The organism is Tranquillimonas alkanivorans (assembly GCF_900115595.1).
Taxonomy (GTDB): domain Bacteria; phylum Pseudomonadota; class Alphaproteobacteria; order Rhodobacterales; family Rhodobacteraceae; genus Tranquillimonas; species Tranquillimonas alkanivorans.
In genome coordinates this window covers 1-56,012 of the sequence record NZ_FOXA01000011.1, presented here as the reverse complement: position 1 = coordinate 56,012, position 56,012 = coordinate 1, and the positions used below count along the sequence as shown (strand labels likewise).

The following is a 56,012-nucleotide window of genomic DNA, read 5'->3' as shown; positions in this document are numbered from 1 at the left end:
GTCCTCGTATTCGCGGCCCATCGTCGCCATGAGCTGCATGCCCACGCAGATGCCGAGGAACGGGCGGCCCTTGACCTCGACCGCCTCGAGCAGCGCCTCGTGCAGGGCGGCGCGGTCGTTCATCAGCGCGGCGCGGCAGGCTGGGAAGGCGCCGTCGCCGGGCAGCACCACGCGGTCGGCGCGCAGAACGTCCTCGGGCTTCGCCGAGACCAGCACCTCGCCGCCGCCGGTTTCGCGCGCCATGCGCTGGAACGCCTTATCGGCCGAGTGCAGGTTGCCGGATTCGTAGTCGATCAGAACCGTCAGCATCGGCTCACAGCGCTCCCTTGGTCGAGGGCAAAGCGCCTTCGGCGCGCGGGTCGGGCTCGACCGCCATGCGCAGGGCTCGGGCGACGGCCTTGAATGCCGCCTCGGCGATGTGGTGGGCGTTCACGCCGCGGATCAGGTCCACGTGCAGGGTGATCCCGCCGTGGGTGGACAGCGCCTGGAAGAACTCGCGCACGAGCTCGGTGTCGAAGGTGCCGATCTTCGGCGACGTCATCGCCACGTCCCAGCCCAGCCAGGGCCGCCCCGAAAGGTCGAGCGCGGCGCGCACGAGCGTGTCGTCCATGGGCAGGTGGCATTCGCCGTAGCGCCGGATGCCGCGCTTGTCGCCCACCGCGTCGCGCAGGGCCTGGCCGAGCGCGATGCCGGTATCCTCGACCGTGTGGTGGTCGTCGATTTGCAAATCGCCCTTCGCCCGGACGGTCATGTCGATCATCGCGTGGCGCGACAGCTGGTCGAGCATGTGGTCGAAGAAGCCCACGCCGGTCGCGTTGTCGTAGGCGCCGGTGCCGTCGAGATTGACCTCGACCGAGATGTCGGTCTCGGCGGTGGTGCGGGTGATGGAGGCGGTGCGCATGTCGGTCCCCGGATCGTTCGCCGCCCGTATAGGCGGGGGAATGGCGCAAGGGAAGGGCGCCGCCGCGCGGGCCTTGCGCCGCGTCGGGCAAACGTGCCCTACTTGACGCAGGGGTCTTGCGGAACACGTGACGGCGTGAGGGAGGCCGCAGCCCCGTGCAACGCCGCAGTTGCATGGCAGCGTTGCATAAAAAGCAGGCCGGCCGGGTTCACGCTTCCGTTAGGGAGCCGAGAGGATGGACCGGCCCGGCCGGGGCAAACAGTGGAGGAGACAGGACAATGGCACGTGTAGCATTGGTCACCGGCGGCACCCGCGGCATCGGCGCCGCGATCTCGGTGGCGCTTAAAGAGGCGGGATACTCGGTGGCGGCGAACTACGCCGGCAACGACGAGGCCGCCGCGGCGTTCACCGAAGAGACCGGGATCAAGGCGTACAAGTGGTCGGTGGCCGACTACGACGCCTGCAAGGAGGGCGCGGCGCAGGTCGAGGCCGACCTCGGCCCGGTCGAGGTTCTGGTGAACAACGCCGGGATCACGCGCGACGCCATGTTCCACCGCATGACGCCCGAGCAGTGGCGCGAAGTCATCGACACCAACCTCAACGGCGTCTTCAACATGACCCATCCGGTCTGGCCGGGGATGCGCGAGCGCAAGTTCGGGCGGGTCATCACCATCTCGTCGATCAACGGTCAGAAGGGCCAGGCGGGGCAGGCGAACTATTCCGCCGCCAAGTCCGGCGACCTGGGCTTCACCAAGGCGCTGGCGCAGGAAGGCGCGCGCGCCGGGATCACGGTCAACGCCATCTGCCCCGGCTACATCGCCACCGAGATGGTCAAGAAGATCGACGAGAAGGTCCTGAACGAGAAGATCATCCCGCAGATCCCGGTGGGCCGTCTGGGCGAGCCGGAAGAGATCGCGCGCTGCGTCGTCTTCCTTGCCTCGGACGACGCGGGCTTCATCTCGGGCAGCACGCTCAGCGCGAACGGCGCACAGTTCTTCGTCTGAAGGAGTCGACATGAAAGACGGCACCCCCGACATCGACCCGATCGAGTCGCAGGAATGGCAGGAGGCGGTCGAGGACGTGATCGCCCGCGACGGGCCGGACCGGGCGCATTACCTGCTGGACAAGGCCGTCCAGCAGGCGCGCGCGGCGGGCGCGACGCTGCCGTTCTCGGCCACCACGCCCTACCAGAACACGATCCCCTCGGACGACCTGCTGGAGATCCCGGGGGACGTGGAGATGGAAGGGCGGATCCGGGCGATCAACCGCTGGAACGCGATGGCCACCGTCGTGCGCCGCAACAAGGAAAGCAGCGAATACGGCGGGCACATCGCGTCGTTCGCGTCCTCGGCGGCGATGTACGACACCGGGCTCAACCACTTCTGGCGCGCGAAGTCCGCGATCCACGGGGGTGACCTCGTCTTCTTCCAGGGCCACGTGGTGCCCGGCATCTATGCCCGGTCCTTCATGGAGGGCCGGATCAGCGAAGAGCAGCTCGAGAACTTCCGCTCCGAGGTCGGGGGCGGCGGGTTGTCGTCCTATCCGCACCCGTGGCTGATGCCGGATTACTGGCAGTTCCCGACGGTCAGCATGGGGCTTGGCCCGATCATGGCCGTGTACCAGGCGCGATTCATGAAATACATGGAGAACCGCGGCCTGATCGAGAAGTCGGACCGCAAGGTCTGGTGCTTCCTCGGCGACGGCGAGATGGACGAGCCCGAGAGCCTGGGCGCCATCAGCCTCGCCGCGCGCGAGAAGCTCGACAACCTGATCTTCGTGATCAACTGCAACCTCCAGCGGCTCGACGGGCCGGTGCGCGGCAACGGCAAGATCGTGCAGGAGCTCGAAGGCGCGTTCCGCGGCTCGGGCTGGGAGGTGATCAAGCTGCTCTGGGGCCGCGGCTGGGACGAACTGCTCGAGAAAGACACCTCGGGCCGCCTGCGCCAGCTGATGGACGAGACGGTGGACGGCGACTACCAGACGTTCAAGTCCAAGGACGGCGCCTATATCCGCGAGCATTTCTTCGGCAAGTATCCCGAGACGGCCGCTCTGGTCGAAGACATGTCCGACGACGAGATCTGGAACCTGCGCCGCGGGGGCCACGACAGCCAGAAGGTCTATACCGCCTTCAAGCGCGCGACCGAAGTGACGGGCCAGCCGACCTGCCTGCTGGTCAAGACGGTCAAGGGCTATGGGATGGGCACGGCCGGCGAGGGCCAGAACACCACCCACCAGCAGAAGAAGATGGCCGAGGATCAGCTGCGCGCCATGCGCGACAGGTTCAAGATTCCGGTGTCGGACGAAGACCTGCCCAAGGCGCCCTTCGTGGCGCTGAACAACGCCCAGAAGGCCTATCTGGCCGACAAGCGCAAGGCTCTGGGCGGGCCGTTCCCCAAGCGCTTCACCGATGCGCCCTCGCTCGAGGTGCCGGAGCTCGACAAGTTCGACCAGCAGCTCAAGGGCACGGGCGAGCGCGAGATCTCGACCACGATGGCCTTCGTCCGCATCCTCACCGCGCTGTTGCGCGACAAGAAGATCGGCGACCGCGTCGTGCCCATCGTGCCCGACGAAAGCCGCACCTTCGGGATGGAGGGGCTGTTCCGTTCGGTCGGCATCTACAACCCGCTGGGCCAGACCTATACCCCCGCCGACGCCGACCAGATGCTGTTCTACAAGGAAAGCAAGGACGGCCAGGTGCTGCAGGAGGGCATCAACGAGGCCGGCGCGATGGCCGACTGGATTGCGGCGGCGACGTCGTATTCCAACCACGGCGTGCCGATGATCCCGTTCTACATCTACTACTCTATGTTCGGCTTCCAGCGGATCGGTGACTTGGCCTGGGCCGCGGGCGACAGCCGGGCGCGCGGCTTCCTGCTGGGTGGCACCGCCGGGCGCACCACGCTGAACGGCGAGGGGCTGCAGCACGAAGACGGGCACAGCCACATCCTGGCATCGACCGTGCCGAACTGCATCAGCTACGACCCGACCTTCCAGTACGAGGTCGCGGTGATCGTGCAGCACGGGCTCAAGCGGATGTTCCAGGATCAGGAGGACGTCTATTTCTATCTGACCCTGATGAACGAGAACTACGCCCACCCCGACATGCCGATGGGCGCGGAAGAGGGGATCATCCGGGGGCTGCACCGCTTCCAGAAGACCCAGAAGCCGGGCAAGAAGCACGTGAACCTGATGGGCTCGGGCACGATCCTGATGCAGGCGGTCAAGGCCGCCGACATGCTGAAGGAGGATTTCGGCGTCACCTCGGACCTTTGGTCGGCCACCAGCTTCAACGAACTGGCCCGCGACGGGCAGGACTGCGCCCGCTGGAACCGGCTGAACCCGCTCTCGGAGCCAAAGGTGCCGTATATCACCGAGGCGCTGAAGGGTGCGAAGGGGCCGATCGTCGTCGCGACCGACTACATGAAGAACTTCGCCGAACAGGTGCGCGGATTCGTCGAGCAGCCGATGACGGTGCTGGGCACCGACGGCTTCGGCCGCTCGGACAGCCGCGAAAACCTGCGCCGGTTCTTCGAGGTCGACGCCAACCACATCGCCGCCGCGGCAATGGTGGAGCTTTATCGCCAGGGCGCGGTGAGCAAGGGCGACGTCGAGAAGGCGCTGAAGAAGTACAACATAGACGGCGAAAAGCCGAACCCGCGGCTGGTGTGACGCGCGGAACGAGAGGGAAGAGAGTATGGCAACCGAAGTGAAAGTGCCGGACATCGGCGACTTCACCGATGTCCCGGTGATCAACATTCTCGTCGGCGTGGGCGACAGCGTTAAGGAAGAGGACCCGCTGATCGAGTTGGAGTCCGACAAGGCGACGATGGAGGTGCCGTCCTCCGCCTCGGGCACGGTCAAGGAGATCAAGGTTTCGGAGGGCGACAAGGTCTCGCAAGGGTCCCTGATCCTGATCATCGAGGAAGGCGACGTCGCGGGCAGCGACGCCGACGCGCCCGAGAAGAAGGACAAGGAGCACACCCGCTCCGAGCCCGCGAAGGAGGAACCGGCGAAGCAGGAGGCGCCAAAGCAGCCGACGCAGCCTGCGCCGAACGCGCCCGCGCCCACGGTGACCGACGCGGGCTTCGGCCGCGTGCATGCCTCGCCGTCCGTGCGCGCCTTCGCCCGGACCCTGGGCGTGGACCTGGCGCAGGTAAACGGCTCGGGCCGCAAGGGCCGCATCCTGCGCGAGGACGTGACCAAGTTCTACAAGTCGCAATCCGCGCCCGCCGCGGCCGGTGGCGGCGCGCAGGGCGGCATGGGCATCCCGCCCGTCCCGGCGGTCGACTTCTCGAAGTTCGGCCCCGTCGAGGACGTGGAGATGAGCCGGATCAAGAAGATCTCGGGCCCCGCTCTGCACCGTTCGTGGCTGAACGTGCCGCACGTCACCCACAACGAAGAGGCGGACATCACCGAGCTCGACAAGTACCGCAAGGAGCTCGACACCGCGGCGAAGGAGGAAGGCTACCGCGTCACGCTTCTGTCCTTCATCATCAAGGCGTCCGTCAGCGCCCTGAAGAAGCACTGGGAGGTCAACTCCTCGATCCACCCCGACGGCGACAAGCTGATCAGGAAAGGCTACTACCACATCGGCTTCGCCGCCGACACGCCCCAGGGCCTCGTGGTGCCGGTGATCAAGGATGCCGACCGCAAGGGGATCGTCGAGATCTCGAAAGAGCTGGGCGATCTGTCCTCGGCCGCGCGCGAGGGCAAGCTGAAAAGCCAGGACATGCAGGGCGCGTCCTTCACCATCTCGTCGCTCGGCGGGATCGGCGGGACCAGCTTCACGCCCATCGTCAACGCACCCGAGGTGGCGATCCTGGGCCTCACGCGGTCGAAGATGGCGCCGGTCTGGGATGGAGAGCAGTTCGTGCCGCGCAACATGCTGCCGATGTCGCTGTCCTATGACCACCGGGCCATCGACGGGGCGCTCGCCGCACGGTTCTGCGCGACCCTGAAACACCTGCTCGGCGACGTGCGCCGGCTGATGCTGTAAGGGGGGCGACATGGACGTAAAGGTTCCCGACATCGGTGACTTCACCGACGTGCCCGTGGTCAGCATCCTGGTCTCGCCGGGCGACACCATCGCCAAAGAAGACCCGCTGATCGAGCTGGAATCCGACAAGGCGACGATGGAGGTCCCGAGCCCCGCCGCCGGAACGGTGAAGGAGATCAAGGTTGCGGAGGGCGACAAGGTCTCCGAAGGATCGCTGATCCTGATCCTCGAAGAGGAAGGCGCGGGCGACGCGCCGAAGGAGGAGAAGCCGAAGCAGGCGGACAGCGCGCAGCCGGGCGGCGGCTCGCACGCTGCGGCGCAGGCGGGATACGGCGACCGCGACGGGCGGGCGCAAGACGCGCCGAAGGCGGTGCAGCCGACCGGCGGCGCCAGCGGCAAGGGTGACGTGCATGGCGAGGTCGTCGTGCTGGGCTCCGGCCCCGGCGGCTATTCCGCCGCGTTCCGGGCCGCCGACCTGGGCAAGAAGGTCGTGCTGATCGAGCGTTATTCCACCCTCGGCGGCGTCTGCCTGAACGTCGGCTGCATTCCGTCCAAGGCGCTGCTCCACGTGGCGAAGGTCATCACCGACGCCGACGAGATGGGCAGTCACGGCGTAAGCTTTGGCAAGCCCAAGATCGACATCGACGAGGTGCGCGCCTGGAAGGATTCGGTCGTCAAGCAGCTGACCGGCGGGCTGAACGGGCTGGCCAAGCAGCGCAAGGTCGAGGTGGTGAACGGCTACGGCAAGTTCACCGGCCCCAACATGATCGAGGTCGAGGCGGAGGAAGGCGCGAAAACCGTCAGTTTCGACCAGTGCATCATCGCCGCCGGGTCCGAGCCGGTCGAACTGCCCTTCATCCCGCATGACGACGAGCGGGTGATCGACTCCACCGGCGCGCTCGAACTCAAGGACATCCCCAAGAAGATGCTGATCCTCGGCGGCGGCATCATCGGACTCGAGATGGCCTGCGTCTATGATGCGCTCGGCTCGCAGATCACCGTGGTCGAGCTGATGGACCAGCTCATGCCCGGCGCGGACAAGGACGTGGTCAAGCCGCTCGCCGCCCGTGTGGGCAAGCGCTATGACAACATCCTGCTCAAGACCAAGGTCACGAATGTCGAGGCGCAGAAGAAGGGGCTGAAGGTCACCTTCGAGGACGAGAAGGGCGAGACTTCGACCGACACGTTCGACAAAGTGCTCGTCTCGGTCGGCCGCCGCCCGAACGGCAAGCTGATCGATGCCGAGAAGGCGGGCGTCGCGGTGGACGAACGCGGCTTCATCGCCGTGGACCACCAGCAGCGCACGGGGCTGAGCCACATCTTCGCCATCGGCGACGTGGTGGGCCAGCCGATGCTCGCCCACAAGGCCGTGCACGAGGGCAAGGTCGCGGCGGAAGTCGCCGCCGGCAACGCCCGCGCCTTCGACGCCCGCGTGATCCCCTCGGTCGCCTATACCGACCCCGAGGTCGCCTGGTGCGGCCTTACCGAGACCGAAGCGAAGGCGCAGGGCGTCAAGTACGCCAAGGGCGTGTTCCCCTGGGCGGCCTCGGGCCGGGCGCTGTCGAACGGGCGGTCGGAGGGGATGACCAAGCTTCTCTTCGATCCCGAGGACGACCGCGTGATCGGCGGCGCCATCGTCGGCACCAACGCCGGCGACCTGATCTCCGAGGTCGCGCTTGCGATCGAGATGGGATCGGACGCCGTCGACCTCGGTCACACCATCCACCCGCACCCGACGCTGTCCGAAACGGTTAATTTCGCGGCCGAGATGTTCGAGGGTACAATCACCGACCTGATGCCGCCGAAGAAACGCCACTGAAGGAGACCGGTCATGTCCACCAAGAATCCCTGGGACATCAACGAGATGATGAAGGCGTTCGACCCCGAGCAGATCGCCCGGATGTGGAACCCTCAGATGATGTTCAACATGTTCCAGCCGCCCAAGGGCGACATGTTCGACATGGAATCGATCATCAAGTCGAACCAGCGCAACTTCGACGCGATGGTCGAGGCCAACAAGGCCGCCGCCGAAGCCTACAAGGACCTGCTGGACAAGCAGATGGAGATCTTTGGGAAGCTCACCCTCGCCGCGCGCCAGCAATACGAATGGGCCGAGGATACCGCCGGCCCAGAGCAGATGACCGCCAAGACCAAGGCGATGAGCGAGGCAGTCGAGGAAGCGCTGCGCCTGATGCGCAAGCTCGCCGAGGCCACGCGCGAGGCGAACGAAGACGCCTTCAACACCGTGCGCGATCAGGTGAACGAGGCCGTCGACAAGATGCAGAAGCAGCAGCCGCCCAAGAAGGGCTGAGGCTGCGGGCCGGGGCGGCGCTATCCGCCCCGGTACACCGTGGTGTACCCGCAAGCTGCGGATTTCCCTGAACTTTCCTGTTCCCGCGACGGGCCTGTGCCGCTAGTCTGCGCTGCAACGCAGCAGCCCCGGACAGCCCTCTGATGAGCCCCGTCGCCGATCACCCCCTGCGCTACACGCTTGCCAACGAGCTGCATGCGCGGCCCTTCCCGTCGCTCGACGCGCCGTGTTTCGCCGCTTACCTCGCCATCAAGCAGCCGCACGATGCCGCCAACCGTGACCGCGAGGCCGACCGCGCGCACCTGATCGCTTTGCTCGACCGCTTCGGCGCGCAGCACCCGCAGCCCGGCGCGACGCACTATTTCGGGCGGCTGGGCAAGTACGAGCTCAAGTGGGAGCAGCACACCGAGTTCGTCACCTACACCATCTTCGGAAACGGCGTGGCCGACCGGCCCTTCGACCCCGCGATGTTCGAGGTCTTTCCCGACGGATGGCTGAGCGACGCGCCCGGCGCGCGCATCACCTCGGCCCTGATCCGGGTCGAGGTCGTGTCCGAGATCGAGGCGATGAAGCGCAAGATCGACGACTGGTTCGTGCCCGAAAGCCTGGCCGTCAGCCGCGTACTCGACGACAGCGCGATCATCGCGGGCGATTTCCGCATCGACGCGGCCGGGCACTTGCGCATGGCCGTCTTCGTCCAGCCCGACTGCGGATCGCGCCGGATCGGGCGGGTGGTGCAACGCCTGTGCGAGATCGAGACCTACAAGGCGATGTCGATGCTCGGCCTTTTCCGCGCGCGCGAACTGGGCCCGCGCATGGGCGACATCGACCGCGAATTGTCGTCGCTGATGTCCGAGATGACGGGCGACGTGCCGCGCCCGGACGCCACGCTCAAGGGTCTCCTGTCGGTCTCGGCGGAACTCGAGCGGCTGCTGGCCCGGACCTCGTTCCGCTTCGGCGCGACGGGCGCGTACGAGGCCATCGTAAACCAGCGCGTCGGCGTCCTGCGCGAGGAACGGTTCGAGGGCCGCCAGACCTTCGCCGAGTTCATGATGCGCCGCTTCGACCCGGCCATGCGCACCGTCAAGGCGACCGAGAAGCGTCTGCATGAGATGGACGAGAGGGCGATCCGCGCCGGAAACCTTCTGCGAACGCAGGTGGACGTCGAGCGGTCGGCGCAGAACCAGAAGCTGCTCGAAAGCATGGACAAGCGCGCCGACCTGCAGTTGCGCCTGCAACGAACGGTCGAGGGGCTGTCGGTCGTCGCAATCAGCTACTACGCCGTGAACCTCGCGGCCTATGCCGCGTACCCGGTGATGGCGCCGCTGGGGGTCCCGAAGCCGCTGGGCACCGCGATCCTGACGCCGGTGGTCGTGCTGGCGGTCTGGCTCATGCTGCGGCGTATCCGGCGGGCGGTAGAGTAGGGCACGTCAGTGGATGCGCATCGCCTCGGCCTGCTGGTGCAGGCGCGCGGCCTTGTCGCTCAGTTTGTCCGCCGGAGCGTCCACCACGCGCGTCTGCCCGTCCAGAAGCCCGACCGCCCGGCACGCCACCAGAGCGCCCCAGGCCGCCAGCACGTTCGCCAGCGCCGCCGCCGCCACGATCCCGGTGAAGCCCATGGTCCACACCCCGACCCAGGCGAGCGGGACATAGACCAGCAGGATGCGCGACAGGCTCAGCCCCATCGACCATACCGCCCGGCTGCGGGCGTTCATCGCGGCGTTGCCGGTCACCAGCACGCCGTAGCCGAACAGCGACCAGCCCACGACGCGCAGGTATTCGGCCGTGTAGGCCGCGTCGTCTTCGCCCGAGGCGATGAGCCCGCCGATCTGGTCGGCCAGCATGAACAGCAACGCCCCCACGCCCAGCCCGTAGCCCAGGCACAGGCGGAAGGTGAAGCGCACCGCCCGGTGCACGCGGTCGTGTGCCTCGGCGCCCCAGTTCTGACCGACGACAGGCCCGATCCCCGCCGAGAGCGCCAGCATCGGCACGATGGCCAGGCTCTGCACCCGCGTTGCCGCGCCAAAGCCCGCCACTGCGGTCGCGCCCAGCGTGGCGACGGCGGCGGTGACGAAGGCCATGCCGGCGGGGTTGATCGCGTTCGAGAAGGCAGCCGGCAGCCCGACTTGCATGATCTCGCGCAGCGAACCCCAGACGTCGCGCAGGGGCGCTCCGCACAGCCGCAGGTGCCCGCGCCGCCGCGCCCAGAGCACCGCGCCCACAAGCGTCGCGATCCGCGCTATGGCCGTGGCCAGCGCCGCGCCGCCGGTGCCCATCTGCGGCACGATCCACAGCCCGAAGATCAGCAGCGGGTCGAGCGCGATGTTCAGCACCGCCGTCGCCACCAGGAAAGCGGCCGAGGTCGTCCCGTCGCCGTGGGCCCGGAAGATCGCGTTCACGATCATCGTGGCGACGAGGAACGGGAAGGACAGGCACCACCAGTTCATGTAGGCGGCGACCTCCGTCATCGCGTCCTCGCCCGCGCCGATCGCGCGGAAGAGCGGGCCAATAGACAGCCACAGCAGGACCGCGACGGCGATCCCCAGAAGTGCGCCGAAGCCGAAGGCGTGCAGCGCCTTGCGGTCCGTCGTCTCGTCCCCGTCGCCGCGCCCGATGCTCTGGCTCAGCGCGGCGTTGGCGCCGGCGGACAGGCCGATGGACAGCGACGTGACGGCGGTGGTGACGGGATAGATGTAGCCGACGGCGGCGAGCTCGGTCTCGCCCACGCGGCCCAGGAAGTAGGCGTCGGCGATACCGACCGAGAGCACGCCGAAGATGCCCAGCGACATCGGCGCCGACACCGCCAGCACGCCCCTCCGGACCGAGCCCGTGGTCAGATCGCGCGTGCCGTCGGCCATGTGCCTCCCTCTCTTCGCTGATCGTCGGGCAGATAGCGCAGGCGGCGCGATGTCAACGCGGGGCCCGGGCGGCCTTGACCTTGCCTCGGCCCCGGCACACCCTCGCGCCCATGCACCACGAGATCACCTTGACGAACCGCCCGAGCCCCCCACTCGCCCCCTGGTGCGGGAGCTGCGCATGAACGCGCCGTTCACCTCGCCCGCCGGTCCCGTCACGCTGGCCACGCCCGCCGAACACACGGCCGCGCCTCCCGCGCAGGCCGACCTGGTGGTCATCGGCGGCGGCGTCGCGGGCGTGATGACCGCCTGGTTCGCCGCCAAGGCGGGGCAAAGCGTCGCGCTGGTCGAGAAGGGGCGCATCGCGGGCGAGCAGTCGTCGCGCAACTGGGGCTGGATCCGGCAGCAGGGCCGCGACCCGGACGAGCTGCCGATGGTGATGGAGGCCAACCGCATCTGGCGCGCGCTCCAGTCCGAGACGAACGAGCCGCTGGGCCTGCAGGAGACGGGCACCGTCTATCTCATCAACAACGAGTCCGACTTCGCCCGCTACGAGGCGTGGATGGAGCATGCCCGCGCCCACGGGCTGCGCACCAGGATGCTGAGCCGCGCCGAGATGCGCGACATGCTGCCGGACGCGGCCGAGGACTGGAAGGGCGCGATGTGGACGCCCACCGACATGCGCGCCGAGGCGTGGCAGGCGGTTCCCGCGCTCGCCCGCGCCGCCGCCCGGCGGGACGTGGCTGTGTGCGAAGACTGCGCGGTGCGCCGGCTCGACATCGAGGCGGGGCAGGTGGCGGGCGTGGTGACCGAGAAGGGGCGCATCCGCGCGCCGCGCGTGGTGCTCGCCGGCGGGGCGTGGTCGTCGCTGTTCCTGCGCGCCCACGGCGTTCACATTCCGCAGCTCTCGGTCCGCTCGACGGTGGCCGCGACCGAGGCGCTGCCGCAGGTCTTCGCGGGCTGCGCCGCCGACGACAGTCTCGCCTTCCGCCGCAGGATGGACGGGGGCTACAACCTCGCGCCGTCGTCTTATCACGAGCTCTGGATCGGCCCCGACGCCTTCCGCGCGCTGCGCGCCTTCGTCCCGCAGCTCAAGGCCGAGCCCTTCGGCACCTCCTATCGCCTCTCCGCCCCGCGCGGCTGGCCCGATGCCTGGACCACCCCGCGCAAGTGGGAGGCCGACGAGGAAAGCCCGTTCGAGAGGATGCGCGTCCTCGACCCCACCCCCAACGCGAAGAAGGCGCGCGAGGTGGCCGACCGCTTCGCCCGGATCTTCCCGAAGTTGGGCGAGGTAAAGGTGAAGAAGGCCTGGGCCGGGATGATCGACACCATGCCCGACCTCGTGCCCGTCATCGACCGCGTCGAAAGCCTGCCGGGGCTCGTCGTCCTCACCGGCCTGTCCGGCCACGGCTTTGGCATCGGCCCCGGCGTCGGCCGGGTGGCCGCCGACCTTGCCATGGATCGCGACCCGGGGCACGACCTGAGCCGTTTCCGCCTGTCCCGCTTCTCCGATGGCTCCAAGCTCGAGCCCGGCCCGCATCTCTAGGAGACCCCGATGCCCGTGAAGAACCGCTTCGCCGACCTGCACGCCGAGATCACCGCCTGGCGGCGCGACCTGCACCAGCACCCCGAGATCCTGTTCGACACCCACCGCACCGCCGGCATCGTCGCCGAGAAGCTGCGCGACTTCGGCTGCGACGAGGTCGTGACGGGGCTGGGCCGCACCGGCGTCGTTGGTGTGATCCGGGGGCGGTCGGACAGCTCGGGCAAGGTCATCGGCCTGCGCGCGGATATGGACGCGCTTCCCATCGAAGAGGCGACGGGGCTGGACTATGCGTCGAAGACGCAGGGCGCGATGCACGCCTGCGGACATGACGGGCACACCGCGATGCTTCTGGGTGCGGCGAAGTACCTGGCCGAGACGCGCAACTTCGACGGCACGGCCGTGGTCATCTTCCAGCCCGCCGAGGAAGGCGGCGGCGGCGGGCGCGAGATGTGCGACGACGGGTTGATGGAGCGCTTCGGCATCCAGGAGGTCTATGGCATGCACAACTGGCCCGGTGTGCCTTTGGGCACCTTCGCCATCCGGCCGGGGCCGTTCTTCGCCGCCACCGACCTGTTCGAGATCGAGATCGAGGGCCGGGGCGGGCACGCCGCCAAGCCGCACGAGACGGTGGACCCTGTGGTGACGAGCGCGCACGTGATCACGGCGCTTCAGTCCATCGCCAGCCGCAACGCCGATCCGACCGAGCAGGTCGTGGTGTCGGTCACTGCGGTCGAGACGTCGAGCAAGGCGTTCAACGTGATCCCGCAGAAGGTCCGGCTGAAGGGCACCGTGCGGACGCTCGACGTGAAGGTGCAGGACATGGCCGAGAGCCGCCTGACCGCCATCGCCGAGGGCACGGCGGCGGCGATGGGAGCAGTTGCGCGAGTTCGTTACGAACGCAACTATCCGGTGATGAGCAACAGCGCGGCCGAAACCGACTTCGCCGCCGAGGTCGCGCGCGCCGTGGCAGGCGACTGCGCCGAGGCGCCGCTGGTGATGGGCGGCGAGGACTTCGCCTTCATGCTGAACGAACGGCCCGGGGCCTACATCTTGGTGGGCAACGGCGACACCGCATCGGTCCACCACCCGGAATACGACTTCAACGACGACGCCATCCCGGCAGGATGCTCGTGGTGGGCCGAAATCGTTGAGAGGCGGATGCCGGCGGCCTGAGTTTGCAAGTCTTCGCGGAAGATTTGCAAAGTCAAACTTTCGTCGAAAATTCGGTGGGTCAGCCGCCGGTGTGGCTCATGTGGCGCGACACCTGTCCGTCGAGGCGCTGGCGCGAATAGTCGAAGTCGTGGCCCTTGGGCTTGAGCGCGATGGCCGCGCGGATCGCGTTCTCGAGCGCGCGGTCGTCGCCGGGGAACTCGCGCAGCGGCTTGCGCAGGTCGGCCTTGTCTTCTTGCCCCAGGCACATGAACAGCTCGCCGGTGCAGGTCAGGCGCACGCGGTTGCAGCTTTCGCAGAAATTGTGGCTGAGCGGCGTGATGAAGCCGATCTTCTGGCCCGTCTCCTCGAGCCGGACATAGCGGGCCGGTCCGCCCGAGCGTTCGGGCGTGTCGGTGACGGTGTAACGCTCGGCGAGCGCGGCGCGCACGTCCTTCAGCGACCAGTACTGGCCCAAGCGGTCCTCGTTGCCGATGTCGCCCATCGGCATGACCTCGATCCAGGTGAGGTCGATGTCGCGCGCGGCGCACCATTCGGTCATCGAGAACAGCTCGTCCTCGTTGAAGCCCTTCAGCGCCACCGCGTTGATCTTCACCCTCAGCCCTGCGTTTTGCGCCGCATCGATGCCCTTGAGCACCTGCGGCAGGCGGCCCCAGCGGGTGATGTCCGCGAACTTCTGCTCGTCCAGCGTGTCGAGCGACACGTTCACCCGGCGCACGCCGGCGGCATACAGATCGTCGGCGAAGCGGGCGAGCTGCGAGCCGTTGGTCGTCAGCGTCAGTTCTTTCAGGTCGCCGGAGTCGAGGTGCCGGCTCATCGAGCGGAAGAACGTCATGATGTCCCGCCGCACCAGCGGCTCGCCGCCGGTGATGCGCAGCTTCTTCACGCCGAGCTTCACGAAGGCCGAGCACATGCGGTCAAGCTCTTCCAGCGTCAGAAGCTCTTTCTTCGGCAGGAAGGTCATGTTCTCGGACATGCAGTACACGCAGCGAAAGTCGCAGCGATCGGTGACCGAGACTCGCAGGTACGAGATCGGGCGCAGGTACGGGTCGATGAGCGGTTTCGTCATGTATACAGACCTAGTTGCAGCAGAGCCTTGCCGCAAGCGCCGCGTCGCGTTGCCGGACACGAGGCCGCGAGCTAGGCTTTCGCGTATGAGCATCATTCTGCGCGCCGCCGCCCCGTTCGTCATCCTTTTCGCGCTGTCCGCCTGTGCCAGCGGGCCGAACGGGCAGGGCGGGGAGCCGAACGCCATGGCCGCCCCACCGCCGCAGCAGACGGCTGCCGTCGCGCCGCCGCCTCCGCCCGCGGCGCGGACGGCCGAGGAGTTCGACACGACCACACCCGAACAGCGCGCCGCCGCCGCCGCGCCTGCACAAGGGGGAGAAACCCGGTTGGGCGAGACCGTCGCCTCGCTGGGCGATCCGGGCGAGCCGGGGCTGTGGATCCGGACGCCGCTGGTGGAGGCGCGCCAGCCCGGCCGGATCGAGTATCCGGCCACGGGCAAGAGCGCGCAGGTCGATCTGATTCCGCGTGACGGCCCCGCGACCGCGGGCAGTCAGGTGTCGCTTGCGGCGCTTCGCCTGCTCGAGGCGCCGCTGACCGACCTCCCCACGCTCGTGGTCTACGCGCAGTAGGCGCCTACTCCACCGTCACCGACTTTGCGAGGTTGCGCGGCTGGTCCACGTCGGTGCCCTTGGCGATGGCGGTGTGATAGGCCAGAAGCTGCGCCGGCACGGCATAGAGAATGGGTGCGAAGATCGGCGGGACAGACGGCATCTCGAGCACGTGCCACGCGCCCGCCGACGCTTCGGCCGCGCCCTCGGCGTCGGTGATCAGCAGCACCCGGCCGCCGCGGGCCATGACCTCTTGCACGTTCGAGATCGTCTTGTCGAAAAGCCCGTCGCGCGGGGCCATGACGATGACGGGCAGCGTCGAGTCCACGAGTGCCAGCGGGCCGTGCTTGAGTTCGCCCGAGGCGTAGCCCTCGGCATGGATGTAGCTGATTTCCTTTAGCTTCAGCGCGCCTTCCAGCGCCAGCGGGTACATCGGGCCGCGGCCCAGGAACAGCACGTCCGACGCTTCGGCCAGCTCCCACGACAGCTCGCGGATCGCCTCGCCCGCGTCGAGCGCGCGCGCGATGCGGCCGGGCAGCAGGCGCAGGTTGCCCACGTGCTGTGCCAGCGTCTCGGCGGGCAGGGCGGCGCGGTCCTGCGCGGCCTTGAGCGCCAGCAGCGCCAGCACGGTGAGTTGGCAGGTGAAGGCCTTGGTCGAGGCCACGCCGATCTCGGCCCCCGCCAGGATCGGCAGCGCCACGTCGCTTTCGCGCGCAATCGAGCTTTCCGCAACGTTCACGACCGACAGGATCTTGGCCTTGTCGGCGCAATAGCGCAGGGCGGCGAGGGTATCTGCCGTCTCGCCCGACTGGCTGACGAAGATTGCCAGCGTGTTGTCGCCCAGGGGTGGTTCGCGATAGCGAAACTCGGAGGCGATATCGACCTCGACGGGGATGCGGGCGAGCTGCTCGAACCAGTACTTCGCCGTCTGGCAGGCGTAGAAGGCCGTGCCGCAGGCGACCATCACGATGCGGTCGACGCCGGCGAAGTCCAGGTCGACGCCGGGCAGGTTCACGCCCTTCGCGCCCTCGGGCAGGTAATGCGCCAGCGCGTCGGCCAGCACTGTCGGCTGCTCGGCGATCTCCTTGGCCATCCAGTGCTTGTGGCCGCCCTTGTCGACCTGCGCCGCATCGCGGGCGATGGTCTTGACCGGGCGCTCGACGGCGCGGCCGGCGGCGTCCACGATGTCGACGCCCGCGCGGGTGACCACGGCGCGGTCGCCTTCCTCGAGATAGGTGATGCGGTCTGTCATGGGGGCGAGCGCGATGGCGTCCGAGCCGACGTACATCTCGCCCTCGCCGTGCCCGATGGCCAGCGGCGAGCCCTTGCGCGCGGCGATGATCAGGTCCTCCTCGCCGTCGAAAAGGAAGGCGAGCGCGAAGGCGCCGCGCAGCCGGGCGATGGTCTGCTCGGCCGCCTCGCGCGGGCCGAGACCCCGATCCATGTGGTGCTGCGCCAGAAGCGCGATCGTCTCGGTGTCGGTCTCGGTGCCGAAGTCGTAGCCCAGCTGCGACAGTTCGGCCCGCAGCTCACCGAAATTCTCGATGATGCCGTTGTGCACGACCGCCACGGGGCCGGCGCGGTGGGGATGGGCGTTGCCCTCGGTCGGCGCGCCGTGGGTGGCCCAGCGGGTGTGGCCGATGCCGGACTTGCCCGGCAGCGGGTCGTGCACCAGCAGGTCCTGCAGGTTCACCAGCTTGCCGACGGCGCGGCGGCGGTCGAGCCGCCCGCCGGACACCGTGGCGATGCCGGCGCTGTCGTAGCCGCGGTATTCCAGACGCTTGAGCGCCTCGACGAGGATCGGCGCCGCTTCATGGGTGCCGAGAACGCCAACGATTCCACACATCTCTTACACTGCCCCGTTGTTTTTCGCGGCCTTCCGGGCCGTCAGCTTTTCGAAGAGCTTCCTGGCGAAGCCGTCCTTGTTCTCCTGCCGGGCCCGGCCCAGCCCGAGGGCGGCATCGGGCACGTCGCGGGTGATGACCGAGCCGCTGCCGGTCATCGCGCCGTCGCCCACGCGCACGGGGGCGACCAGCATGGTGTCCGAGCCGATGAAGGCGCGGGCGCCGATCTCGGTGCGGTGCTTGAAGACACCGTCGTAATTGCAGGTGACGGTGCCCGCGCCGATATTGGCGGCCTCGCCCACGGTGGCGTCGCCGATATAGCTGAGGTGGTTGACCTTCGCGCCCTCGCCGATCTCGGCGTTCTTGATCTCGACGAAGTTGCCGACCTTCGCGCCGTTCGACAGCTCCGCGCCGGGGCGCAGGCGGGCATACGGGCCGACGACGGCCTGGCCGCCGACATGGCAGCCCTCGAGATGGCTGAAGGCGCGGATCGTGGCGCCGGATTCGACCGTCACGTCGGGGCCGAAGACCACGTGCGGCTCGATCACGGCGTCGCGGCCCACCCAGGTGTCGAAGGCGAAGAACACCGTCTCGGGCGCGGTCAGCGTCACGCCGTTGTCGAGCATCTCGGTGCGCTTGCGGCGCTGGAACTCGGCCTCGGCGGCGGCAAGGTCGGCGCGGGTGTTCACGCCCATCGTCTCGGCCTCGTCGCAGGTGACTGCGGTGGCGCTCAGGCCACGGGCGCGGGCGATCTCGACGATGTCGGTGAGGTAGTACTCGCCGCTGGCATTGTCGTTGCCCACCGCGTCGATCAGGTCGAACAGGACCGAGACGTCGGCGGCCACGACGCCGGAATTGCACAGCGTGATCGCGCGTTCGGCCTCGGTCGCGTCCTTGAACTCCACGATCCGGGTCAGCGCGTCGCCCTCGACCACGAGGCGGCCGTAGCGGCCGGGGTCGGCGGCCTCGAAGCCCAGCACGACGACCGCGTGCCCGGCGGCCCGCGCCTCGGCCATCTTCTGGAGCGTTTCGGGCCGGATGAAAGGCGTGTCGCCGTAAAGCACGAATGCATCGCCTGTCGCGCCGTCGAGCGCGGTGCGGGCCTGCGCGACGGCGTGGGCGGTGCCCTCCTGCGTTTCCTGCACCACGACGTCGATGCCGGGATCGATATCGCCCGCCGCGCCTCGCACCGCCTCGGCCCCGTGGCCGGCGACGAGCACCGTGCGCTCGGGCTCGAGCGCCGCGCCCGAGGCGAGGGCATGGGCGAAGAGGGGGGCATGCCCCACCTCGTGAAGAACCTTCGGCTTGTCGGATTGCATGCGGGTGCCCTGGCCGGCGGCCAGGACGATCAGGTGATGCGCCATTCACTGTCCGTGTCGTTGTCTCGCCCGTCTTCTACTCTTTGGTTCAGGTGCGACAAGGGGCTGCGGATCAAACTTCCTTTCGGCAGGTTACATCCGGCAGGCAACCGCCCGGGAGTGATATATGCGCACCGTGATCTTCGACCTCGACGGCACGCTCGCCGATACCGGCGCCGACCTGATCGCGGCGGCCAACGCCTGTTTCCGCGGGCTGGGCCATGGCGACCTGCTCGACCCGGTGGCCGACAAGGCCACGGCGTTCCGGGGCGGGCGGGCGATGCTTGAGCTGGGGTTCTCGCGCTTGAACGCGGACTACGGCGCGGGGCACGTGGACGAGCAGTATCCCCTGCTGCTGGACAGCTACGGCGAGAACATCTGCGTGGAGACGACGCTTTATCCCGGCGCGGCCGAGGCGATCGCCCGGCTGCGGGCCGACGGCTACAAGGTCGGTATCTGCACGAACAAGCCCGAGGGGCTGGCCGAGACGCTGCTGGCGCGGCTGGAGGCGCGGGAGTGGTTCGGCTCGCTCATCGGGGCGGATACGCTGACGGTGCGCAAGCCCGATCCCGGCCCGCTGCGCGAGGCGGTGAGCCGTGCTGGTGGCGACATGGCGCACACGGTGCTGGTGGGAGACACGGTGACGGACCGGAAGACGGCGCAGGCGGCCGGCTGCGCCTGCCTCCTGGTCACCTTCGGGCCCGACGGCGAGGCGGTGGCAGAGCTCGAGCCGGACGGGCTGCTGGCGCATTTCGACGATCTGCCCGCCGAGGTCGCGCGGCTGATCGGCTGAGCGCGAGATGCGCGAATTTTCGACGAAAATCCGCGGGCCGCATGGCAGAGGGCGGCGATCGGCATCCGGCCTTACCGCCAGTTGATCGGGGTGCGGCACCTTGGCCGCAGGCGCGGCCCGGCAGCGGGCGCAAGTGCGGAAAATACGGGGAAAGCGGGACCGGGCGGCGCGCTGAATCCGCAGCAGCTTCGGTTGACCCTTCCGGGGTGCAGGTCTAAACCCTCAACCGACTGGACATGCGCGGGCGTGCCGCGTGAAAGGAGCCCCTCGTGGAAGAGATGCTGCTGGAGTACCTCCCCATCCTGATCTTTCTGGGCCTGGCCGTCGCGCTTGGCCTGATCCTGATCGCCGCCGCCGCGATCGTCGCCGTGCGTTCGCCCGACCCCGAGAAGGTCAGCGCCTATGAATGCGGCTTCAACGCTTTCGATGACGCGCGAATGAAGTTCGACGTGCGCTTCTATCTCGTCTCGATCCTTTTCATCATCTTCGACCTCGAGATCGCCTTCCTGTTCCCGTGGGCCGTGGCGTTCCCGGTGATGACCGATGTGGCGTTCTGGTCGATGATGGCGTTCCTCGCGGTCCTTACGGTGGGCTTCGCCTATGAATGGAAGAAAGGAGCGCTGGAATGGGAGTGAGCACCGCTGCCTATGATGCCGGCCCCGACAAGGAAGTCACGACGCAGACCCTGAACAAGGAGCTGCAGGACAAGGGCTTCCTGCTGACCTCGACCGATGACATCATCAACTGGGCCCGCACCGGGTCGCTGCACTGGATGACGTTCGGCCTGGCGTGCTGCGCGGTCGAGATGATGCACACCTCGATGCCGCGCTACGACCTCGAGCGGTTCGGCATGGCGCCGCGCGCCTCTCCGCGGCAGTCCGACCTGATGATCGTGGCGGGCACGCTGACCAACAAGATGGCCCCGGCGCTGCGCAAGGTTTACGACCAGATGCCCGAGCCGCGCTATGTCGTCTCGATGGGCTCCTGCGCCAACGGCGGGGGATACTATCACTACAGCTACAGCGTGGTGCGTGGCTGCGACCGGATCGTTCCGGTGGACGTCTACGTGCCGGGCTGTCCGCCGACCGCTGAGGCGCTGCTTTACGGGCTGCTTCAGCTCCAGCGCAAGATCCGCCGCACCGGCACGATCACGAGGTAAGCCATGACTGAAGCCCTGAGAGAGCTTGGAACCCATATCGAGGCCAAGCGTCCGGACTGCATCCTGTCGTGGCACATCGCCCGCGGCGAGTTGACGGTCGAGGTGTCGCCCTCGTCGCTGGTGTCCTTCGTCGAGTTCCTAAAGTCCGACCGGACCTGCAAGTTCACCACGCTAGTCGACATCACCGCGGTCGACCACCCGGCGCGCGAGGCGCGGTTCGACGTCGTTTACCACTTCCTGTCGATGTACCAGAACCAGCGTATCCGCCTGCGGCTCGCCGCGCGCGAAGAGGACATGGTGCCGTCGCTGGTGAATGTGCATTCCTCGGCGAACTGGTTCGAGCGCGAGATCTTCGACATGTTCGGCATCCTGTTCTCGGGCCACCCGGACCTGCGGCGGATCCTCACCGACTATGGCTTCCGCGGGCACCCGTTGCGCAAGGATTTCCCGACCACGGGCTACACCGAGGTGCGCTATGACGAGGTGCAGAAGCGCGTCGTCTACGAACCGGTGCGCTTGGTGCAGGAATACCGGCAGTTCGACTTCATGTCGCCCTGGGAAGGGGCCGACTACATCCTGCCGGGCGACGACAAGGCGACGCAGGGCGCCGACAAATGATGGGCTACGGCGGCGGTCTGATCTGGTTCGTGGTGCTGGCGGCGCTGACCGTCATCCCGTTCTGGAAGCTGCTGCCGCGCTACGGCCTTCCCGCGCCCGTCGCGCTGCTGGCGATCCTGCCGGTGGGCGCGCTGATCCTGTTGTGGATCATCGCGTTCCGCGACGAGTTCCGCGACCGGCAGGGCGGGTGAGCATGGGCAAGCCGACCCTGATGTTCTGCGTGGGCGCGACCAAGGCGGGCACGAGCTGGCTGTATGAGACGCTGGCCGCGCACCCCGATTGCCACCTGCGCAGCATCAAGGAGCTGCACTATTTCGATGCGCTGGAGAAGGGCGAGCTGGACCGCGAGGTCGCGCAGACCGAGGCGATGAAGGCGCAGTTCGAGGGCCGGCTTCCCGGCGCTCCGGCCGATCGTGCGCCCGAGCTGAGGCGGAAGATCGCGGATCGCGCGGCGTGGCTCGATGTGCTGCGGCGGGGGGAGGACCGCGACGCCTATCTCGGATACCTGTCCGAGGGGCGCGGCGAGCGCCGGGTGATCGGCGACTTGACGCCGGCCTACGCGTTGCTTCCGGCGGACCGGCTGCGGGCCATGGCGGGGCTGACGGCCGACGTGCGCTTCGTCTACCTGCTGCGCGACCCCGTGGCGCGGCTGTGGTCGCACGTCCGGATGATCGCCAAGCGGCGCGGGGGCGGCCCGCTCGACCCTCAGCGTGCGAAGAACATCCTTCGCCGCACCCTGCGGGGCGAGGAGACCGAGATCGAGGCGCGGGGCGACTATGCCGCTGCGCTGGGTAGGTTGAGTGCCGCGGTGGCACCCGCCAAGCGGCTGGTGATGTTTTACGAGGAGATGTTCTCTTCCGAGGGGCTGGCGCGGCTCTGCCGCTTTCTCGGCCTCGCGCCGATGGCGCCGGATGCCGCGCGCCGCGTGCACGCGGGCGCGCCGATGGACATGCCAGAGGGACTGCGCGCGAAGGCGCGGGAATGGCTGGCGCCGCAATACGACTTCGTGGCCCGCTGGGCGGGCCGCCTGCCCGAGGCATGGCAGGCGAACATGGTGAGGGTCTGACATGGACGGACAGAACTTCGACGACGCTCTGACGAGCGAGCAGAAGATCCGCAACTTCAACATCAACTTCGGCCCGCAGCACCCCGCGGCGCACGGGGTTCTTCGCCTGGTGCTCGAGCTCGACGGCGAGATCGTCGAGCGGTGCGACCCGCATATCGGCCTGCTGCACCGCGGGACCGAGAAGCTGATGGAAAGCCGGACGTACCTCCAGAACCTGCCGTATCTGGACCGGCTCGACTATGTCAGCCCGATGTGCATGGAGCACGCCTATTGCCTGGCGATCGAGCGGCTGACCGACACGCCGGTGCCGCGCCGGGCACAGATCATCCGGGTGCTGTACTCAGAGATCACGCGCATCCTGAATCACCTTCTGAACGTCACCACGCAGGCCATGGACGTGGGCGCCCTGACGCCCCCGCTTTGGGGCTTCGAAGAGCGCGAGAAGCTCATGGTGTTCTACGAACGCGCCTCGGGCGGGCGGATGCATGCCGCGTATTTCCGTCCCGGCGGTGTCCACCAGGACCTGACGCCGCAGCTCATCGACGATATCGACGAGTGGGCCGACCATTTCCCCAACGTGCTCGACGACCTCGAGGGGCTGCTGAACGAGAACCGGATTTTCAAGCAGCGCAACGCCGATATCTGCGTGGTGAACGAGGAGGAGATTCAGGACTGGGGCTTCTCGGGCGTCATGGTGCGCGGCTCGGGGCTGGCCTGGGACCTGCGCCGTGCGCAGCCCTACGAATGCTACGACGAGTTCGACTTCCAGATCCCCGTGGGCAAGAACGGCGACTGCTACGACCGCTTCCTCGTCCGCATGGCCGAGATGCGCGAGTCGACCAAGATCATCAAGCAAGCCTGCGAGAAGCTGCGGCACGAGCCCGGTCCCGTCATCCACCGTGGCAAGATCAGCCCGCCCAAGCGCGGCGACATGAAGACCTCTATGGAAGCGCTGATCCACCACTTCAAGCTTTATACCGAGGGCTTCCACGTCCCCGAGGGCGAGATCTATGCCGCCGTCGAGGCGCCCAAGGGCGAGTTCGGAGTCTACCTCGTGGCCGACGGAACGAACAAGCCGTACCGGGTGAAGCTGCGCTCGCCCGATTACCTTCACCTGCAGGCGATGGACCACGTGTCGCGCGGACACCAGCTGGCCGACGTGTCGGCCATCATCGGGACGCTCGACGTGGTGTTCGGCGGCGTCGACCGGTGACCTCTGTCTTGCGCCTTCGGTTCGGTGTGACTACTCCGGCCCGGGGCGCCGCCGCGTCCGCCGCCCGTCCAAGGGTCAGCAAGCCTTTCTGAAAGACGACCGATGCTCCGCAGACTGTATCACGACCAGCCCGAAAGCTTCGCCTTCACGCCAGACAACAAGGCCTGGGCCGAGGCGCAGATCACCAAGTATCCCGAGGGACGTCAGGCCAGCGCCGTGATCCCGCTTCTGTGGCGCGCGCAGGAGCAGGAGGGCTGGCTGAGCCGTCCGGCTATGGAGGAAGTCGCCCGGATGCTGGACATGGCATATATCCGGGTGCTCGAGGTCGCGACCTTCTACTTCATGTTCCAGCTGCAACCTGTGGGCAGCGTGGCGCACATCCAGATCTGCGGCACCACGTCCTGCATGATCTGCGGCGCCGAGGACCTGATCGGCGTCTGTAAGGACAAGATCGCGCCGAAGGCGCACCAGCTGTCGGCGGACGGCAAGTTCTCGTGGGAAGAGGTCGAATGCCTGGGCGCCTGCGCGAACGCTCCGATGGCGCAGATCGGCAAGGATTACTACGAGGATCTGACCGAGGAGAAACTGGCCTGGATCATCGACGAGATGGCCGCGGGCCGCGTGCCGCCGCCTGGGCCTCAGAACGGCCGCTATGCCTCGGAACCCGCGGGCGGCCTGACGAGCCTTGCCGAGTATGAGCAGGGCCGGGAAAAAGGCAACGCCTCGGTCGCGCTGGCCCGCCGGATCGGCGACACGATCAAGCGCATCGACGGAACCGAGGTGCCGCTGATCACGCCGTGGCGCAAGGGCGAGACCGCCGCCGAGGGCGAGGTGCCGCCGCAGGACGATCTCGTGGCACCCAGTGTCATGCCAGGGCCGACCTCGGCTCCGACGCCAGGGCCCAAACCCTCGGCCGACCGGCCGGCGGACGAGACGGGCATCACCAAGCAGGAAGCCCATGCCGGCGACCGCGCCCGTCCCGACGAGGGGCAGCCGTCCGAGGGCATGCCGACGCAGGACGCCGCCGCCCCCAGGACCGACGCCGGGGGCGCCGAGGGCGTGGCGCCGACCGCGCGCACCAAGCCCGCGACGCTGGACGCGCCGCGCGGCGGCAAGGCAGACGACCTGCAACAGCTGCGGGGCGTGGGGCCGAAGGTGGCGACGCAGCTCAACGAGCTGGGAATCTACCATTTCGACCAGCTTGCGGCGCTGAATGCCGAGGAACTGGCGTGGCTCGACGACCAGCTGGGCAGCTTCCGCGGCCGTGCCATCCGCGACGACTGGGTGGGGCAGGCGAACGAGATCGTGACGCAACGCAAGACAGAGGACTGATCGGGCGCTAGATTACGGTCCGGAGCGGCAAGACGCGAAGGAGAGAGCGCATGGCCAAGCAGACCCGGGGCACGCTGATACTGACGGGCACGCTCGCCGCGACCGTCTTCGTGGTGGCCTACCTCTTGCTGACCGTGATCGGCGGTTTCACCTTTTCGCCGGCTTTCTTCCTTGCGCTGGCGGTGGCCGCGGTGGTGGCGCTGGTGCTCTACCTTGGCTTTCACCGCAGGCCGCAGCGGCCGGTGGACCTGGAGGCAAGGCGCGGACCGGTGAACCGGTCGGAATAGGCGCCGGACAACGATGATGAATGGCGCCGCCGGGGCGGCGGCGCGGAAAGGCAGACGCGATGGCCGAGGGCCGGGACGACGACAGGGCACTCGCGCGGCAGGCGCGGCTCGTGGCGATCGTGATCGCCGCGGTGATGATCCTGTGGATGGCGGGGCAGTGGCTGGGCGGCGAACTGGGCCTGCCGGCGCGTTTCGTCTTCCTCTTCGACCTGCTGGCGCTGGCGGGATTCGTCTGGGCGCTCATCGTGACATATCAGATCTGGCGCAAGCGCCGGGACAACTAGGAACGGGTTCGACATGCTGAGCGATCAGGACCGCATTTTCACCAACCTCTACGGCATGCACGAGCGCACGCTCGCAGGCGCGAGGAAGCGCGGCCACTGGGACGGCACCGCCGGGATCATCGGCAAGGGGCGGGACTGGGTCATCGACCAGATGAAGGCCAGCGGCCTGCGCGGGCGTGGCGGCGCGGGTTTTCCGACGGGGCTCAAGTGGTCCTTCATGCCGAAGGAGAGTGACGGGCGCCCGGCCTATCTTGTGGTGAACGCGGACGAATCCGAGCCGGGCACCTGCAAGGACCGCGAGATCATGCGCCACGATCCGCACACGCTGATCGAGGGCTGCCTGATCGCGTCGTTCGCCATGAACGCGCATGCCTGCTATATCTATATCCGCGGCGAGTACATCCGCGAACGCGAGGCGCTTCAGGCCGCCATCGACGAGGCCTACGATGCCGGGCTGCTGGGCCGCAACGCCGCCGGGTCGGGCTGGGACTTCGACCTGTACCTGCACCACGGCGCGGGCGCCTATATCTGCGGCGAGGAAACGGCGCTGCTGGAAAGCCTCGAAGGCAAGAAGGGCATGCCGCGCATGAAGCCGCCCTTCCCGGCGGGCGCAGGCTTGTATGGGTGCCCGACCACGGTGAACAACGTCGAGTCGATTGCGGTCGTCCCCACGATCCTGCGGCGCGGGCCCGAGTGGTTCGCGGGCTTCGGTCGTCCGAACAACGCGGGCACCAAGGTCTTCGCCGTGTCGGGTCACGTGAACAACCCCTGCGTGGTCGAGGAAGAGATGTCGATCTCGTTCGAGGAACTGATCGACCGGCACTGCGGCGGCATCCGTGGCGGCTGGGACAACCTCAAGGCCGTGATCCCCGGAGGCTCCTCAGTCCCGCTTCTGCCCGGCAGCGTGATGCGCGAGGGCATCATGGATTTCGACTGGCTCAAGGAGCAGCGCTCGGGCCTGGGCACGGCGGCGGTGATCGTGATGGATCAGTCCACGGACATCATCAAGGCGATCTGGCGGTTGTCGAAGTTCTACAAGCACGAAAGCTGCGGCCAGTGCACGCCGTGCCGCGAGGGTACGGGCTGGATGATGCGCGTCATGGACCGCCTGGTGAAGGGCGACGCCGAGCCGGCCGAGATCGACATGCTGCTCGACGTGACCAAGCAGGTCGAGGGGCACACGATCTGCGCGCTCGGCGACGCGGCTGCCTGGCCGATCCAGGGCCTGATCCGGCACTTCCGGGACGAGATCGAGGACCGCATCAAGCACAAGCGCACCGGCCGCGTCAGCGCCGTCGCCGCGGAATGAGGCGCGCGGCGGTCTCTCTTCTGCTGGTGGCGCTGCTTCCGGCCTGCGGGATCGGCGACCGGCTGGGCATCGGCGGCACGCGGATGGCAAGCGAAGTGGCCTTCCCGTTCGAGGCCGAGCTTCTGGCCGACAGCATGTCGCGCAAATTCGCCGTCGCGGTCGATGCCGGGACCGCCGGCGTCGACGCCGTACGAGAAGCCGTGCGGTTCGAGGCGACGCGCTATTGCCTCGGGACCTTCGGGGCTTCGGACAAGACGTGGGTGCGCGACCCCGCGACCGGCGACTGGGCCGCGGCGCGCGACGGTTCGGTTCTCACCTTCCAAGGGCGCTGCACCGCGCGCTGACGCGGGGCGAGGCGCGGGTAGGGCGTGACGCGGGCACGTGGCGCGCTATGCTCGCGGGGCGGAAACCCTCGCACACCGAAAGGCCCCTCCGTGACCAAGCGCGATCAATTCGTCCTGAGCTTTCTCATCTGGCTTTGCGTCTATCCCAGCGTCCTGCTGTTCAGCTATCTGTTCGTCTGGTTCGGCATCGAGGTGCCGCTGTGGCTCGAGATACTGATCTCGACCGCGCTGACCGTGCCGCTGATCAGCGTGGTCGCCGCGCCGCGGGTCGAGGCGATGATCGCCCGCGCCAAGGGCGAGACGCCGGCCGAGCTGAAGATGGACCAGGCGCGCGATGTGCCGGGTCCGAACCCCGAGGACGCGCGCGGCTGATCGGCGCGCCGCCTTGCATATTCGGGCCGAACGCGCCAAGAGGGGACGACCCCGGCCACGGGCGAAGCTTCGGAGTGTGCGGACAGCCGGACCGAACATGGAGCAGAGCATGAGCATCACCATAAAAGCCGCCTTGCTGGCCGTGGCGCTGGCCACCCCGGGCGCGGCCGCCGCGCTCCCCCCGATCGAGAAGAACCCGGTCGTGGTTCAGGGCTTCTACGCTATAGGGCTGGCCGACGAGATCCGGAAGAATTGCCCGACGATCTCGCCTCGTCTCATCCGCGCCTGGAGCTACCTGAATTCGCTGAAGAGCTATGCGCGCGAGGCCGGCTACAGCGAACAGCAGATCGACGCCCTCCAGCACGCGAAGGCCGCCAAGAATGCGCTGGAGGATCGCATCCGCGCCGACCTCGCCGCCCGAGGCGCCACACCGGCGAACCCGGAGGGCTATTGCGCCGTGGGGCGCGAGGAAATCGCCCGCGACACCGCGGCCGGGCGACTGCTGAGGAGTAAGTGACCATGCGCCGAATCCTGATGTCCGCCGCACTCGCCGTGCTTCCCGCCGGGGCCTTCGCCCACGACGTGTCGATGATCCCGGGGGCTTGGGATGACCCGCAGGGCCACCTGGTCCTCAGGGACGCGGACGGCAGCTTCGGAGTGTGGATCTATCCCAACATCGCGACGCTCGACTCTGCGCGGGCCGTTGCCATCCGGACCGCGGGGGCCTACTGCCTCGACGCGTTCGACACGAACAAGATTAGCTTCACCGACGTCGACCGCTACGCCGACGTCCGGATCAGCGGGTACATGTTCAAGGGCGTCTGCCGGTGAGGCGCGGCGCGGTTTACGAGTTCTGAAGGGATACGGCGCATGACGGTGTCCGACAACGTGGTCCCCTTTTCGCGGCGGCCGGGCGAGTCCCGGTCGATCCGGGCGCGGCTTGGCCGGATCGAGCGCGTCCTCCAGGTGACGCGGGCCGAACTGGGATGCGGTGAACGGTCGTCGGCGCAGGACAACGGGTCGCAGGACCGGGGGGCGCCGCAGGGCGGCGCATCGCTTCGGCTGGCGGCGGAGATAGAGGCATAGAATGAGCGACCTCCGGAAAATCATCATCGACGGGCGCGAGATCGAGGTCGATCCCGCCATGACGCTGATCCAGGCGTGCGAGGAAGCGGGCATCGAGATCCCGCGCTTCTGCTATCACGAGCGTCTGTCGATCGCCGGTAACTGCCGGATGTGTCTGGTCGAGGTTGTCGGCGGCCCGCCGAAGCCCGCCGCGTCCTGCGCCATGCAGGTCCGCGACCTGCGCCCGGGGCCCGAAGGCGCGCCGCCCGAGGTGAAGACCAACTCGCCGATGGTGAAGAAGGCGCGCGAAGGGGTGATGGAGTTCCTGCTCATCAACCACCCGCTCGATTGCCCCATCTGCGACCAGGGCGGCGAGTGCGACCTGCAGGACCAGGCGATGGCCTACGGCGTCGACTTCTCGCGTTACCGCGAGCCGAAGCGGGCGGTGGCCAACCTCGATCTCGGGCCGCTTGTCGGCACGCACATGACGCGCTGCATCTCGTGCACGCGCTGCGTCCGGTTCATCACTGAGGTCGCCGGCATCCCCGAACTCGGCCAGACCGGCCGTGGCGAGGATTCCGAGATCACGTCGTATCTTGGCGCGACGCTCGATTCCGAGATGCAGGGCAACATCATCGACCTGTGCCCGGTGGGCGCGCTGACGTCGAAGCCCTATGCCTTCACCGCGCGTCCGTGGGAGCTGTCGAAGACCGAGACGATCGACGTGATGGACGCGCTCGGCTCGAACACCCGCGTGGATACCAAGGGGCGCGAGGTCATGCGCATCCTGCCGCGCAACCACGACGGCATCAACGAGGAATGGCTGGCCGACCGGTCGCGCTTCGTCTGGGACGGGCTGCGCCGCCAGCGGCTCGATCGGCCCTACGTGCGCGAGAACGGCAAGTTGCGCCCCGCCACCTGGCCCGAGGCGCTGTCGAAGGCGGCAAACGCGATGAAGGGCAAGACCGTCGCGGGGCTCGTCGGCGACTTGGCCTCGGTCGAGGCAGCGTACGCGCTCAAGCAACTGGTCGAGGGGCAGGGCGGCCGCGTCGAGTGCCGCACGGACGGCGCCAAGCTGCCGGCCGGCAACCGCTCGGCGTACGTCGGGACGGCGTCGATCGAGGATATCGACGAAGCGAAGATGATCCTGCTGGTGGGCACGAATCCCCGGCACGAGGCGCCGGTCCTCAACGCGCGCATCCGCAAGGCGTGGCTGCGCGGGGCCGAGGTCGCGATGGTCGGCCCGAAGGTCGACCTAACCTACGACTACTACCACGCCGGTGACACCCCGGACGCGCTGGCGCGCATGTCCGACGAGCAGGTCAGCGACGAGGCGAAGGCGAAGCCGAGCGTCGTGATCGTCGGGCAGGGCGCGCTGCGCCGTGCCGATGGCGAGGCGGTGCTGAGCCAGGCGATGAAGATGGCCGAGGCGTCGAATTCAGGTCTGCTTGTCCTGCACACCGCCGCCGGCCGCGTGGGCGCGATGGACGTCGACGCCGTGAGCGAGGGCGGCGTCGAGGGTGCGCTGGACGGGGCGGAGGTTGTCTTCAACCTCGGCGCCGACGAGATCGAGATCGCCGACGGCCCCTTCGTGATCTACCAGGGCAGCCACGGCGACCGGGGCGCGCACCGCGCCGACGTGATCCTGCCCGCCGCCGCCTGGACCGAGGAACAGGGACTGTTCGTCAACACCGAGGGGCGCCCGCAGCTTGCGCTGCGTGCCGGCTTCGCACCGGGCGAGGCCAAGGAGAACTGGGCGATCCTTCGGGCGCTGTCGGGCGAGATGGGGCAGGCGCTGCCGTTTGACTCGCTGGCGCAGCTGCGCAAGGCGCTGGTGGCGGCGCATCCGCATCTGTCGCTGATCGACGAGGTGCCCGAGAACGCGTGGCAGCCCCTGCCGGCGGCCGAGCCGGGGCTGGCGGCCTTCGCGCCGGCGCTGGCCGACCACTACCTCGTCAACCCGATCACCCGGGCAAGCCAGCTGATGGCGCAGCTCAGCGCGAACGCCAAGGCGCGCGTCCAGGGCCAGATCGCGGCGGAGTAAGCGGCGTGCGGGCTTCTGTCGCGACGGTCCTGGCGGGCGCGGTGGCGGCCTGCACGGGCGCAACAGACGGGCCGGAGGCCGCACGGGCGGCCTTCGCTCCGAGGTACGAGGGGGTCCAGACGCGGCTGCTTGACGCCGATCTGGTCAACTTCCTGGTCGAGATGCGCGGCGCGCGAAGCGCGGACGACGTGGGCGCCTATGCAGAGTGCGCGGCGGCGCAGTATGCGCTGATCCGGGGCTTCGGCTTCGCGCGACACGTGCGTACGAATGTGGACGAAGAGGGTGGCCTTTGGCGGGGAGATGCGGTTTACACGGTCTCGCCGACGCTGCCCGACGGGGCGAGGACACTCGACGCCGAGGTCGTCGTGGAGGCCTGCGTCGCGAGCGGAATACCGACGGTGTGAGGACGGATGTCTGATTTCTTCGATACGGGCCTGGGGATCACGCTCCTGATCGCCGCGCAGGGGCTGCTTGTCATCGGGTTCGTGATGATCTCGCTGCTGTTCATGGTCTACGGCGACCGCAAAATCTGGGCCGCGGTCCAGATGCGGCGCGGACCGAACGTGGTCGGCGTCTTCGGCATCCTGCAATCGGTGGCCGACGCGCTCAAGTACGTGCTGAAAGAGATCGTGATCCCGGCCGGGGCGGACCGCTTCGTGTTCCTCCTGGCGCCGATGATGTCGTTTGTGCTGGCGATGATCGCCTGGGCGGTGATCCCGTTCAACGACACCTGGGTGCTGGCGGACATCAACGTGGCTATCCTGTACGTCTTCGCCATCTCCTCGCTCGAGGTCTATGGCGTGATCATGGGCGGCTGGGCGTCGAACTCGAAGTACCCGTTCCTGGGTTCGCTGCGCTCGGCGGCGCAGATGATCAGCTACGAAGTGTCGATCGGCCTGATCATCGTGGGCGTCATCATCTCGACCGGGTCGCTGAACTTCGGTGACATCGTGCGGGCGCAGGACGGCGATTTCGGCCTGTTCAACTGGTACTGGCTGCCGCACCTGCCGATGGTGTTCCTGTTCTTCATCTCGTGCCTGGCCGAGACGAACCGCCCGCCCTTCGACCTGCCCGAGGCCGAATCCGAACTCGTCGCCGGTTACCAGGTCGAATACTCCTCGACGCCGTTCCTTCTGTTCATGGCGGGCGAGTACATCGCGATCTTCCTGATGTGCGCGCTGACGTCGCTGCTGTTCTTCGGCGGCTGGCTGTCGCCGATCCCGGGGCTGCCCGACGGCGCGCTGTGGATGGTCGCCAAGATGGCGTTCTTCTTCTTCCTCTTCGCGATGGTGAAGGCCATCGTCCCGCGCTATCGCTACGACCAGCTCATGCGGCTGGGCTGGAAAGTGTTCCTGCCCTTCAGCCTGGCCTGGGTGGTGCTGGTGTCCTTCTTCGCTCATTTCGAACTGTTCGGCGGCGCCTATGCCCGCTGGATGGTGGGAGGCTGATCATGGCCAAGATCGACTATGCCCGGGCAGGGCGCTATTTCCTGCTCTTCGACATCTTCAAGGGGTTCGCCCTGGGCTTTCGCTATTTCTTCGCGCCCAAGGCGACGGTGAACTACCCGCACGAGAAGGGGCCGCTGTCGCCGCGGTTTCGCGGCGAACACGCGCTGCGCCGCTATCCCAACGGGGAAGAGCGCTGCATCGCCTGCAAGCTGTGCGAGGCGATCTGCCCCGCGCAGGCCATCACCATCGACGCCGAGCCGCGCGAGGACGGCAGCCGCCGCACGACGCGCTACGACATCGACATGACGAAGTGCATCTATTGCGGGTTCTGCCAGGAAGCCTGCCCGGTGGATGCCATCGTCGAGGGGCCAAACTTCGAGTTCTCCACTGAGACGCGGGAAGAACTCTACTACAACAAGGAACGGCTCCTGTTGAACGGCGAGCGGTGGGAAGCCGAGATCGCGCGCAACATCGAGCTGGACGCGCCCTACCGCTGACCGAGCGGCCCGCCAGAGGCCGGAAGACAAGGGAACGAGACAATGTTCGTCGCGGATTTCGCATTCTACCTGTTCGCGATCACGGTGGTGGCCGCCGGCCTGTTCACCGTCATCGCGCGCCATCCCGTGCACTCGGTGCTCTGGCTGATCCTCGCCTTCCTCAGTTCGGCCGGGCTTTTCGTGCTGCTGGGGGCCGAGTTCGTCGCGATGCTCCTGGTCATCGTCTATGTCGGCGCCGTCGCGGTGCTGTTCCTTTTCGTGGTCATGATGCTTGACGTCGACTTTGCCGAGCTTAAGGCCGAGATGGCGAAGTACATGCCGCTGGCGTTGCTGATCGGCGTGGTCGTGCTGATGCAGCTGGGCCTGGCCTTCGGGGTCTGGCAGGTCTCGGAAGAGGCCGAGGCGCTGCGCCTCGCCGTGCCCGAGATGATCGGCGATACGCACAACACCCGGCTTCTGGGCCAGATCATTTACGACGACTACCTGATCCTCTTCCAGCTCGCCGGCCTCGTGCTGCTGGTGGCGATGATCGGGGCCATCGTGCTGACGCTGCGCCACCGCGAAAACGTCAAGCGGCAGGACGTGCTGGCGCAAATGTACCGCGACCCGAAGAAGGCGATGGAACTCAAGGACGTCAAACCGGGGCAGGGGCTGTGACGCAGGCGGAACGAGTGAAACGTGACGGAACATCGGGACGGATCGGAAAGGACGGGACCAGATGATCGGACTTGAACACTATCTCAGCGTTGCCGCGGCGCTGTTCGTGATCGGCATCTTCGGCCTGTTCCTGAACCGCAAGAACATCATCATCATCCTGATGTCGATCGAGCTGATGCTGCTGGCCGTGAACATCAACCTGGTGGCCTTCTCGGCCTATCTGGGCGATCTGGTCGGACAGGTCTTCACCCTGTTCGTGCTGACCGTGGCCGCCGCCGAGGCGGCGATCGGCCTGGCTATCCTCGTCTGTTTCTTCCGCAACCGCGGAACGATCGACGTGGAAGACGTAAACGTGATGAAAGGCTGATCGACGTGGCGACCATCATCCTATTCGCGCCGCTGATCGGTGCGATCATCTGCGGCTTCGGCCATCGCTTCATCGGCGAGAAGGCGGCGCAGTGGACGGCCACCGGCCTACTGTTCCTTGCCTGCCTTCTGTCGTGGATCGTGTTCTTCGCCCATGACGGCGAAACCCACCAGATCCAGATCCTGCGCTGGATCGAAAGCGGATCGCTGTCAACCGACTGGGCCATCCGGCTGGACCGGCTGACGGCGATCATGCTGATCGTGGTCACCACGGTCTCGGCGCTCGTGCACCTCTACAGCTTCGGCTACATGGCGCACGACGCGAACTTCCGCGACGACGAGCCTTATCGCCCGCGCTTCTTTGCCTACCTGTCGTTCTTCACCTTCGCCATGCTCATGCTGGTGACGGCCGACAACCTGGTTCAGATGTTCTTCGGCTGGGAAGGCGTGGGCGTCGCCTCGTACCTTTTGATCGGGTTCTACTATCGCAAGCCGTCGGCAAACGCCGCGGCGATCAAGGCCTTCGTGGTAAACCGGGTCGGCGACTTCGGCTTCGCGCTCGGCATCTTTGCTCTCTTCTTCCTGGTCGACTCGATCAACTTCGACACGATCTTCGCCGCCGCGCCCGAGATCGCCCAGACGCAACTGACATTCCTGTGGGGCGAGTGGAACGCGGCCGAGGTCGTGGCGCTGCTTCTGTTCATCGGCGCGATGGGCAAGTCGGCGCAGCTTCTGCTGCACACTTGGCTGCCCGACGCGATGGAGGGTCCGACGCCGGTGTCGGCGTTGATCCACGCCGCGACCATGGTGACCGCCGGGGTCTTCCTGGTCTGCCGCATGTCGCCCATCATGGAGTTCGCGCCCACCGCGACCGCCTTCATCACGATCCTCGGGGCGACGACCGCGTTCTTCGCGGCAACGGTGGGTCTGGTGCAGAACGACATCAAGCGCGTGATCGCCTACTCGACCTGTTCGCAGCTGGGCTACATGTTCGTGGCCGCGGGCGTGGGCGTCTACTCGGCCGCGATGTTCCACCTTTTCACGCACGCGTTCTTCAAGGCGATGCTGTTCCTTGGCGCCGGCTCTGTCATCCACGGGATGCACCACGAGCAGGACATGCGGAACTACGGTGGGCTGCGGAAGAAATTCCCCTACACCTTCTGGGCTATGATGATCGGGACGCTCGCCATCACCGGCGTTGGCATCCCGCTGACCCATATCGGCTTCGCCGGCTTCCTGTCGAAGGACGCGATCATCGAAAGCGCCTGGGGCGCACACTCGGGAGCGGGAACCTATGCGTTCTGGCTGCTGGTGATCGCCGCCGCGATGACGAGCTTCTATTCCTGGCGCCTGATGTTCCTGACCTTCTTCGGCGAACCGCGCGGCAACCGCCACACGCACGATCACGCGCACGAGTCGCCCAAGGTGATGCTCGCGCCGCTCGGTGTGCTGGCGCTGGGGGCCGTGTTCTCGGGCATGATCTGGTTCGGTTCGTTCTTCGGCGAGCACGAGGAAGTGTACGAGTTCTTCGGCATCCCCGTGGTGCACGAGACGGTCGAGGGCGACCACGGCGAAGAGCAGGACCTGGCCGAGGCCGTGACCGAACCGGTTCAGAATACCGGCGCGGTGGACGTGCCGATCCCGGGCGCCGGAGCGATCTACATCCATCCCGACAACCACGTGATGGACGAGGCGCACCACGCCACCGTCTGGGTCAAGGCGTCGCCGTTCTTCGCCATGCTCATCGGCCTCGTGCTGGCCTATCAGATGTACATCCGCCGCCCGGACTGGCCCGCGAAGCTCGCGGAGAACCAGCGGCCGATCTACCTTTTCCTTCTCAACAAGTGGTACTTCGACGAGCTCTACGACGTGATCTTCGTGCGGCCAGCGCGGTCGGTCGGCCGCTTCCTGTGGCGACGCGGCGACGGCGGCGTGATCGACGGCGGGATCAACGGGCTGGCCATGGGCATCGTGCCCTACTTCACGCGGCTCGCGGCCCGGGCGCAGTCGGGGTACGTGTTCCACTATGCCTTCGCCATGGTGCTCGGGATCGCGGTCCTGCTCACCTGGGTGACGCTGTTCGGCGGAGCTGAATGATGACGAACTCGCTACTTTCCATCGTCACCTTCCTGCCGCTGGTCGGCGCGGCGATCCTCGCGCTGTTCCTGCGCGGAGACGATGCCGCAGCGCAGAAGAACGCCAAGTACCTGGCGCTGATCGCCACGACGGCGAGCTTCGTGCTGTCGCTGTTCATCCTGTTCGGCTTCGACCCCGACGGCGGCTTCCAGTTCGTGGAAGAGCGCGAGTGGCTGCTGGGCCTGACCTACAAGATGGGCGTCGACGGCATCAGCGTGCTGTTCGTGATGCTGACCACGTTCCTGATGCCGCTGGTGATCCTAGCGTGCTGGGACGTCACGACGCGCGTGAAGGAATACATGATCGCGTTCCTGGTGCTCGAGACGCTGATGCTTGGCGTCTTCATGGCGCTGGACCTGGTGCTCTTCTACCTGTTCTTCGAGGCCGGCCTTATCCCGATGTTCCTGATCATCGGCATCTGGGGCGGGAAAGAGCGCATCTACGCCGCGTTCAAGTTCTTCCTCTACACCTTCCTCGGGTCGGTGCTGATGCTGGTGGCGATGATTGCCATGTACGCCGATGCGGGCACGACGGACATCCCGACGCTGTTGGCGCACAACTTCAGCTATGCCGGCATGGATATTCTGGGCATGCACGTTCTGGGCGGCCTTCAGACGCTGCTGTGGTTCGCCTTCTTCGCGTCCTTCGCCGTGAAGATGCCGATGTGGCCGGTGCATACCTGGCTGCCGGACGCGCACGTGCAGGCGCCGACAGCGGGGTCGGTCGTGCTGGCGGCGATCCTTCTGAAAATGGGCGGCTACGGCTTCCTGCGCTTCAACCTGCCCATGTTTCCGGTGGCCTCGGACATCTGGGCGCCGTTGGTCCTGTGGCTGTCGGCCATCGCGATCGTCTATGCCTCGCTCGTGGCGCTTGCGCAGAGCGACATGAAAAAGCTGATCGCGTACTCCTCGGTCGCGCACATGGGCTACGTGACCGCCGGCATCTTCGCCGCGAACCAGCAGGGCGTCGACGGCGCGATCTTCCAGATGATCAGCCACGGCTTCATCTCCGGCGCGCTCTTCCTTTGTGTCGGCGTGGTCTATGACCGGATGCACACCCGCGACATCGACGCCTATGGCGGGCTCGTGAACCGGATGCCGGCCTATGCCTTCGTCTTCATGCTGTTCACCTTCGCCAATGTCGGCCTGCCGGGCACGTCCGGCTTCGTGGGCGAATTCCTGACGCTGGTGGGCATCTTCCAGGTCAACACCTGGGTGGCGGCCGTCGCGACGAGCGGCGTGATCCTGTCGGCGGCCTACGCGCTGTGGCTCTATCGCCGCGTCGTGCTGGGCGACCTAATCAAGGAGAGCCTGCGCTCGATCACCGACATGACCAGCCGCGAACGCTGGATCTTCGCCCCGCTGGTGGCGATGACGATCCTGTTGGGTGTCTATCCGCCGCTGGTCACCGACATCATCGGCCCCTCGGTCGAGGCGCTGATCTTCGACTATCGCACCGCGCTGGCCGCCATGGATCTGACCTCCGCGACCCGCGTGGCGGCGCAACACTAAAGGGCACGGACACATGACCTCTGCCGATTTCTCGATCATCCTGCCCGAAGTCCTGCTGTCGGTCTTCGCGATGCTGGCGCTGCTCGGCGCCGTGTATACGACCAAGGACAAGATGGCGCCGATGCTGGTGTGGCTGACGAGCGCCGTTTTCGTTGTGCTCGCCGGCTGGATCGGGCTGTCGGGCGACGGGGCGAACATCGCCTTCCACGGCATGTTCGTCGACGACGCCTTCGCCCGCTTCGCCAAGGTGACGATCCTGCTGTCCGCCGCCGCCGTCCTGGTGATGAGCGAAGGCTACATGGCCCGTCGCGGCATCCTGCGGTTCGAGTATCCGATCCTCGTCGCGCTCGCCGCCGTCGGCATGATGGTGATGGTGTCGGCAGGCGACTTGATCGCGCTTTACCTCGGGCTCGAACTGCAGTCGCTCGCGATGTACGTCGTCGCCTCTCTGCGTCGGGACAACGTGAAATCGACCGAGGCCGGCCTGAAGTACTTCGTGCTGGGCTCGCTGTCCTCGGGCCTGCTGCTTTACGGGGCGTCGCTCACCTACGGCTACGCGGGCACGACGCTGTTCCCCGGCATCGTCATCGCCGTCGGGACCGAGGCGTCGCTGGGCCTGCTTTTCGGCCTTGTGTTTATCGCCTCCGGTCTGGCGTTCAAGGTCTCGGCCGCGCCGTTCCACATGTGGACGCCGGATGTCTACGAAGGCGCGCCGACGCCGGTCACCGCGTTCATGGCGACCGCCCCCAAGGTCGCGGCGATGGGTCTGTTCGCCCGTGTCGTGCACGATGCCTTCGGCGGGATCGTCGGCGACTGGCAGCAGATCGTGGCCTTCATCTCGCTCGCCTCGATGTTCCTGGGCGCGGTCGCCGCGATCGGGCAGCCAAACATCAAGCGGCTGATGGCGTACTCGTCGATCAACCACATGGGTTTCGCGCTTATGGGCCTCGCCGCCGGCACGGCGTTCGGCGTGCAGGCGATGCTGGTCTACATGGCCATCTACGTGGTAATGAACATCGGTACCTTCGCCTTCATTTTGTCGATGGAGAAGGACGGCAAGCCGGTAACCGACATCGCGTCGCTGCACATGTATTCGAAGACCGAGCCGGTGAAGGCGCTGGCGGTGCTGATCCTGATGTTCTCGATGGCAGGCGTGCCGCCGCTGGTGGGCTTCTTCGCGAAGTTCTATGTTCTCAGCGCCGCCGTCGGCGCGGGGCTGGGCTGGCTGGCGGTGCTGGGCGTGATCGCTTCGGTCATCGCGGCGTTCTACTACCTGCGCATCGTCTACTTTATGTACTTCGGTCAAGAGACCGAGGGGCTCGACCGCACGCAATCGCCGGTGCTGTGGGGCTTCCTGGTCGTATCCGCGGCAATCATGGTGCTGGGCGTGGTAAACCTGTTCGGGATCGAGGGCGCCGCGGCGGCGGCGGCGGTCGGCCTTGTCGGCTGACGACGCCCCCTGGCCCGAGGGCTATCGAAGGATCGTCCTCGACACCGTCGACAGCACCAATGCGGAGGCTGCGCGGCTGGCGCCTGACCTCGAGCGTCCGACCTGGATCATGGCGAAACGGCAAACGGCGGCCCGGGGCCGCCGTGGCCGTTCGTGGGACACGGGCGAGGGGAACCTGGCAGCGACGCTGGTGATGCGGCCGGGCGGCGTGGCGCACTGGGCGGCGCTGCGCACGTTCCTTGCCGCCAACGCGCTGTTCGAGGCTCTGGCGCTTTACGTAGACCGTACGCGCCTGTCGGTGAAATGGCCCAACGACGTGCTGCTCGATAACGGCAAGGTCGCGGGCATCCTGCTGGAAAGCGCGGGGACGGCGGGGCAGGTGGACTGGCTGGCCATCGGCTTCGGCGTCAACCTGAAATCCGCGCCGTGGAACGTGCGCGACGCGGCCTTCCCGCCGGTGGCGCTGGCCGACCTGGGGCCGGAGGTCGAGCCCGAGGCGTTCCTGGACCGGCTGGCTGATTTTTACGCGACCGAGGAGGGAATCCTCGAGCGGCTGGGGTTTGAGCCGATCCGCGAAAGCTGGCTCAAGCGCGCGGCCCGGCTGGGCGAGGTCATCACCGCCCGCACCGGCAGCGGCGAAACGGTGGGCCGGTTCGAGACGATCGACGAACATGGCCAACTGATCCTCGACACGGCCGAGGGCCGGCGTGCCATCGCCGCCGCGGACGTGTTTTTCTGAGGTCCGCCCGCATGCTTCTGGCCATCGATTGCGGTAACACCAACACCGTCTTCTCGATATGGGACGGCGCGCGTTTCCTGGCGACCTGGCGCACCTCGACCGAGTGGCAACGTACCGCCGACCAGTATTTCGTCTGGCTCTCGACGCTGATGCAGGCGCAGAAGCTGGACGTCACCATCGACGAGGTCATCATCTCGTCCACGGTGCCGCGGGTCGTGTTCAACCTGCGCGTGCTGTGCAATCGCTACTTCGACTGTCGGCCGCTCGTCGTGGGTAAACCAGAATGCCGCCTTCCGACGCAGCCGCGGGTGGACGAGGGCACTCAGGTGGGTCCGGACCGGCTGGTCAACACCGCGGGCGCGTTCGACCGGCACGGCGGCGACCTGATCGTGGTCGACTTCGGGACCGCCACCACGTTTGACGTCGTGGCCGAGGACGGCGCCTATGTCGGCGGCGTCATCGCGCCCGGCGTGAACCTTTCGCTCGAGGCGCTGCACCAGGCGGCGGCCGCGCTGCCGCATGTCGACGTCACGAAACCACAGCAGGTGATCGGCACCAACACCGTCGCCTGCATCCAGTCGGGTGTATTCTGGGGCTACGTTGGCCTTGTCCAGGGCATCTGCGATCGCATCCGCGGCGAGTACGACCGCGACATGACCATCATCGGAACGGGCGGCCTGGCGCCGTTGTTCGCTCAGGGAGACGTCCTCTTCGACCGGATCGAGGACGACCTGACCATGCACGGCCTGACGGTGATCAACGCCTACAACAAGGAAAGTGAATAAATGAGCAATGAGCGGCTGATCTACCTCCCCCTCGGAGGCGCGGGGGAGATCGGAATGAATTGCTATGTCTACGGCTACGGCCCCGAGGGGGCCGAGCGGTACATCGTCGTGGACCTCGGCGTCACGTTCCCGGACATGGACACGACGCCGGGCGTCGACCTGATCTTTCCCGATATCGCGTGGCTGGTCGAGCGGGCCGACCGGATCGACGGCATCTTCATCACCCATGCGCACGAGGATCACGTTGGCGCCGTGGGGCACCTGTGGCACCGCCTGCGCGCGCCGGTTTATGCCCGGGCGTTCACCGGGGCTCTGGCGCGGCTGAAGATGGAAGAGCGGGGACAAGACGCCGAGCAGGTGAACGTCGTCTCGCCCTGGCCCGAGACCGTTAAGGCCGGGCCCTTCAGCGTCGGCTTCCTGCCGGTGTCGCATTCGATCCCCGAAAGCGCGGGGCTCGTGATCGACACGCCGGAGGGCCGGGTAATCCACACCGGCGACTTCAAGATCGATCCCGCCCCGGTCGTGGGCGAGGCGTTCGATTTCGACCTTTGGAGCGATGTCTCGAAGCCCGGCGTGCTGGCGCTGGTCTGCGACTCGACCAACGTGTTCTCGCACCATGCGGGCCGGTCGGAAAGCATGGTCGGTCCCGAGATCGAGCGGCTGGTGCAGGCGCAGCAGGGAATGGTGGTCGCGACCACCTTCGCGTCTAACATCGCGCGGGTGAAGACACTGGCCGAGGCCGGCAAGCGGGCCGGACGGTCGGTCTGCCTGCTGGGCCGAGCCATGCGGCGGATGGTCGAGACTGCGGTCGAGACGGGCATCCTGACCGACTTCCCGTCGACCATACCGCCCGAGGACGCCACCCAGCTTCCGCGCGACAACCTGATGCTGATCGTCACCGGCAGCCAAGGGGAACGGCGCGCCGCCTCGGCTCAGCTGGCGAGGGGCAAGTACCTTGGGCTCAAGATGGCCGAGGGCGACACCTTCCTGTTCTCGTCCAAGACCATCCCGGGCAACGAGCGCGGCGTCATCTCGATCATGAACGCGTTCTCCGAAATGGGCGTGGATGTCGTTGACGACAACGGCGGGCTCTACCACGTCTCGGGCCACGCCAACCGGCCGGACCTCGAGACCATGCACAAGCTGGTCAAGCCGAAATACGTGGTGCCCATGCACGGTGAGCACCGCCACCTGCGCGAGCATGTGAAGCTGGCGGCGGAATCCGGCATCACGGGCGTCCTGGCGCCAAACGGCACCTGCATCAGCCTTTCCGGCGAGGCGCCGCAGGTCGTGGAATATGTCGACACCGGCCGCGTCTATCTGGACGGGGCGGTGCAGATCGGCGCCCTCGACGGCGTGGTGCGCGACCGCATTCGCATGGCGCTGAACGGCCACGTGGTCGTCACGATGATCGTGGACGAGGACGACGTGCCGCTGGGCGATCCGTGGGTCGAGCTCATGGGCCTGCCCGAGACCGGCCGGTCGCGGGCACCCGTGGTCGACGTGCTGGAAGAGGACCTGTCGCAATTCGTCAATCGCGCGGGCCGCAAGACCATCGCCGATGACGAGAAGCTCGAAGACGGCCTGCGCCGTATCGTGCGGCAGTCCGCCAATGACGAGCTGGGTCGCAAGCCGGAGGTGACGGTCGTCATCAGCAGGCTAAGTTGAGCCAAAACGCAACCCGAAGAAGGAGAGAGACATGATCAAGAAGCACGGTTCGGCACGCTGGTCCGGTGGCCTGAAGGACGGCAAGGGCCATGTCTCGACGCAGACGGGAGTGCTGAGCGATCAGCCCTACGGTTTCAACACCCGGTTCGAAGGGGAGCCGGGCACCAATCCCGAAGAGCTGATCGGCGCGGCACACGCCTCGTGTTACTCGATGGCGCTGAGCATGATTCTCGAGCAGCACGACCTGAAGGCCGACGAGATCTCGACGAAGGCCACGGTCTCGCTTGAGCAGCAGGGCGAGGGCTTCGCCATCACGAAGGTGCACCTGGACGTGACGGCGAAGGTGCCGGGTGCGGACGAGAACGCCTTCCTGACGGCGGCCAACGCCGCGAAAGAGGGCTGCCCGGTGTCCAAGCTGCTGACGGCCGAGATCACGATGGATGCGAAGCTGGCCTGAGCGGCAGCGGAAGGTCAGAACGAAGAAGCCCCGGAGCGAACGCTCCGGGGCTTTTTTCTGTTCGGCGGCGGGAGCGGCGCGTCAGCTCGCGCGGCGCTCCTCGAAGCTCATGGCGATGAAGCGGGGCAGGTGGTCGCCCATGCCGACGACGTTGTCGTCGCGCTTGCCGCCCTTGTCGGACTTTCCGCGCCGGCCGCGCTTTTCGTCCTTCTGCGGCTCAGGCTTCGGCTGTTCGGCCTTCTGCGCCTGAGGCTCGGCGTGCGCTTCCTGCGGCTGAGGCTCGGCCGGCTGCTCGGCCTTCTTCTCGGCCGGCTTGCGCGAACGGGGGCGGCGCGGCTTCTTTTCCTGCTCCTCGCTGGCCTCTTCGGGCGCGGGGGCGGATTTCAGCGGGCTTTCGATCCGCGGGATCGGCTTGTCGATCAGCTTCTCGATATCCTCGAGGTTCTTCTCGTCCGAAGGCACGCAGATCATCATGGCCTTGCCGTCACGCCCGGCGCGGCCGGTGCGGCCGATACGGTGCACGTAGTCTTCGGAATGCGAGGGAACGTCGAAGTTGAACACGTGGCTCACTGCCGGCACGTCGAGACCGCGCGCCGCGACGTCCGAGGCCACGAGGAAGCGCAGCTTGCCTTCCCGGAACTCCTCAAGCGTGCGGGTCCGCTGGGACTGGTCCAGGTCGCCGTGGATCGGCGCGGCGTCGTAGCCGTGCTTCTTCAGCGACTTGGCGACGATGTCGACATCGATCTTACGGTTGCAGAAGACGATGGCGTTGGTGCACTTGTCGCCTTCGCCGTCGATCAGGCGCCGCAGAACCTCGCGCTTCTCGGCGGCCTGCCGGTCCTTGCGGCTGGCGCGGAACATCACCACGCCCTGCTCGATCGTCTCTGACGCGGTCGCCTGGCGCGCAACCTCGATCTTCTCGGGAGCCGAGAGGAAGGTGTTGGTGATCCGCTCGATCTCGGACGCCATGGTGGCCGAGAAGAACAGCGTCTGGCGGGTGAACGGCGTGAGCGAGAAGATCCGCTCGATATCCGGGATGAAGCCCATGTCGAGCATGCGATCGGCTTCGTCCACCACCATGATCTGAACGCCGGTCAGCAGCAGCTTGCCGCGCTCGAAATGGTCGAGCAGGCGACCCGGCGTCGCGATCAGGACGTCCACGCCCTTGTCGATCAGCTGGTCCTGCTCCTTGAACGACACTCCGCCGATCAGCAGGGCCTTCGTGAGCTTGGTGTATTTGGCGTAGGTGTCGAAGTTCTCGGCCACCTGCGCGGCCAGTTCGCGCGTCGGCGCCAGCACCAGGCTGCGCGGCATGCGGGCGCGGGCGCGGCCCTTGCCCAGCATGGTGATCATCGGCAGCGTGAAGCTCGCCGTCTTGCCGGTGCCGGTCTGCGCGATGCCCAGCACGTCACGTCCCTGAAGCGCGGCGGGGATTGCGCCCGCCTGGATCGGCGTGGGCGTCGTGTAGCCGGCTTCTTCCACCGCCTTGAGAACTTTGGGGTCGAGGTCGAGGTCAGAAAATTTGGTCATCTGGATCCGTTGGTTTACGGACCCGTCATGGCCCGTACGTCTGAGGGGAGCGGCCCGGACGGCCGAACTTGCCCGATCTGGAATATATTCCCGTACTTTCGGTACTTGATCAGGCTCTTGCGGTCAACGTGACTCGCGAAAAGGTGTGCCGAACGCCTGCGGCGAATGGCATCGAAGCACCTAGCTCAGATAATGGGATGGACTGAAGTCGTTTCCAAGGGCTCAGACCATCATCTCTTTCGTCGCCGTCAGCTTGAGGTCGGGGTGGTCACGCTCGATCCGGTCGATGTCCCACTGAAGGCGGGTCATGTAGACGATGTCGCCGTCGTTGTCGTGCGCGATGTGGCCCTTGTTCGACGACACGAATTTCTCGACCTTGTCCTTCGGCCCCGACACCCAGCGCGCCGAGGTGAACTGCGACGGCTCGAAGCGGACGGGCAGGCCGTATTCCATCTCGATCCGGCTGGCGAGCACCTCGAACTGAAGCTGCCCGACCACGCCGACGATGAAACCCGAGCCCAGCATGGGCTTGAATACCTTGGCCGCGCCTTCCTCGGCAAACTGCATCAGGGCCTTGTCCAGGTGCTTGGCCTTCATCGGGTCGCCGGCGCGGCAGTTCTGCAGAAGCTCGGGCGCGAAGGACGGGATGCCGGTGACGCGCAAGGCTTCGCCCTCGGTCAGTGTGTCGCCGATGCGCAGCTGTCCGTGATTAGGGATGCCGATGATGTCGCCGGCCCAGGCCTCCTCGGCCAGTTCGCGATCCGAGGCGAGGAACAGGACCGGGCTCGAGATCGCCATCGGCTTCTTCGAGCGCACGTGCGTCAGCTTCATGCCGCGATTGAAATGGCCCGACGACAGGCGCACGAAGGCCACCCGGTCGCGGTGCTTGGGGTCCATGTTCGCCTGTACCTTGAACACGAAGCCCGAGACCTTCGTCTCATCCGGCGCGATCTGGCGCGGCTCGGCGCTGGTGACCTGCGGCTGCGGGCCGAATTCGCCGATGCCGTCCATCAGCTCCTTCACCCCGAACGAATTGATGGCGCTGCCGAACCAGATCGGTGTCAGCGTGCCGTCCAGGAATGCCTGCGCTTCGAACGGGGGCAGCAGCTCGCGCGCCATCTCGACCTCTTCCTTGAGTTGGTCGAGCAGGTGCGCCGGCACGTGCTCGGCCAGCTTGGGGTCGTCGAGCCCCTCGATCTTAATCGACTCCGCCACGCGGTTGCGGTCGGCGCGGTCCATCAGTTCCAGCCGGTCGCGCAGCATGTCATAGCAGCCGACGAAGTCGCGCCCCACGCCGATGGGCCAGGAGGCGGGCGTCACGTCGATGGCCAGGTTCTCCTGGATCTCGTCGATGATCTCGAACGTGTCGCGGCTTTCCCGATCCATCTTGTTACAGAAGGTCAGGATCGGCAGGTCGCGTAGGCGGCAGACCTCGAACAGCTTCCGAGTCTGGCTTTCTACGCCCTTTGCGCCGTCGATCACCATGATCGCGGCGTCCACGGCCGTCAGCGTGCGGTACGTGTCCTCGGAAAAGTCCGAGTGGCCGGGCGTGTCGACGAGGTTGAACCGGAAGTCGCGGTAGTCGAACGACATCGCCGAGGCCGAGACCGAAATGCCGCGGTCCTTCTCCATCTGCATGAAGTCCGACCGCGTGCGCCGCGCCTCGCCCTTGGCGCGGACCTGACCCGCCATCTGGATCGCCCCGCCGAAAAGCAGGAACTTCTCGGTCAGCGTGGTCTTGCCCGCGTCGGGGTGCGAAATGATGGCGAAGGTCCGGCGGCGCGCGATCTCGGGCGGCAGGACGGGCTGGTTCGAGGTTCTGTCGAGCATGAAGCGGCATATAGCGGCGCGGCGGGTCCCGCGCAATCGGGCGCGCGATGACGTGCTTGCACGACTCGGGCAGCTCGGGCAGCCTTGGAACATTGGCGGAACATGTCAGGGAGGACGAGGTCATGGCGCGCACGCTATCGGACATCGCGCAACGGCTCGTCGCGGCCTGCCGCACCGGCGACACCCAGCCGATGGTGCAGGAGCTATACGCCGAGAATGCCGAATCGGTCGAACCTTTCGCTGGTCCCGGCATGGACAGCCGCATCGCCCACGGGCGCGAGGCGATCCTGGGCAAGCACGAATGGTGGGAGCAGACGTTCGAGGTGCACGACCTGTCGGTCGAGGGACCGTTCCTGCACGGCGAAGATCGCTTCGCCGTCATCTTCGAGGTCGAAGCAACGAACCGCCAGACGGGCGAGCGGAGCCGGATGAAGGAAGTCGGGGTCTACTACGTTCAGGACGGACAGGTCGCGCGGGAAGAGTTCTTCTTCACGCCCGATCAGGACGACGCCTGACGCAGCAGCTTCACTGCATCGGCCGCGTCAAGCGAGCCGGCGCGGATCTCGAACCCCAGATCCCGGCGGGTGGCGTCGCTGCCAACGCTGTGTAGCTGGGCGCGCACGGCGTCGGGCAGGGCGGGGCGCACCCGCGTGTCCACCATCAGGCTTTCGGCGGCGATGCCCTCGGCATAGATGATCTCGTGCGCGTCGAAGAGCAGCTGGAAGTATTCGACGAACCCGCCGGCCGTCCGCGTGACATTGTCGCCGTTCACCAAATACTTGGCCTTGACCAACAACTCCGATCTTCCGGCCTTCACCGCGTCGCGGCGCTGGTAGACGAAGAGCCGGTGGTCCGGGCTCACGATCAGGTCGGCCTCGTTGTTCAGCGCGCCGGCCCGGATACGGATCGGGGCGAAGGCGCCGGAGGCCCGCACCGTTTGCCGTCCCACCCAGCGGACGGGGCACGGCCCGTGATCGCGGGTCAGCACCTTGTCCCTCACCGCGATCTCCTCCACCGGCACCTGCTGCCCGGTGGCCAGCGTGATCCGCGTCCCGCGCGTGAAGGACACGCAACCCGCCTCGGCGAAGCGGCGCGGCGCGGCCCGGGGATCAAGTGTTACCAGCGCGTACGCCTGCCGCGGCGCGACGGGGGCGAGCGGAAACAGATAGACGCGCGGCTGGCGCCCGTCCTCGACCAGGATCAGGGCCTCGAACGTGCCGCCGTCGGGGGACATGAAGGTGGCGCAGGCGTCCAGCCGCACCGCCGCTCCCGGCACGCCGGAGGGGCTGTCGAACGCCACACGCAGCGCCTCGGGCGGGCCGTGTACGGCCAGACGCGTGCCGGAGGCGCCCGACGCCAGGCGGTAGACGTCGCCCAATACGAGGTCCGCCGCCACGCCCAGGGGATCGCCCAGACTCGCCCCCTCGACCGCCGTAAACTCGGCTGCCGGGAATACCGGCAGGCTCTGCGTCGCTGTCGTCCGGGGATAATCGTCTTGCGTCATCTGCACGTGATCGGAAACCGAGGTCTCCACAGCCTTAGGCGGCGGCGCGCGAGGCGTCAAACGGCGGGTGCGTGCATTCCCGTCCGCCGCACGATCTGCGGCGCGAGCGTGCACTGGCGCATCGGGCGCGGCTTTTCCGCCCGGGTGCGGAGTGCTACGTCCTGCGCAGCGAAGAGAAACAGCGGAGGACACGCGAATGGATCTGGGCATTAAGGGAAAGAAGGCGTTGGTCACGGCCTCGTCGAAGGGGCTGGGGCTGGGCTGCGCCCGCGCACTGGCGGAGGCCGGCGTTGAGCTGGTAATGAACGCCCGCGGCGAAGAGGCGCTTGAGGCCGAGGCCAAGCGAATCCGTGAAGACTTTGGCGTCACCGTCACGACCGTGCCCTGCGACGTGACAACCGAGGAAGGTCAGCACAAGGTCCTGCAGGCGGCGGGCGACGTCGACATCCTGGTGACGAATGCGGGCGGCCCCCCGCCGGGCCTGTGGTCGGACTGGGAGCGCGAGGATTTTATCAAAGCGCTCGACTCCAACATGCTCACGCCCATCGCGCTGATGAAGGCGCTGCTGCCGGGAATGTGCGAGCGGCGCTGGGGCCGCGTGGTCAACATCACTTCGCAATCGGTCAAGGCGCCCATCCCGGCGCTGGGGCTGTCAAACAGCGCGCGCGCCGGCCTGACCGGCTATGTCGCCGGCACGGCGCGGCAGGTGGCCGAGTTTGGCGTAACGATCAACAACCTGCTGCCGGGCATCCACGACACCGACCGTGCGGTATCGCTCGACTCCGGCGTGGCGCAGCGCGAGCATATCTCGATGGAAGAGGCCCGCACACGCCGCGAGGCGACCATCCCCGTGCGCCGCTACGGGCAGAAGGAAGAGTTCGGCGCAACCTGCGCCTTCCTTTGCTCAAAGCACGCGGGCTTCATCGTGGCGCAGAACGTGCTCTGCGATGGCGGGGCCACCAACGCGACGATCTGAACGGAGCGGGGGCGCTTCAGCCCCCGCAGCCCAATCTCCGTGGTTAGGGGGCAAGCGGCGGAAGAGCAACAGCGGCAAGCAGACCGCAAGAATGCTAAACGCGCCGTGCGTCACGGATTATCTGTCTTTGAATTTTTTCGACCAGCTGGCGCCTGCTGCGCCGGCTTGTTTCCGAATGGAGCGGGCGATGAGATTCGAACTCACGACCCTTACCTTGGCAAGGTAATGCTCTACCCCTGAGCTACGCCCGCTTCCTTTTCGGTCCGGAGCAGCGTTTGCCGCTCCGTGTCGGTGAGGCGGTATTTAGGGATCAGGGCCGGTGGCTGCAAGAGGAAAATTCAGGGGATCCGCGGGATTTTTGGCTTCCGTCGCGGCATTTCGTTCATGCACGCTGCGCTGCCCCTCATCGGTCCCTTCGGTCCCTCTTCTTGCACGAGGAGGAACTGGAGGGACCGACGAAGACCGAACCTTACTCCAGCTCGACCAGCAGGTCCTTGGCGTCGATCTGCGCGCCCGGCGTCACGTGGACGGCCTTGACCACGGCGTCGCGCTCGGCGTGCAGGCCTGTCTCCATCTTCATGGCCTCGATGGTCAGCAGCAGGTCGCCTTCTTTCACTGACGCGCCTGCCGTCGCACTGACCGACGCCACGACCCCTGGCATCGGCGCGCCGACGTGGTTCGGGTTGTCAGCCTCGACCTTCGCGCGGGCGCCGCTCGCGGCGGCCACGCGCCGGTCCTTCACTCGGATCAGGCGCGGCTGCCCGTTGAGTTCGAAGAACAGCTTGGCCTCGCCTTCGTCGTTCGTCTCGCCGATGGCCTGGCAACGAATTTCGAGCGTCTTGCCCGGGGCGATCTCGGCCGAGATCTCTTCGCCCGCCTCCATGCCGTAGAAGAAGGTGTGCGTGGGCAGCGTGCGCACCGGCCCGTACTCCGCGTGCCGGCGGCGGTAGTCGGTGAAGACCTTGGGGTACATCAGATAGCCGCCGAGATCCTCGTCGTCGATCTGTTCACCTCCGAGCGCCTCGGACGCCTCCGTGCGCGCGGCTTCGAGGTCCACGGGCTTCAGGTGCTTGCCCGGCCGCTCGGTGTTCGGCTTCTCGCCCTTCAGCACCTTCTTCACGATGCTGGCCGGAAAGCCGCCCGGCGGCTGGCCGAGATTGCCGCGCATCATGTCGATTACGCTGTCTGGAAACGACACCTCGGTCTTCGGGTCCTCTACCTGTTCGCGGGTGAGGCCCTGGCTGACCATCATCAGCGCCATGTCGCCCACAACCTTCGACGACGGCGTGACCTTCACGATGTCGCCGAACATCATGTTCACGTCGGCATAAGTCTTGGCGACCTCGTGCCACTTCTCCTCGAGCCCCAGAGAGCGCGCCTGGGCCTTGAGGTTCGTGAACTGCCCGCCCGGCATCTCGTGCAGGTACACCTCGGAGGCGGGAGACTGCATCCCGGATTCGAAGGCGGCGTACTGGTCGCGGACGTTTTCCCAGTAGTTCGAGAGTTCGCGCACCGCGGCGATGTCGAGTCCGGTCTCGCGCTCGGTATGCGCCAGCGCCGAGACCACGGTGCCGAGCGTCGCCTGGCTGGTGTTGCCCGACAGCGAATCCATTGCGCAATCTACCGCGTCCACGCCCGCCTCGGCCGCCGCCATGATCGAGCCGCAGGCGATGCCGGCGGTGTCGTGGGTGTGGAAGTGGATCGGCAGGCCCACCTCCTCCTTCAGTGCGCCGATCAGCATGCGCGCCTGCACCGGTTTCAGCAGGCCCGCCATGTCCTTGAGGCCCAGGACGTGTGCGCCTGCGGCCTCCAGTTCTTTCGCCATGCCGACGTAGTACTTCAGATCGTACTTCGACCGCTCCGGGTCCAGCAGGTCGCCGGTGTAACAGATCGTGCCCTCGCAGACCTTGCCGGCGTCGATCACCGCGTCCATGGCGACGCGCATGTTCTCGACCCAGTTCAGGCTGTCGAAGACGCGGAAGACATCGACGCCGGACTCGGCGGCCTGCCTGATGAAGAACTGCACCACGTTGTCGGGATAGTTGGTATAGCCCACGCCGTTCGAGGCGCGCAGGAGCATCTGCGTCATCACGTTGGGCATCCGCGCACGCAGGTCGCGCAGGCGCTGCCACGGGCATTCCTGAAGGAAGCGATAAGCCACGTCGAAGGTCGCGCCGCCCCAGCACTCGACGCTGAAAAGCTGCGGCAGGTTGGCGGCGTAGGCGGGGGCGACACGCACCATGTCGATCGACCGCATGCGCGTCGCCAGCAGCGACTGGTGGCTGTCGCGCATGGTGGTGTCCGTGATCAGCAGGCGCGACTGCTCCGACATCCACTTGGCCAGCCCTTCGGGTCCGCGTTCGTCCAGGATTTGCTTGGTCCCCGGCGCAGGCGTGTCGGTCATCGGCCGAGGGGCTTTCGGCGTCTTCACGTCGGCGCGGGGCTTCGGGCGGCCCTCGGTCTCGGGATGCCCGTTCACCGTGATGTCCGCGATATAGGTTAGGATCTTCGTCGCGCGGTCCTGACGCGGGGCGAAATCGAACAGCTCGGGCGTCTGGTCGATGAACTTGGTGTGGTACTCGTTGTTCAGGAAGACTGGGTGCTTGAGCAGGTTGATCACGAAGTCGATGTTCGTGCTGACCCCGCGGATGCGGAACTCGCGCAGGGCGCGGTCCATCCGGGCAATGGCGGCCTCGGGCGTGCGGGCCCAGGCGGTCACCTTGGTCAGGAGCGAATCGTAGTACCGCGTGATCACGGCGCCGGAATAGGCGGTGCCGCCGTCGAGCCGGATGCCCATGCCGGTGGCCGAGCGATATGTCGTGATGCGGCCATAGTCGGGGATGAAGTTGTTGGTCGGGTCCTCGGTCGTCACTCGGCACTGCAGCGCATGGCCGTCGAGTTGAACGTCGTACTGGCTGGCCACGCCGGTGGCCTCCATCAGCGACTTGCCCTCGGCAATCAGGATCTGCGCCTTGACGATGTCGATGCCGGTGACCTCTTCGGTGACCGTGTGCTCGACCTGCACGCGCGGATTGACCTCGATGAAATAGAACTGCCCGGTCGCCATATCCATCAGGAACTCGACCGTGCCGGCGCACTCGTAGCCGACCTGCTCGGCGATTTTTCGGCCGAGATTGCACAGTTCCTCGCGTTGCGCGGGCGAGAGGTAGGGGGCGGGCGCGCGTTCGACGACCTTCTGGTTGCGGCGCTGGACCGAACAGTCGCGCTCCCACAGGTGATAGATGTTGCCCTGGCTGTCGCCGAGGATCTGCACCTCGACGTGGCGGGCGCGCTCGATCATCTTCTCGAGGTAACCCTCGCCGTTGCCGAATGCCGCCTCGGCCTCGCGCCGGCCCTCGCGCACCTTCTCCTCAAGCTCGTCGGGGCCCATGATCGGGCGCATGCCGCGGCCGCCGCCGCCCCAGGATGCCTTTAGCATCAGGGGATAGCCGATCCCGGCGGCCTCTTTGCGGATCGCGTCCATGTCGTCGCCCAGTACCTCGGTCGCCGGGATGACCGGCACGCCGGCCTCGATGGCGACCTTGCGGGCGCTGGCCTTGTCGCCGAGGGCACGCATTGTCTCGGCCTTGGGACCGATGAAGGTGATGCCGGCGTCTCGGCAGGCCTCCACGAATTCCGGATTCTCGGACAACAGGCCGTAGCCCGGGTGGATCGCATCTGCGCCCGACATCTTGGCGACGCGGATGATTTCGCCGATCGACAGGTAGGCCGCGACGGGTCCGAGTCCTTCGCCCACCTGGTACGCTTCGTCCGCCTTGAAGCGGTGCAGGCTCAGCTTGTCCTCGGCGGCGTAGATCGCGACCGTTCGTTTCCCGAGTTCGTTGGCGGCGCGCATTACGCGGATGGCGATCTCGCCGCGGTTGGCGATGAGGATTTTGTTGAACTCGGCCATGATCCGCCCTCGTTTTTTGCAGGTGCAGCAAAAGTTGTAGGGCCAACGTGCCGAGCCGTAAACAGGTGGATGCGACGGTCTGACGCAGCGGCGCTTCAGTCGGGATGCGTGACGGTCGAGGCGATACTGCGGACGGCGGCCGCGATGTCGGGCGCTGCCATGGGGGCCGGCTTGGCCAATGCGGCATCGTCGCGGTTGGCCGGCTGGGGAGAGGTCGGCGGAGGGTCGAGCGGCCCGTGGATCACCGGCATCGACTGCATTTCGCCGCACGCCCGTTCGGCCCGATCGCGGATATCGCCGAGCGCGCTGGCGATCGAGCGGCAGACGCCAGCCACCGCCTGAAGACGCTCCGCCACCGGGTCGCCGCTGCCGGGTGAGACGCTCTCGATATAGCTGGTCACGCGGTGAAGCTGGAACTGGGCCTGCACGCCCAGGAACAGGATGTCGTCGAGTGCGCGTCGCGTCCCGTCGGAGTGATGGGAGCCGTCCAGCGGCAGCGCTGTGCCGACGATCAGGGTGGTGCCGTCGGTGCGTTCCACCGGCTGGATCGTCGTGTCCCAGCGCGACCGGCCTTGCGGCAGATCCAGCGTTTCGCGATAGCGCAGGGGGCGGTTGTCGGCCAGGCAGGCGGCGTAGCGGGTGCAGAGCTCCTGGGCCTGTGGCTCGGGCAGCAGGTCGTGCGGGCGCCGGCCGGCGAGCGCCTTGCCGTCCAATCCCGTCGCGCGTTCGTAGGCGTCGTTGACGCAGATGACGCGGAACTCCCCTTTCGCCGGATCCCGTTCCACGGCGAACATCGGGGACGAGAAGACACCGAGGCTTCGGCGCAGCGCATCGGCGGATTCGGTCGGCATCATGTGTTCTTTACCTCTGCGGCGAAACTCCGGCGGCAGGATGGCGCGCGGAGGTAAAGGCCGGGTCAACGAGCTTACCCTTCGTTGCCGACCATGTGAACGGACGGGGAACAGCGCTTTCCCTCCCGAGGCGATCGGGTTAGAGTCGCGCCCATGAGCAGTTTCGACGAAAGCGACGCATTCGAGGCGGCGGTGCCGCTGTCGGCCCGTGCGATGGCAGCGCGTCCCGCCCCGTATCTCGACGACCTGAACCCGGCGCAGCGCGAAGCGGTCGAGGCGCTGGACGGCCCGGTGCTGATGCTGGCCGGCGCGGGGACCGGCAAGACCAAGGCGTTGACGACCCGGATCGCGCACCTGCTGAATACCGGCAAGGCGCGCCCGAACGAGATCCTGTCGGTGACCTTCACCAACAAGGCCGCGCGCGAGATGAAGGAGCGTGTCGCCCGGCTTCTCGGCCAGACGGTCGAGGGGATGCCGTGGCTGGGCACCTTCCACGCCATCTGCGTGAAGCTGTTGCGCCGGCACGCGGAACTGGTGGGGCTCAAGACGAACTTCACCATCCTCGATACCGACGACCAGATTCGCCTGCTCAAGCAGCTCATTGCGGCCGAGAACATCGACGAGAAGCGCTGGCCTGCCCGCCAGCTTGCCGGGCTGATCGACCACTGGAAGAACCGGGCCTGGACGCCCGACAAGGTGCCGGCCTCCGAGGCCTCGGCCTTCAACAACCGCGGAACTGAACTGTACGACTATTACCAGCAGCGGCTGAAGACGTTGAATGCCGTGGATTTCGGCGACCTCTTGCTGCACGTCCTGACGATCTTCCAGGACAACCCGGACGTGCTGGCCCAGTATCAGCGCTGGTTCCGCTATATCCTCGTGGACGAGTACCAGGACACCAACGTCGCGCAGTATCTCTGGCTGCGGCTTCTGGCGCAGGGGCACAAGAACATCTGCTGCGTGGGCGACGACGACCAGTCGATCTATGGCTGGCGCGGGGCCGAGGTGGGCAACATCCTGCGGTTCGAGAAGGACTTTCCCGGCGCAATCGTCGTCCGGCTTGAGCAGAACTATCGCTCGACGCCGCACATCCTGGGCGCGGCCTCGGGCGTCATCGACGCCAACAAGGGGCGGCTGGGCAAGACGCTGTGGACCGACGCCGACGGGGGCGAGAAGGTCCGCCTGATCGGCCACTGGGACGGGGAAGAGGAAGCCCGCTGGATCGGCGAAGAGATCGAGTCGCTCCAGAAGGGCACGCGCGGGATGGAGGGCTTCTCGCTCGACGACATGGCGATTCTCGTCCGCGCCTCGCACCAGATGCGCACGTTCGAGGACCGGTTCCTGACGATAGGCCTGCCGTACCGCGTGATCGGCGGCCCGCGCTTCTACGAGCGGATGGAGATTCGCGACGCGATGGCCTATTTCCGGCTCGCCGTGTCGCCCGACGACGATCTCGCGTTCGAGCGGATCGTGAACACGCCGAAGCGGGGCCTGGGCGACAAGGCGCAGCAGAAGATCCAGATCGCGGCGCGCGAGAACGGCGTCAGCCTGCTGGATGGCGCGCGCATCCTGCTGGCCGAGAAGGGGTTGGGCGGCAAGGGCGCGGCCGAATTGCGCCTGCTGGTCGATAACCTGGCGCGCTGGCACGATCTGGCGGTGGGCCCGCTGGAGAGGATCGTGCCGGGCGACGACGAGGCGGTGGTGATCGAGGACGAGGCCGCGCTGCGCCCCAAGCCGAAGATCAGCCATATCGAGCTGGCCGAGCAGATCCTCGAGGAATCGGGCTATACCGCGCACTGGCAGAACGACAAGACGCCGGAAGCGCCGGGGCGGCTGGAAAACCTCAAGGAACTGGTGAAGGCGCTGGAGCAGTTCGAGAACCTTCAGGGCTTCCTCGAACACGTCGCTTTGATCATGGACAACGAGACCGAGGAGCAGGGCGCAAAGGTCTCGATCATGACGCTGCACGCGGCCAAGGGGCTGGAGTTCCCGGTCGTATTCCTGCCGGGGTGGGAAGACGGGCTGTTCCCGTCGCAGCGAAGCATGGACGAAAGCGGTCTGAAGGGGCTCGAGGAAGAGCGGCGGCTGGCCTATGTCGGCATCACGCGGGCCGAGGAGCTGTGCACGATCTCTTTCGCGGCGAACCGGCGGGTCTATGGCCAGTGGCAGTCGGCGCTTCCGTCACGGTTCGTCGACGAACTCTCCGAGGAACATGTCGAGGTGCTGACGCCTCCGGGCCTCTATGGTGGCGGCTACGGCGCGGCGGGCATGGCGGCGAGCGCGAGCCCGAAGATGATGCAGGAGGCGCAGTCGAACCTGCACGAACGCGCGGCGGAGGCGAACGTCTACAACTCGCCGGGCTGGAAGAGAATGCAAGCCCGCAGCGCCACGCGCTCGATGAGCCAGCCGCGCGAGTCGCGCAACATGATCATAGACGCGGACGCCGTGTCGGCCTTCACCGAGGGCGACCGCGTGTTCCACAAGAAGTTCGGCTACGGCACCGTCACCGGGATCGAGGGCGACAAGCTCGATATCGCATTCGAAAAGGCGGGATCGAAGAAGGTGGTCGCCAAGTTTGTGATCGAAGCCGACCGGGCGGACGACGTGCCCTTCTGATTCTTTCCGGAGTCCGTGCTAAGCCGCTGTTAACTTTAGCCTCTCATAAAACGCCGGCGGTCCGAAGAGAGAGGCGTAGAATGAAGATACTTGTTGTCGAGTGCGATCCGGCGCTCGGCCCGGCTTGGGCCGCTGCGCTTACCGCAGCCGGACACGGGGTCACCCTGGCCGGCTCGATGGAGGAGGGGGGGCAGGCGCTCCTCACCACGCTCTACGACCTTGTCGTGGTCGATCTCGATCTTGGCGAACACAGCGGCATTCCCCTGGTCAACCTGTTCGCCATCCGCAATCCGCGACGTCCGGCGCTGCTGATGTCGGGGTCGCGCCTGTTTTCCCGGGGCGAGTTGTTCCGGCTTTGCGCCAACATCTCGATGGTGCTGCCGCGCGGCATCTGCCCCTCGGAACTGGTTGCTGTGGCCGAGCATCAGGGCGCGCGCGCCGAGTGTATGGCGCCGCTCGCTCGGTCATTACCCGCAGATGTGCAGAGGGCCATCTGAATACAGAAGCGGCGACGCCCGGGAGGAGGTGGACGCCGCCGCTCTTTCAACGAACGCACCCTAGGGAGGAGGAGAGGGCGGCCCGTATCCGGTGGAGC

53 protein-coding genes and 1 tRNA gene (1 of these 54 running past the window's edge) are annotated in these 56,012 nt (G+C 67.0%); 42 read left to right on the top strand and 12 right to left on the bottom strand.

Annotated features, from left to right (window positions below):
* Positions 1 to 309, bottom strand: partial view of an imidazole glycerol phosphate synthase subunit HisH gene (gene hisH, locus BM162_RS13675; protein WP_093422979.1) — the start only. Its footprint begins 333 nt before the window's first position; the window shows 309 of its 642 coding nt (coding positions 1-309); it begins with the start codon at positions 307 to 309; its stop codon lies off the left edge, out of view.
* 4 nt (positions 310 to 313) lie between these two features.
* On the bottom strand, positions 314 to 901 hold the full coding sequence (hisB, locus tag BM162_RS13670; RefSeq protein WP_093422976.1) for an imidazoleglycerol-phosphate dehydratase HisB: 588 nt from the start codon (positions 899 to 901) through the stop codon (positions 314 to 316).
* 278 nt (positions 902 to 1,179) lie between these two features.
* On the opposite strand from hisB, the gene phbB reads away from it, so the two are divergent.
* The 6 genes from phbB to BM162_RS13640 all read left to right on the top strand — a co-directional run bounded on the left by phbB (position 1,180) and on the right by BM162_RS13640 (position 9,632).
* Positions 1,180 to 1,905: an acetoacetyl-CoA reductase gene (phbB, locus tag BM162_RS13665; RefSeq protein WP_093422973.1), complete on the top strand. Its 726-nt coding sequence runs from the start codon at positions 1,180 to 1,182 to the stop codon at positions 1,903 to 1,905.
* A 10-nt stretch (positions 1,906 to 1,915) separates the two neighbouring features.
* Complete coding sequence (gene aceE / locus BM162_RS13660; protein WP_093422970.1) at positions 1,916 to 4,570, top strand: pyruvate dehydrogenase (acetyl-transferring), homodimeric type; 2,655 nt, start codon at positions 1,916 to 1,918, stop codon at positions 4,568 to 4,570.
* 25 nt (positions 4,571 to 4,595) lie between these two features.
* Entirely contained in the window at positions 4,596 to 5,897 is a 1,302-nt protein-coding gene (gene aceF, locus BM162_RS13655) for a dihydrolipoyllysine-residue acetyltransferase (protein ID WP_093422967.1), read from the top strand.
* A gap of 10 nt (positions 5,898 to 5,907) precedes the next feature.
* Entirely contained in the window at positions 5,908 to 7,716 is a 1,809-nt protein-coding gene (gene lpdA, locus BM162_RS13650; RefSeq protein WP_093422964.1) for a dihydrolipoyl dehydrogenase, read from the top strand.
* A gap of 12 nt (positions 7,717 to 7,728) precedes the next feature.
* Positions 7,729 to 8,208: a phasin family protein gene (locus BM162_RS13645; RefSeq protein ID WP_093422962.1), complete on the top strand. Its 480-nt coding sequence runs from the start codon at positions 7,729 to 7,731 to the stop codon at positions 8,206 to 8,208.
* A gap of 143 nt (positions 8,209 to 8,351) precedes the next feature.
* The gene (locus BM162_RS13640) at positions 8,352 to 9,632 is read left to right on the top strand and encodes a DUF3422 family protein (RefSeq protein WP_093422959.1); all 1,281 of its coding nucleotides are present in this window, start codon (positions 8,352 to 8,354) and stop codon (positions 9,630 to 9,632) included.
* 6 nt (positions 9,633 to 9,638) lie between these two features.
* Here the strand turns inward: BM162_RS13640 and BM162_RS13635 are convergent, their stop codons facing one another.
* A complete protein-coding gene (locus BM162_RS13635) occupies positions 9,639 to 11,066 on the bottom strand; it encodes an MATE family efflux transporter (protein WP_093422956.1) in 1,428 nt (475 codons plus the stop codon).
* Between the two features lie 178 nt (positions 11,067 to 11,244).
* Between BM162_RS13635 and BM162_RS13630 the strand changes: the two genes are divergently transcribed.
* Both BM162_RS13630 and BM162_RS13625 read left to right on the top strand, forming a co-directional pair.
* The gene (locus BM162_RS13630) at positions 11,245 to 12,609 is read left to right on the top strand and encodes an NAD(P)/FAD-dependent oxidoreductase (protein WP_093422953.1); all 1,365 of its coding nucleotides are present in this window, start codon (positions 11,245 to 11,247) and stop codon (positions 12,607 to 12,609) included.
* Between the two features lie 9 nt (positions 12,610 to 12,618).
* On the top strand, positions 12,619 to 13,782 hold the full coding sequence (locus BM162_RS13625; RefSeq protein WP_093422950.1) for a M20 aminoacylase family protein: 1,164 nt from the start codon (positions 12,619 to 12,621) through the stop codon (positions 13,780 to 13,782).
* Positions 13,783 to 13,840: 58 nt separating this feature from the next.
* Here BM162_RS13625 and moaA read toward each other — a convergent pair whose 3' ends face one another.
* Positions 13,841 to 14,848 carry a GTP 3',8-cyclase MoaA gene (gene moaA, locus BM162_RS13620; RefSeq protein ID WP_218153098.1) on the bottom strand — a complete coding sequence of 336 codons (1,008 nt, stop codon included), beginning with the start codon at positions 14,846 to 14,848 and terminating at the stop codon, positions 13,841 to 13,843.
* An 85-nt stretch (positions 14,849 to 14,933) separates the two neighbouring features.
* Here moaA and BM162_RS13615 point away from each other — a divergent pair, with 85 nt between their 5' ends.
* Positions 14,934 to 15,416, top strand: coding sequence for a hypothetical protein (locus BM162_RS13615; RefSeq protein ID WP_093423202.1), 483 nt, complete (start codon positions 14,934 to 14,936; stop codon positions 15,414 to 15,416).
* Between the two features lie 4 nt (positions 15,417 to 15,420).
* Here the strand turns inward: BM162_RS13615 and glmS are convergent, their stop codons facing one another.
* Entirely contained in the window at positions 15,421 to 17,241 is a 1,821-nt protein-coding gene (gene glmS / locus BM162_RS13610; protein ID WP_093422948.1) for a glutamine--fructose-6-phosphate transaminase (isomerizing), read from the bottom strand.
* A gap of 3 nt (positions 17,242 to 17,244) precedes the next feature.
* Complete coding sequence (glmU, locus tag BM162_RS13605; RefSeq protein WP_093422945.1) at positions 17,245 to 18,603, bottom strand: bifunctional UDP-N-acetylglucosamine diphosphorylase/glucosamine-1-phosphate N-acetyltransferase GlmU; 1,359 nt, start codon at positions 18,601 to 18,603, stop codon at positions 17,245 to 17,247.
* A 121-nt stretch (positions 18,604 to 18,724) separates the two neighbouring features.
* Between glmU and BM162_RS13600 the strand changes: the two genes are divergently transcribed.
* From BM162_RS13600 to BM162_RS13460, 29 genes are all read left to right on the top strand, one after another.
* Positions 18,725 to 19,390 carry an HAD-IA family hydrolase gene (locus BM162_RS13600; protein ID WP_093422942.1) on the top strand — a complete coding sequence of 222 codons (666 nt, stop codon included), beginning with the start codon at positions 18,725 to 18,727 and terminating at the stop codon, positions 19,388 to 19,390.
* A 269-nt stretch (positions 19,391 to 19,659) separates the two neighbouring features.
* Positions 19,660 to 20,025, top strand: coding sequence for an NADH-quinone oxidoreductase subunit A (locus BM162_RS13595; protein ID WP_093422940.1), 366 nt, complete (start codon positions 19,660 to 19,662; stop codon positions 20,023 to 20,025).
* Positions 20,016 to 20,549, top strand: a complete 534-nt coding sequence (locus BM162_RS13590; protein ID WP_093422937.1) for a NuoB/complex I 20 kDa subunit family protein — start codon at positions 20,016 to 20,018, stop codon at positions 20,547 to 20,549. Before BM162_RS13595 ends, BM162_RS13590 begins: the two co-directional genes overlap by 10 nt.
* A 3-nt stretch (positions 20,550 to 20,552) precedes the next feature.
* Positions 20,553 to 21,167, top strand: coding sequence for an NADH-quinone oxidoreductase subunit C (locus BM162_RS13585; RefSeq protein WP_093422935.1), 615 nt, complete (start codon positions 20,553 to 20,555; stop codon positions 21,165 to 21,167).
* The gene (locus tag BM162_RS13580; protein WP_245759270.1) at positions 21,164 to 21,358 is read left to right on the top strand and encodes a hypothetical protein; all 195 of its coding nucleotides are present in this window, start codon (positions 21,164 to 21,166) and stop codon (positions 21,356 to 21,358) included. Before BM162_RS13585 ends, BM162_RS13580 begins: the two co-directional genes overlap by 4 nt.
* 2 nt (positions 21,359 to 21,360) lie before the next feature.
* Positions 21,361 to 22,233, top strand: a complete 873-nt coding sequence (locus tag BM162_RS13575; protein ID WP_093422932.1) for a sulfotransferase — start codon at positions 21,361 to 21,363, stop codon at positions 22,231 to 22,233.
* Position 22,234: 1 nt separating this feature from the next.
* Positions 22,235 to 23,446: an NADH-quinone oxidoreductase subunit D gene (locus BM162_RS13570; protein WP_093422929.1), complete on the top strand. Its 1,212-nt coding sequence runs from the start codon at positions 22,235 to 22,237 to the stop codon at positions 23,444 to 23,446.
* A 102-nt stretch (positions 23,447 to 23,548) separates the two neighbouring features.
* Positions 23,549 to 24,778 carry an NADH-quinone oxidoreductase subunit E gene (locus BM162_RS13565; RefSeq protein WP_093422926.1) on the top strand — a complete coding sequence of 410 codons (1,230 nt, stop codon included), beginning with the start codon at positions 23,549 to 23,551 and terminating at the stop codon, positions 24,776 to 24,778.
* Between the two features lie 50 nt (positions 24,779 to 24,828).
* A complete protein-coding gene (locus tag BM162_RS13560) occupies positions 24,829 to 25,065 on the top strand; it encodes a hypothetical protein (protein WP_093422924.1) in 237 nt (78 codons plus the stop codon).
* A 20-nt stretch (positions 25,066 to 25,085) separates the two neighbouring features.
* The gene (locus BM162_RS13555) at positions 25,086 to 25,349 is read left to right on the top strand and encodes a DUF5337 domain-containing protein (protein WP_439332836.1); all 264 of its coding nucleotides are present in this window, start codon (positions 25,086 to 25,088) and stop codon (positions 25,347 to 25,349) included.
* Positions 25,350 to 25,362: 13 nt separating this feature from the next.
* Entirely contained in the window at positions 25,363 to 26,658 is a 1,296-nt protein-coding gene (gene nuoF, locus BM162_RS13550) for an NADH-quinone oxidoreductase subunit NuoF (protein WP_093422922.1), read from the top strand.
* The gene (locus BM162_RS13545) at positions 26,655 to 27,002 is read left to right on the top strand and encodes a hypothetical protein (protein WP_093422920.1); all 348 of its coding nucleotides are present in this window, start codon (positions 26,655 to 26,657) and stop codon (positions 27,000 to 27,002) included. The genes nuoF and BM162_RS13545 overlap by 4 nt, the downstream gene beginning before the upstream one ends.
* Before the next feature lie 90 nt (positions 27,003 to 27,092).
* Positions 27,093 to 27,374, top strand: a complete 282-nt coding sequence (locus tag BM162_RS13540) for a putative antibiotic biosynthesis monooxygenase (RefSeq protein ID WP_093422917.1) — start codon at positions 27,093 to 27,095, stop codon at positions 27,372 to 27,374.
* 109 nt (positions 27,375 to 27,483) lie between these two features.
* A complete protein-coding gene (locus tag BM162_RS13535) occupies positions 27,484 to 27,891 on the top strand; it encodes a DUF5333 domain-containing protein (protein ID WP_143096159.1) in 408 nt (135 codons plus the stop codon).
* A gap of 2 nt (positions 27,892 to 27,893) precedes the next feature.
* Positions 27,894 to 28,205, top strand: a complete 312-nt coding sequence (locus BM162_RS13530; RefSeq protein WP_093422913.1) for a hypothetical protein — start codon at positions 27,894 to 27,896, stop codon at positions 28,203 to 28,205.
* 39 nt (positions 28,206 to 28,244) lie between these two features.
* Entirely contained in the window at positions 28,245 to 28,460 is a 216-nt protein-coding gene (locus BM162_RS13525) for a hypothetical protein (RefSeq protein ID WP_093422910.1), read from the top strand.
* A 1-nt stretch (position 28,461) separates the two neighbouring features.
* Positions 28,462 to 30,483 carry an NADH-quinone oxidoreductase subunit NuoG gene (nuoG, locus tag BM162_RS13520; RefSeq protein ID WP_093422908.1) on the top strand — a complete coding sequence of 674 codons (2,022 nt, stop codon included), beginning with the start codon at positions 28,462 to 28,464 and terminating at the stop codon, positions 30,481 to 30,483.
* Between the two features lie 5 nt (positions 30,484 to 30,488).
* On the top strand, positions 30,489 to 30,887 hold the full coding sequence (locus BM162_RS13515; protein WP_093422905.1) for a YNQ4 family lipoprotein: 399 nt from the start codon (positions 30,489 to 30,491) through the stop codon (positions 30,885 to 30,887).
* A 6-nt stretch (positions 30,888 to 30,893) separates the two neighbouring features.
* On the top strand, positions 30,894 to 31,931 hold the full coding sequence (gene nuoH, locus BM162_RS13510; protein WP_093422902.1) for an NADH-quinone oxidoreductase subunit NuoH: 1,038 nt from the start codon (positions 30,894 to 30,896) through the stop codon (positions 31,929 to 31,931).
* A gap of 2 nt (positions 31,932 to 31,933) precedes the next feature.
* Positions 31,934 to 32,428, top strand: a complete 495-nt coding sequence (gene nuoI, locus BM162_RS13505; protein ID WP_093422900.1) for an NADH-quinone oxidoreductase subunit NuoI — start codon at positions 31,934 to 31,936, stop codon at positions 32,426 to 32,428.
* A 42-nt stretch (positions 32,429 to 32,470) separates the two neighbouring features.
* A complete protein-coding gene (locus tag BM162_RS13500) occupies positions 32,471 to 33,085 on the top strand; it encodes an NADH-quinone oxidoreductase subunit J (RefSeq protein WP_093422897.1) in 615 nt (204 codons plus the stop codon).
* A gap of 61 nt (positions 33,086 to 33,146) precedes the next feature.
* Positions 33,147 to 33,452 carry an NADH-quinone oxidoreductase subunit NuoK gene (gene nuoK / locus BM162_RS13495; protein WP_093422895.1) on the top strand — a complete coding sequence of 102 codons (306 nt, stop codon included), beginning with the start codon at positions 33,147 to 33,149 and terminating at the stop codon, positions 33,450 to 33,452.
* A gap of 5 nt (positions 33,453 to 33,457) precedes the next feature.
* Positions 33,458 to 35,548, top strand: coding sequence for an NADH-quinone oxidoreductase subunit L (nuoL, locus tag BM162_RS13490; protein ID WP_093422892.1), 2,091 nt, complete (start codon positions 33,458 to 33,460; stop codon positions 35,546 to 35,548).
* Positions 35,548 to 37,098: an NADH-quinone oxidoreductase subunit M gene (locus BM162_RS13485; protein WP_093422890.1), complete on the top strand. Its 1,551-nt coding sequence runs from the start codon at positions 35,548 to 35,550 to the stop codon at positions 37,096 to 37,098. The genes nuoL and BM162_RS13485 overlap by 1 nt, the downstream gene beginning before the upstream one ends.
* Positions 37,099 to 37,111: 13 nt before the next feature.
* Positions 37,112 to 38,548: an NADH-quinone oxidoreductase subunit NuoN gene (nuoN, locus tag BM162_RS13480; protein ID WP_093422887.1), complete on the top strand. Its 1,437-nt coding sequence runs from the start codon at positions 37,112 to 37,114 to the stop codon at positions 38,546 to 38,548.
* Positions 38,538 to 39,287: a biotin--[acetyl-CoA-carboxylase] ligase gene (locus BM162_RS13475; protein WP_093422885.1), complete on the top strand. Its 750-nt coding sequence runs from the start codon at positions 38,538 to 38,540 to the stop codon at positions 39,285 to 39,287. The genes nuoN and BM162_RS13475 overlap by 11 nt, the downstream gene beginning before the upstream one ends.
* A gap of 11 nt (positions 39,288 to 39,298) precedes the next feature.
* Entirely contained in the window at positions 39,299 to 40,072 is a 774-nt protein-coding gene (locus BM162_RS13470) for a type III pantothenate kinase (RefSeq protein WP_093422882.1), read from the top strand.
* Entirely contained in the window at positions 40,073 to 41,740 is a 1,668-nt protein-coding gene (locus BM162_RS13465) for a ribonuclease J (protein ID WP_093422879.1), read from the top strand.
* Between the two features lie 31 nt (positions 41,741 to 41,771).
* Positions 41,772 to 42,197 carry an OsmC family protein gene (locus BM162_RS13460; protein ID WP_093422877.1) on the top strand — a complete coding sequence of 142 codons (426 nt, stop codon included), beginning with the start codon at positions 41,772 to 41,774 and terminating at the stop codon, positions 42,195 to 42,197.
* A gap of 81 nt (positions 42,198 to 42,278) precedes the next feature.
* On the opposite strand, the gene BM162_RS13455 is transcribed toward BM162_RS13460, so the two are convergent.
* Both BM162_RS13455 and BM162_RS13450 read right to left on the bottom strand, forming a co-directional pair.
* Positions 42,279 to 43,727, bottom strand: a complete 1,449-nt coding sequence (locus BM162_RS13455) for a DEAD/DEAH box helicase (protein ID WP_093422874.1) — start codon at positions 43,725 to 43,727, stop codon at positions 42,279 to 42,281.
* A 222-nt stretch (positions 43,728 to 43,949) separates the two neighbouring features.
* Positions 43,950 to 45,557: a peptide chain release factor 3 gene (locus tag BM162_RS13450; protein ID WP_093422872.1), complete on the bottom strand. Its 1,608-nt coding sequence runs from the start codon at positions 45,555 to 45,557 to the stop codon at positions 43,950 to 43,952.
* 122 nt (positions 45,558 to 45,679) lie between these two features.
* On the opposite strand from BM162_RS13450, the gene BM162_RS13445 reads away from it, so the two are divergent.
* Complete coding sequence (locus tag BM162_RS13445) at positions 45,680 to 46,072, top strand: nuclear transport factor 2 family protein (protein WP_093422869.1); 393 nt, start codon at positions 45,680 to 45,682, stop codon at positions 46,070 to 46,072.
* Here the strand turns inward: BM162_RS13445 and BM162_RS13440 are convergent.
* Positions 46,057 to 47,061: a Hint domain-containing protein gene (locus BM162_RS13440; RefSeq protein WP_093423193.1), complete on the bottom strand. Its 1,005-nt coding sequence runs from the start codon at positions 47,059 to 47,061 to the stop codon at positions 46,057 to 46,059. The genes BM162_RS13445 and BM162_RS13440 overlap by 16 nt on opposite strands.
* Before the next feature lie 196 nt (positions 47,062 to 47,257).
* Here BM162_RS13440 and BM162_RS13435 point away from each other — a divergent pair, with 196 nt between their 5' ends.
* Complete coding sequence (locus tag BM162_RS13435) at positions 47,258 to 48,037, top strand: SDR family oxidoreductase (RefSeq protein WP_093422867.1); 780 nt, start codon at positions 47,258 to 47,260, stop codon at positions 48,035 to 48,037.
* 176 nt (positions 48,038 to 48,213) lie between these two features.
* On the opposite strand, the gene BM162_RS13430 is transcribed toward BM162_RS13435, so the two are convergent.
* The 3 genes from BM162_RS13430 to BM162_RS13420 form a co-directional block, all read right to left on the bottom strand.
* Positions 48,214 to 48,288, bottom strand: a tRNA-Gly gene (locus tag BM162_RS13430).
* A 218-nt stretch (positions 48,289 to 48,506) separates the two neighbouring features.
* Entirely contained in the window at positions 48,507 to 51,950 is a 3,444-nt protein-coding gene (locus BM162_RS13425; RefSeq protein ID WP_093422864.1) for a pyruvate carboxylase, read from the bottom strand.
* Positions 51,951 to 52,045: 95 nt separating this feature from the next.
* The gene (locus BM162_RS13420) at positions 52,046 to 52,801 is read right to left on the bottom strand and encodes a PAS domain-containing protein (protein ID WP_177215162.1); all 756 of its coding nucleotides are present in this window, start codon (positions 52,799 to 52,801) and stop codon (positions 52,046 to 52,048) included.
* Positions 52,802 to 52,954: 153 nt separating this feature from the next.
* Here BM162_RS13420 and BM162_RS13415 point away from each other — a divergent pair, with 153 nt between their 5' ends.
* Positions 52,955 to 55,417 (top strand): ATP-dependent helicase, encoded by a 2,463-nt coding sequence (locus BM162_RS13415; protein WP_093422859.1) that lies wholly within the window; start codon positions 52,955 to 52,957, stop codon positions 55,415 to 55,417.
* A gap of 80 nt (positions 55,418 to 55,497) precedes the next feature.
* On the top strand, positions 55,498 to 55,914 hold the full coding sequence (locus tag BM162_RS13410; protein ID WP_093422857.1) for a response regulator transcription factor: 417 nt from the start codon (positions 55,498 to 55,500) through the stop codon (positions 55,912 to 55,914).
* Positions 55,915 to 56,012: the final 98 nt, after the last annotated feature.

What these genes read in the sequence shown, in the direction of transcription:
- hisB (WP_093422976.1), bottom strand. Translation starts at nt 901, where the DNA reads ATGCGCACCGCCTCCATCACCCGCACCACCGCCGAGACCGACATCTCG.
- phbB (WP_093422973.1), top strand. Translation starts at nt 1,180, where the DNA reads ATGGCACGTGTAGCATTGGTCACCGGCGGCACCCGCGGCATCGGCGCC.
- aceE (WP_093422970.1), top strand. Translation starts at nt 1,916, where the DNA reads ATGAAAGACGGCACCCCCGACATCGACCCGATCGAGTCGCAGGAATGG.
- aceF (WP_093422967.1), top strand. Translation starts at nt 4,596, where the DNA reads ATGGCAACCGAAGTGAAAGTGCCGGACATCGGCGACTTCACCGATGTC.
- lpdA (WP_093422964.1), top strand. Translation starts at nt 5,908, where the DNA reads ATGGACGTAAAGGTTCCCGACATCGGTGACTTCACCGACGTGCCCGTG.
- BM162_RS13645 (WP_093422962.1), top strand. Translation starts at nt 7,729, where the DNA reads ATGTCCACCAAGAATCCCTGGGACATCAACGAGATGATGAAGGCGTTC.
- BM162_RS13640 (WP_093422959.1), top strand. Translation starts at nt 8,352, where the DNA reads ATGAGCCCCGTCGCCGATCACCCCCTGCGCTACACGCTTGCCAACGAG.
- BM162_RS13635 (WP_093422956.1), bottom strand. Translation starts at nt 11,066, where the DNA reads ATGGCCGACGGCACGCGCGATCTGACCACGGGCTCGGTCCGGAGGGGC.
- BM162_RS13630 (WP_093422953.1), top strand. Translation starts at nt 11,245, where the DNA reads ATGAACGCGCCGTTCACCTCGCCCGCCGGTCCCGTCACGCTGGCCACG.
- BM162_RS13625 (WP_093422950.1), top strand. Translation starts at nt 12,619, where the DNA reads ATGCCCGTGAAGAACCGCTTCGCCGACCTGCACGCCGAGATCACCGCC.
- moaA (WP_218153098.1), bottom strand. Translation starts at nt 14,848, where the DNA reads ATGACGAAACCGCTCATCGACCCGTACCTGCGCCCGATCTCGTACCTG.
- BM162_RS13615 (WP_093423202.1), top strand. Translation starts at nt 14,934, where the DNA reads ATGAGCATCATTCTGCGCGCCGCCGCCCCGTTCGTCATCCTTTTCGCG.
- glmS (WP_093422948.1), bottom strand. Translation starts at nt 17,241, where the DNA reads ATGTGTGGAATCGTTGGCGTTCTCGGCACCCATGAAGCGGCGCCGATC.
- glmU (WP_093422945.1), bottom strand. Translation starts at nt 18,603, where the DNA reads ATGGCGCATCACCTGATCGTCCTGGCCGCCGGCCAGGGCACCCGCATG.
- BM162_RS13600 (WP_093422942.1), top strand. Translation starts at nt 18,725, where the DNA reads ATGCGCACCGTGATCTTCGACCTCGACGGCACGCTCGCCGATACCGGC.
- BM162_RS13590 (WP_093422937.1), top strand. Translation starts at nt 20,016, where the DNA reads ATGGGAGTGAGCACCGCTGCCTATGATGCCGGCCCCGACAAGGAAGTC.
- BM162_RS13585 (WP_093422935.1), top strand. Translation starts at nt 20,553, where the DNA reads ATGACTGAAGCCCTGAGAGAGCTTGGAACCCATATCGAGGCCAAGCGT.
- BM162_RS13580 (WP_245759270.1), top strand. Translation starts at nt 21,164, where the DNA reads ATGATGGGCTACGGCGGCGGTCTGATCTGGTTCGTGGTGCTGGCGGCG.
- BM162_RS13575 (WP_093422932.1), top strand. Translation starts at nt 21,361, where the DNA reads ATGGGCAAGCCGACCCTGATGTTCTGCGTGGGCGCGACCAAGGCGGGC.
- BM162_RS13570 (WP_093422929.1), top strand. Translation starts at nt 22,235, where the DNA reads ATGGACGGACAGAACTTCGACGACGCTCTGACGAGCGAGCAGAAGATC.
- BM162_RS13565 (WP_093422926.1), top strand. Translation starts at nt 23,549, where the DNA reads ATGCTCCGCAGACTGTATCACGACCAGCCCGAAAGCTTCGCCTTCACG.
- BM162_RS13560 (WP_093422924.1), top strand. Translation starts at nt 24,829, where the DNA reads ATGGCCAAGCAGACCCGGGGCACGCTGATACTGACGGGCACGCTCGCC.
- BM162_RS13555 (WP_439332836.1), top strand. Translation starts at nt 25,086, where the DNA reads ATGGCGCCGCCGGGGCGGCGGCGCGGAAAGGCAGACGCGATGGCCGAG.
- nuoF (WP_093422922.1), top strand. Translation starts at nt 25,363, where the DNA reads ATGCTGAGCGATCAGGACCGCATTTTCACCAACCTCTACGGCATGCAC.
- BM162_RS13545 (WP_093422920.1), top strand. Translation starts at nt 26,655, where the DNA reads ATGAGGCGCGCGGCGGTCTCTCTTCTGCTGGTGGCGCTGCTTCCGGCC.
- BM162_RS13535 (WP_143096159.1), top strand. Translation starts at nt 27,484, where the DNA reads ATGAGCATCACCATAAAAGCCGCCTTGCTGGCCGTGGCGCTGGCCACC.
- BM162_RS13530 (WP_093422913.1), top strand. Translation starts at nt 27,894, where the DNA reads ATGCGCCGAATCCTGATGTCCGCCGCACTCGCCGTGCTTCCCGCCGGG.
- BM162_RS13525 (WP_093422910.1), top strand. Translation starts at nt 28,245, where the DNA reads ATGACGGTGTCCGACAACGTGGTCCCCTTTTCGCGGCGGCCGGGCGAG.
- nuoG (WP_093422908.1), top strand. Translation starts at nt 28,462, where the DNA reads ATGAGCGACCTCCGGAAAATCATCATCGACGGGCGCGAGATCGAGGTC.
- nuoH (WP_093422902.1), top strand. Translation starts at nt 30,894, where the DNA reads ATGTCTGATTTCTTCGATACGGGCCTGGGGATCACGCTCCTGATCGCC.
- nuoI (WP_093422900.1), top strand. Translation starts at nt 31,934, where the DNA reads ATGGCCAAGATCGACTATGCCCGGGCAGGGCGCTATTTCCTGCTCTTC.
- BM162_RS13500 (WP_093422897.1), top strand. Translation starts at nt 32,471, where the DNA reads ATGTTCGTCGCGGATTTCGCATTCTACCTGTTCGCGATCACGGTGGTG.
- nuoK (WP_093422895.1), top strand. Translation starts at nt 33,147, where the DNA reads ATGATCGGACTTGAACACTATCTCAGCGTTGCCGCGGCGCTGTTCGTG.
- BM162_RS13485 (WP_093422890.1), top strand. Translation starts at nt 35,548, where the DNA reads ATGACGAACTCGCTACTTTCCATCGTCACCTTCCTGCCGCTGGTCGGC.
- nuoN (WP_093422887.1), top strand. Translation starts at nt 37,112, where the DNA reads ATGACCTCTGCCGATTTCTCGATCATCCTGCCCGAAGTCCTGCTGTCG.
- BM162_RS13470 (WP_093422882.1), top strand. Translation starts at nt 39,299, where the DNA reads ATGCTTCTGGCCATCGATTGCGGTAACACCAACACCGTCTTCTCGATA.
- BM162_RS13465 (WP_093422879.1), top strand. Translation starts at nt 40,073, where the DNA reads ATGAGCAATGAGCGGCTGATCTACCTCCCCCTCGGAGGCGCGGGGGAG.
- BM162_RS13460 (WP_093422877.1), top strand. Translation starts at nt 41,772, where the DNA reads ATGATCAAGAAGCACGGTTCGGCACGCTGGTCCGGTGGCCTGAAGGAC.
- BM162_RS13455 (WP_093422874.1), bottom strand. Translation starts at nt 43,727, where the DNA reads ATGACCAAATTTTCTGACCTCGACCTCGACCCCAAAGTTCTCAAGGCG.
- BM162_RS13450 (WP_093422872.1), bottom strand. Translation starts at nt 45,557, where the DNA reads ATGCTCGACAGAACCTCGAACCAGCCCGTCCTGCCGCCCGAGATCGCG.
- BM162_RS13445 (WP_093422869.1), top strand. Translation starts at nt 45,680, where the DNA reads ATGGCGCGCACGCTATCGGACATCGCGCAACGGCTCGTCGCGGCCTGC.
- BM162_RS13440 (WP_093423193.1), bottom strand. Translation starts at nt 47,061, where the DNA reads ATGACGCAAGACGATTATCCCCGGACGACAGCGACGCAGAGCCTGCCG.
- BM162_RS13435 (WP_093422867.1), top strand. Translation starts at nt 47,258, where the DNA reads ATGGATCTGGGCATTAAGGGAAAGAAGGCGTTGGTCACGGCCTCGTCG.
- BM162_RS13425 (WP_093422864.1), bottom strand. Translation starts at nt 51,950, where the DNA reads ATGGCCGAGTTCAACAAAATCCTCATCGCCAACCGCGGCGAGATCGCC.
- BM162_RS13420 (WP_177215162.1), bottom strand. Translation starts at nt 52,801, where the DNA reads ATGCCGACCGAATCCGCCGATGCGCTGCGCCGAAGCCTCGGTGTCTTC.
- BM162_RS13415 (WP_093422859.1), top strand. Translation starts at nt 52,955, where the DNA reads ATGAGCAGTTTCGACGAAAGCGACGCATTCGAGGCGGCGGTGCCGCTG.
- BM162_RS13410 (WP_093422857.1), top strand. Translation starts at nt 55,498, where the DNA reads ATGAAGATACTTGTTGTCGAGTGCGATCCGGCGCTCGGCCCGGCTTGG.